This window comes from Facklamia sp. P12955 (genome assembly GCF_050409565.1).
Classification (GTDB): domain Bacteria; phylum Bacillota; class Bacilli; order Lactobacillales; family Aerococcaceae; genus Facklamia.
Genome location: NZ_JBNUPF010000008.1, coordinates 1 through 57,671 on the forward strand (window position 1 = coordinate 1; position 57,671 = coordinate 57,671).

Consider the following 57,671-nt stretch of genomic DNA (forward strand, 5'->3'; position numbering starts at 1 on the left):
TAGTGGGACATTTTGATTTGTGTTCTCTTGAGACATTATCATTTACGTTTAACATGAGACATTATCATTTACGTTTAACACATTGCAAGTTATTCTTACTTATGTTATATTGTAAAATTTAAGAATTTGTGATATAATATGGTATGAGGTGATAAGATGCCAAAAGACCTGATTGAAATCAAGTCAATGCTTGATGGAAGAGTTGGAGAAGAGATTGTTGTAACTGTTCAAATGGGGCGTAAGAAGAAACGAGAGCGTCGTGGAACACTTGCTGAAACTTATCGGTCAATTTTTATTGTTGACTTAGATGAGAAAGACAATGTGGATCGTGTATCATTTTCTTATCGAGACATATTAACTAATGCGGTTGAAATCGAATTTTAAACTTTCAAGTTTTAAAGAGGCTTACTTGTTATTGAGTAAGGCTCTTTCTTATTTTGTGATGCAAGCTATGGTATAATTAATTGTATATCTTATGGAGGTGTCGCTCTTGAAAATGATTGTTGGTCTCGGTAACCCAGGTGAACGTTATGCCAATACGCGACATAACGCTGGCTTTGAAGCAATCGATCGTTTAGTAGATAAAGAAGGCTTAAACTTTACTGATCAAAAATTTGATGCAGATTTTACCATTTGGCGGAATCAATCAGATAAGATTTTATTAGTTAAACCCTTTACCTATATGAATAATTCGGGACAAGCTGTTTTACCCTTAATGTCTTATTATGGTATTGCGGTAGAGGATTTAATAGTAGTCTATGACGATTTAGATCTCGAACCAGGTCGTATTCGCCTTCGTGAAAAAGGTTCTGCCGGTGGGCATAATGGCATGAAATCGATTATTCATATGCTTGGAACGAATGACTTTAAGCGTATAAGAGTTGGGATTGGCCGTCCACAAGCAGGTTGGAAGGTCATTGATCATGTTTTAGCTCCTTTTGATAAGGACAGCTTACCACTTGTTACTCAAGCAATTGATCATGCAGCGAATGCTTTAACAGACTGGGTTGGTGGAAAACCTTACAGTGAAGTAATGAATTTTTATAATAGAAAATAATCATGGAGTAAGGATATCCCTGCTTCATGTTTTTGTGTTGGATGTATAAGGAGAGATTTGATGTTAGATAAGTTGCAAACGGCAGCCTTTGATCAAAGTATAAATACTATAAATAAAGCAAATAATTCTAATCTTCCTCATTTAGTGACGGGTCTAGATGGTAGTGGGAAAGCAATATATATCGCTAAACTATATCAAGAGGCTCCGAGTCAAATGATTATACTGGAAAGCAATCCGAATCACTTAATCCAAATGTTTGAAGATCTTTCCAGCTTGCTACCTAATGTCGCTATATATTCTTTTCCTGCGGAAGAGAGTTTGGCGCTAGAATATTCTACAGCTTCTCTAGAAGGTCGGGCGCAAAGAGTAGAATGTTTACAAGCCTTATTGAGTAAAGAGCCTGTTATTGCTTTAACCAATGTGTCTGGTATTCGTAAGCGACTTTCGCCAGTTGAAGATTGGTTAGCCAACCAATTGGAATTGACGATTGGTTATGAGATTGAAAGAGAAGACTTAGAAAATATTTTATTTGAACTAGGTTATCAAAAAGTAGCAATGGTTATGACCCCCGGGGAGTTCTCTGTAAGGGGGAGTATCATTGACTTTTATCCTCTAACCGCTCCCTCTCCTATTCGCTTAGATTTCTTTGATGTGGAACTCGATTCTATCCGTTACTTTGATGCAGAAAGCCAAGTTTCAAAGAAAAACCTTCAAACGATAAAGATTGAACCTGCTACTGATGTGCTATTTACTAAAAAACAACAAGAAAGTATTAAAGAGCAATTGGATGAAGCAATTAAGAAGGCGAGTAAAAAAATCAAAGATGAAGAGATGAAACAAAAGCTAAAGCAATTTATGGGTGAGCAGCTTGAAGGTTTAAACCATAATCAAACACTTGATAAGAGCCAAGCTTTTTTATCTTTTTACGATCCTAAGGGGCATTCCCTTTTGGATTATATGCATGTTTCAGGGCGTTTAGTAGTCAATGAGTTCTCAAAAATTCATCAAGAAGAAATCCAATTAATTGAGCATGATCAATTTTGGTTGGAACAGGAGACCTTAAAGGGTCATCTATTTCCCAATCAACCATTAAAGTTATCAGCATTCGATCAAATTAATCAAAGTAAGCATGCAGTCATCTTCTTTGATTTGATTCAAAAGAGTATGGGCAAGCAGGCATTAGCTAGTATTCATCATTTTTCTTACCGGACAATGAATGCCTTTTATCATCAGATGCCATTAATAAAAGCAGAGATAGATCATTGGTTGAATCAAAATCAAAATATTCAAATTATTGTTGAATCAAAAAAGCGGGCCGAAAAGGTGCGGCAACTATTTGCTGAATATCAAATTGATCCGATACATATCCAAGAACAAGATGATTTTCTGCCAGGCCAGGTAAACCTGCTCATTGGAAACCTAAGCCATGGCTTCGAGTTACCAAATGATAAATGGGTTTTACTGACTGAAAAAGAATTGTTTAATCGTATGAAGAAGAAAGTGATTAAACAACAAAAACTTTCTAATGCTGAGCGAATAAAATCTTATAATGAACTGGAAACTGGCGATTACGTGGTCCATATTAATCATGGGATTGGCCGCTATACTGGAATGGAAACCATGGAAATTGCTGGTTCCCATCGTGATTTACTAGTTATTGAATACCAAAATAACGCCAAAGTGATGGTGCCCATTGACCAATTGCATCTTATTCAAAAATATGTTGCCTCTGGTGAAGCTAAAACACCTAAAATTCATCGTTTAGGTGGTACAGAATGGACGAAAACTAAGCAAAAAGTTTCAAGTAAAATTGAAGATATTGCGGATGAGTTGATTGAACTCTATGCTAAACGTGAAAAAGACAAGGGCTTTGCCTTTAGTGAAGATAGTCCTGAACAGCAAGAGTTCGAAAATGCTTTTCCTTATGTAGAAACGCCTGACCAGCTACAATCAGCTTCAGAAATAAAGAAAGATATGGAAAAAGAAAGACCGATGGATCGTTTATTAATTGGGGATGTTGGTTATGGAAAAACTGAGGTAGCCATGCGAGCCATTTTTAAGGCGGTGATGGATGGTAAGCAAGTAGCCTTCTTGGTGCCAACAACTATATTGGCTCAACAACATTACAATTCATTGATTGAACGATTCGCTGATTATCCATTCAATATCAGGATGCTTAGTCGTTTTGTGACCAAGACTAATCAAAAAGAGACAATCAAAGACTTAAAGGTAGGCGCTTGTCAAATTGTAGTGGGAACTCACCGGATTTTATCGAAAGATATTGAATTTTTAGATTTAGGCTTATTAGTCGTCGATGAGGAACAGCGTTTTGGTGTGAAACATAAAGAGCGATTGAAGCAATTAAGATCGCAAGTGGATGTTTTAACATTAACAGCTACTCCAATACCTCGAACTCTTCATATGTCGATGATTGGAGTGAGAGATTTATCTGTGATTGAAACACCGCCGAGTAATCGTTATCCTGTCCAGACCTATGTAATGGAACGGAATGAAGGGGCCATTAAATCTGCCTTGGAACGTGAGATTGCTCGCGGAGGACAGGCCTTTTATCTTTATAATCGTGTAGCTACTATCTATCATCGTGCAGAAGAACTCGCTCAATTAGTTCCTGAGGCACGTGTTGCGGTTGCTCACGGTCAAATGAGTGAAATTGAATTAGAAAATGTTCTATATGACTTTGTTCAAGGAGACTATGACTTATTAGTGACGACTACTATTATTGAAACGGGAGTCGATATTCCTAATGCCAACACTTTATTTATTGACCATGCAGATAAAATGGGCTTATCCACTCTTTACCAATTAAGAGGAAGAGTGGGGCGAACCAATCGACTCGCTTATGCTTATTTAATGTATGATCCTATGAAGCAATTAAGTGAGGTCAGTGAAAAACGACTGAATGCCATTCGTGAATTCACCGAATTGGGATCTGGTTTTAAAATTGCTATGCGCGACCTTTCAATTCGTGGAGCAGGCAATCTTTTAGGGGCACAACAATCTGGCTTTATCGATTCCATCGGGTTTGATTTATATTCTCAATTATTGAAAGAAGCGGTCGACAAAAAGCAAGGTAAAGAAAACCAGCAGGCAGTATTCAATCAAAGTGATACTGAAATTGACTTAGCCATTGATGCCTATCTACCTGCTAGTTATATTGAAGATGAACGCCAAAAAATTGCAGCTTATAAAGCTATCCAACGAATTGATTCCTTTGATTCTTATCGCGAGGTTCAAGATCAATTAATTGATCGCTACGGTGAATACCCTGACCAAGTAGCTGACTTATTAGATATCGCTTTACTCCGGTATTTAGCTAGTCAAACGGGCATGCTTACTATTAAAAGGCAGCACCAATATGTCGTTTTGACTTTCAGCGAAGAAGCCACACAATTTTTCTATGGCCCTAATATTTATCAAGCCCTGCAGGATGTTCAAGCGAGAGAAACAGTCACTAAACCTAAAGATCGAATGCTGGTTAAATTGACCATTCAAGGAAAAGAGAGTTATGAAATTTTAAGTCTCTTAAAGAAATTATTAGAGCAAGCCTATCAAATTAAGCAAAATTATCAACAGCGTCAAAAAGATTTAAATCATGCACTAAAGTAAAAAGGAGTATTAAAGTATGCGTTTAGATAAATTTTTAAAAATATCGCGAATTATTAAGAGAAGAACCGTAGCTAAAGAAGTAGCAGACCAAGGAAGAGTTCAGATTAATAGTCAAGTTGCTAAATCAAGTTCGACTGTCAAAGTAGATGATGAAATAACCATTACTTTTGGTAACCGTGTAATGACAATAAAGGTAAAAGAATTACAAGAGTCAACTAAAAAAGAAGACGCAGCGAAGATGTATGAATTAATTAGTGAAGAATTCACTAAAATTAATTAAAAACCAAATATTATAGGGTGCATTCTTATTAAATTACTGCTATACTCAAAAATGAGAGAGTGGTGAAAAAATTGAATGAAAAAAATAATCAGTCAGCCAATCGTAAAATCATCCCCTTTGATCAAAGCGCAGGTCATATAAGCCCTTCAAAAAGCAAACAGGAGTCTTTATTAAAGTATATAGCGTTTTCAGTAGGGGTCTTTTTGACTTGTTTATCGCTTTTCTCGCTTCTTCAAGCGCTTCATAAGCAAAGTGAAGTCAACAGTCAATTGGTTCAAGCGGAAGAGAGATTGAATAAGGTTAAAGCGGAAAACAAGCAGGCAGAAAAAGAGTATATTTTATCAAAAGACAAAGATTATATTGCCAAATTGGCCCGCAAAGATTACTTTTTTTCAAAAGATAACGAAATAATCTTCGATCTAAACGAAGAGTCAAGTGAACAGTAAAAAAATTAAAGTATTAATAGGAGGAAAAAGAATTATATGGCGGTAGAAGTAGGACAAAAAGTTACAGGTAAGGTTACAGGAATCAAAAATTTTGGAGCCTTTGTTGCCTTAGATAATAATCAATCAGGATTAGTCCATATAAGTGAAATCTCAGATGGGTTTGTTAATGACATCAACGAAGTATTATCATTGGGAGATGAAGTCACCGTGAAGGTGGTTTCGGTAGCTGATGATGGAAAGATCGGCTTATCAATACGCCAAGCAGTTGATAAACCAGCCAACTCTTATCAAGATAAAAAGAATAATGATGGGTCTACTGCCAAGTATCGTAAACCAAAAGAAGCTACTCGTCGCAATTTCCATCAAGAATATCCAAAAGTTCCGCAAGGCAAGGGTAACTCTTATCCTAACCAAAATGTTTCTGGTAAATATGCTCAAAAAAACAATGATGATTTCGATCAATTAATGAGTAATTTCTTGAAAGATAGTGAAGATCGTTTAATTTCACTGAAACGTAATACTGAAGGAAAACGAGGCGGACGTGGTGGACGCCGTAGTTAATTGATAAAATATTGCCGACTGCAATAGACTTTAGCCAGTCTATTTGCAGTCTTTATTTTGAACGAGGCAGAGGTGGTAAGCTATGGAAGCAACCTTTCGACAATTTAAGAATAAAGTAGAATCTTGGCCCGGTTGGGAAGAATGCAAAACGATTGTTTTAGCTATTTCTGGAGGCGTTGATTCGATGGTTCTCCTCCATTTAATGATAGAGTTGGTTCAATTAAATGAATATAGGGATCGGCAATTAGTAGTGGCTCATTTTAACCATCGACTAAGATCCCCCGAAACTCATGATAAAGAACAGACCCTAGTTGTAAACACGGCTAAGAGTCATCAATTGGTTTACTTTGTATCTAAGTGGGAGAGTCCAAGCAAGTCAAATATTGAAGCAAATGCTAGACAAGCACGTTATCAATTTCTAGCTGATGTTTTAGATGCTAGTAAAGGGGACTGTTTAATGACCGCCCATCATCTAGACGATGCTGTTGAAACTATGTTTATGCGAATGATTCGAGGGACTTCGTTAAAAGGATTGACGGGAATACGTGATAATTATCAAAGAGTCATGAAAGCTAGTAATAATGAAATTACTGTGACAGCCTTGATGCGTCCTTTAATTAATTTTAGAAAAGCAGAGCTCTATCAATATGCTGAGAACCACCAGATTGTTTACTATGAAGATGAAAGCAATCATGAAACAGAATATTTAAGAAATCGTATTCGCAAGCAGTACTTACCTAAAATTGAACTTGAAAATCCGCAATTTTATCATAATTTATTTGCGATGCAACAACAGCTGACCTCTTCCTACCAAGCACATTATGAGACTTATATGTGTCAAGAACCATTATTATTAGCTAAACTTGAAGACAAGCGTTGGGCCTTTGATGTTAAAAAATGGCGTGAATTGTCTGATGATTTTAGAGAAGTCTTTTTGACCATTTTTTTCGAAGAGCGCTTTATAGAAGTGGCTGGTCAATATGATAAAGAGGCTATCAGTCACTTGCTGGATCAAATTTTAAATACTGAAACACCAAATTACCGCTTTAATTTAGCTCCAGGATGGGTGTCGCGTCGAGAATATGATTACATCTTTATCGAGCCGGAAGAAAGAAAAGCACCAGCTCTTTCTGATTATCGAGTGGACTTATCTACCAATAATAAGTGGTTTAGCCTAGGGAATGGGCTATGGATTGGTCTTTTCAACCGCTCTTTTGTTAATAATCAAATGCGTAAGGCAGTAGATGATTTCTTGGCACTTGACCTATCAGAAGAAGAGAATCCCCCCGCCTTTCATATTCGTCATCGTCAAGACGGGGATTTGATTGAGTTGAAGTCAAGCAAAGGAGCTTATCACAAGAAAATTTCTAGAATCTTAATTGATGAAAAAATCCCTTCATCCGTAAGAGATAAAATTTGGTTAATTGTTAATGACACTAACGAAGTGATTTGGATGATTGGTCATCAGAGTTCCTCTAAGTACCAACCACAAAAACCAGAAAATATTACACATTACCTTTTGATTCAAAAGATGTACTAAAAAGGTGCAAGAAAATAAAGAGTTATGTTAAAATACATTAATACACTTTGAGAAAGAAAAGGAGTCAATATGTTAGAACAAGATGTTTTAAAAGTACTTGTAACAGAAGAAGAATTACGAGCTACTGTCCAACGACTAGGTAAAGAAATTACAGCGAATTACCAAGGGAAAGAAGTGCTGGTAGTAGGTATCTTACGTGGAGCCGCTCTTTTTATGGCAGATTTAATCCGTCAGATGGATTGCTATGTAGAAATTGACTTTATGGATGTTTCAAGTTATGGATCAGCTACAGAGTCTTCTGGTGAAGTCAAAATAATAAAAGACTTGAATAGCAGTGTAGAAGGCAAGGACATCTTAATAGTCGAAGATATTATTGATACTGGAAGAACTTTAAAGTATATCATGGATCTACTAAACTTTCGTAAAGCCAATTCTATCAAAATATGCAGTCTACTAGATAAGGCAGAGCGTCGTATAGAAGCAGATGTCAAAGTAGATTATGTCGGAGTTGAAGTTCCTAATGAGTTTGTAGTAGGATATGGACTAGATTATGATCAAAAATATCGTAATCTACCTTATATTGGGGTCTTAAAAGCTGAAATCTATTCTTAAAATAGTCAGTGAGACTAATTATTTTTATCAAAAGATTAAGTATATTTTTAATCAATAATCGAAGTTAAGGAGAAAGAAACGAATGCAAAAACCTAATCCAAATCGAAATCCCTTTCGAAATCCCTTTCGAAACCCCCTCGTTTCTATTTTAATCGGTTTGGCTATTTTAGGCGGCTTTAGTTTAATGACAGATGGTGGATCGTTTTTAAATTCTACTAAAAAGATCACGATATCTGAATTTGTTCAACAACTTGAAGCCGATAAAATTGCTGAATTTGAGATGCAACCGGGAGCAGGAGTTTATCATGTGAAAGGTAAGTATCAACCGATAGAAGCTGAAAACAAAACGAGTGATAAAGCGGTTGAAGTCATCAAAGGTGATAGTAAAACTCAATTGTTTGAGACAGATATCTTACCAAATGATTCGACCATTAGCCAAGTGACTGAATTAGCCAAAGAGAAAAATGTAAAATTTAAATCAATGCCGGAGTCTTCAGCAGGTATTTGGTTAAATTTTTTACCTATCCTACTATTACTGATTCCTAGCTTTTTCTTGATGTATACCATGATGCAAGCTAGTGGTGGTGGCGGAAAGGGTGTCATGAACTTTGGTAAGTCTAAGTCTAAAGATGTCTCAAAACAAAAAGTCAAAGTTAGATTCTCTGACGTTGCCGGTGCCGATGAAGAAAAACAAGAGCTAGTTGAAATTGTTGAGTTTTTAAAAGAGCCTAAGAAGTTTACAGCTCTAGGTGCAAGAATACCAGCTGGAGTGCTTTTAGAAGGACCTCCAGGTACAGGTAAAACCTTACTTGCAAAAGCCGTTGCTGGTGAAGCAGGTGTGCCTTTCTTCTCAATCTCAGGTTCTGAGTTCGTCGAAATGTTTGTTGGGGTGGGAGCTTCACGTGTCCGTGATTTATTTGAAAATGCAAAAAAAGAAGCACCAGCTATTATTTTTATTGACGAGATCGATGCTGTAGGCCGACAAAGAGGAGCAGGTATGGGTGGGGGCCACGATGAACGTGAGCAAACACTTAACCAACTGCTTGTTGAAATGGACGGCTTTGAAGGAAATGAAGGTGTCATTGTTATGGCTGCGACTAACCGTTCAGATGTCTTGGACCCGGCTCTTTTACGTCCTGGGCGCTTTGACCGTCAAATACTAGTAGGCAATCCAGATGTTAAAGGCAGAGAAGCCGTGTTGAAAGTTCACTCTCGTAATAAAAAGTTAGCTTCTGATATTGACTTAAAAGTGATTGCTCAACAAACACCCGGTTTTTCAGGAGCCGATTTAGAAAATCTTTTAAACGAAGCAGCTTTAATTGCAGCCCGCTTTGACCGTAAAGAAATTACAGCGCCTGATTTAGACGAAGCACATGATCGTGTGATTGCAGGACCTGCTAAAAAAGATGCTGTCGTTTCGGAGCGTCAAAGAAAAACGGTTGCTTACCACGAAGCAGGACATACTGTAATTGGTATGGTTTTAAGTGAAGCCCGTACAGTCCATAAGGTGACTATCGTTCCACGTGGTCGTGCAGGTGGCTATGCTATTATGCTTCCTAAAGAAGATCAATACATTGTTACCTATAAAGAATTATTTGAGCAAGTTGTAGGTCTTTTAGGAGGTCGTGCGGCGGAAGAAATTGTCTTTAACCATCAGTCAACAGGAGCCAGTGATGACTTCCGTCAAGCGACAGCTATAGTACGTAGTATGGTGACTCGTTACGGGATGTCTGAAACAATTGGAACCGTTCAATATGAGAGTGATAGCCAACCATTTGCAGGACGTCGCTATGGTACAGAAGACCATACCTCTTATTCTGAGCAAGTGGCTTATGAAATCGATAAGGAAATTCACCGTATTATGAAGGAAGCTTTAATGGAAGCTTATCGTATTATTAATGAGCACCGAGAACAGTTAAATCTGATCGCAGAAAAGCTCTTAGAAGTTGAAACCTTAGATGCTCGCCAAATTAAAGCTCTTTTTGAAACAGGTGAAATGCCTAAATTAGATGAAACGGAAGCAGCAGAAGTTGTGGAAGATCCGTCTGACTTTGAAGAGTCTAAACAAAAATCTTTGGAAGATGACCCTAAAGAAAATTCTAACGAAGATTTGGATTCAAAGGACGAAGTCAAATAGTTAAGTTAAAAGACAGGCCCTCGCCTGTCTTTTATCATCGAATGAAATAGAAAGAAGGAAAAAAATGAAAGGGCAGTTAATCAAAGCATTAGCTTTTGATGATCAAATACGCGTATTTGTAGTAGATGCGACGGACTTAGTTAAGCGAGCACAAGAAAAACATCAAACGTGGCATACGGCTACAGCTGCATTGGGGCGAAGCTTGGTTGCTACAGCTCTCTTGTCAGCCAATCTAAAAGGGGATGACCACCTGCTTGTTCAGATTAAAGGTAATGGTCCTTTAGGATTAATCTCTTGTGATGGCGATACCCAAGGTCGAATTAGAGGGTATGTATCAAATCCGAACGTGGCTTTAGAGTTAAATAGTAAAGGCAAGTTGGATGTAGCGAGAGCGGTTGGGCTTCCTGGTAGTTTGAAGGTCAGTAAATACCTTGCGGATTCAGAAGCTTTTACTGGCCAAGTTGAGCTTATTTCAGGTGAACTGGGCGAAGATTTTACTTACTATATGGCAGTATCGGAACAAACTCCCTCTTCTATTGGCTTGAGTGTGCTTGTCAATCCAGATGAATCAGTTCAATCAGCTGGGGGCTTTATGATTCAAGTTTTACCTGGGACATCTGACGAAGTGATTGATCAACTGGAAACAAGGATTAAGTCGCTTGGTTCGCTGTCAGAGTTAATCGACGGATCAGAAGTGATTACAGATCTTTTGGATTCATTAGTTGGATTGAATAATAGCCGAGTTATTTCGCAGCAACCAGTTGAATTTTATTGTCCATGTAGTAAAGAGCGCTTTCGTAAGTCACTTGCAGTTTTGGATTCTAATATGTTACAGCAAATGATTGACGAGGATAAGGGAGCAGAGGTTATTTGCCAATATTGTAGTGCGACTTATCAATTTAGTGAAGAAGAATTAAAAGCGATCTTAGCTAATCAATAAGATCGCTCTATTATCACCATGACAAACTGAACGACTTCATGTAAAATGAAAGGGACAGTATAAAGAAATAGTGGGAGGAAAGCCAATGTCTGATGTAAAAGATAATCCAGAATTTGAAGAATTAAATGACCAGTTAGTAGTCAGAAGACAAAAGATGCAAGAAATGTCTGAAGCAGGAGTCAATCCTTTTGCTGCAGGATTTGAACGCAGTGACTATTCAAAGGCTTTAATTGAAAAGTATGATCACTTATCCAAAGAAGACTTGCAAGAAAAAGAAGCGATTGAAGTTTCTATTGCTGGCCGTATCGTTTCTAAGCGCGGAAAAGGAAAAGCAGGTTTTGCTCACCTGTTAGACATGAAAGGCAAGCTGCAGATTTATGTTCGCCAGGATCAAGTGGGTGAAGCTGCCTTTACTTGGTGGAACGCTGCCGATTTAGGAGATATTGTGGGGGTTCGCGGCAACTTGTTTAAGACAAAAACAGGGGAACTTTCAGTTAAAGCAAAGGAATTTATTCCTTTAACAAAAGCTTTAAGACCACTACCTGATAAATTCCATGGTTTGACAAACGTTGAACAGAAATATCGCCAACGTTATTTAGACCTAATTGCCAACGAAGAAAGTTTTGATCGCTTTGTCAACCGTTCAAAGATTATTCGCGAAGTGAGACATTATTTAGACGATTTAGATTATCTAGAGGTTGAAACTCCTGTCTTACATAATCTAGCAGGTGGAGCGTCAGCTAGACCTTTCATTACACATCATAATGCATTAGACATGGAACTATACTTACGGATTGCTTTAGAATTACATTTGAAGCGTTTAGTAATAGGCGGTATGGAAAAAGTATACGAAATCAGTCGTGTCTTCCGTAATGAAGGAATTGATACTACCCATAACCCTGAATTCACTATGATTGAAGTGTATACAGCTTATACAGTTTATACGGATATTATGGACTTAACAGAAGGGTTGATTCGCCATGTTGCCAAGAAAGTCTTAGGGACTGCTATGATTGATTATGATGGTAAAAAGGTAGATTTGGAAACGCCGTGGGCACGTCGCCATATGGTTGATTTAATTAAAGAAGAAACCGGTGTCGATTTCTGGCAAGAGATGACTCTAGAAGAAGCTAAAGCTTTAGCTAAAGAACATCAAGTCCCAGTTGAAGACCACGATTTGTCAGTAGGACATATTATTAATAACTTCTTTGAAGAAAAGGTAGAAGATACATTAGTTCAGCCTACTTTTGTTTATGGACATCCGGTTGAAATTTCACCATTGGCTCGAAAAAACGAAGAGGATCCACGTTTTACCGACCGCTTTGAATTGTTTATTGTTGGTAAAGAATATGCGAATGCCTTTACAGAGTTAACGGATCCAATTGATCAAAGAGAACGTTTTGAAGCTCAAATGGCAGAAAAAGATGCTGGAAATGACGAAGCGCATCCAGTTGACGAAGATTTCTTAGAAGCATTAGAGCACGGAATGCCTCCAACTGGTGGTTTAGGAATTGGTATTGACCGTTTAGTAATGTTATTAACGGATTCACAATCCATTCGTGATGTCCTCTTATTCCCAACATTAAGAAATAATTAAGAATTGAATTGATTAAGAAATTACCACAAACTGGATAGAGATTTGTTTGTGGTGTTTCTTTTGAAATAGTTAAAAATCTAAACCTCTCAACATTAAATAAAGGAGAATACTATGAATACAAGTAGAGCAGAAGCGTTTAGCGATGGAGTTTTAGCAATTGTTATTACTATCATGGTTTTAAAATTACAACCCCCAGCTAGTTTAGACCTAGCTGGATTGAAAGAAATATATCCGACTCTATTAGCCTATATACTAAGCTATGCATATGTGGGGATATACTGGGCCAATCATCATCATTTATTAGCCGTTTTAAAAACAGTCAATGGTAAAATTTTATGGCGTAACTTATTTTGGCTCTTTTTTATGTCTTTGATACCAACTTTCACGGAATGGATGGGCTTAAACCCTTCTGTTAAACTACCAGCCTTTTTTTATGGATTCATCTTACTAATGTGTGCTGTTTCTTATAATATTTTACAAACAGAAATTATTCGGGTGAATGGCAAGGATTCAGATTTAGCTAAAAAGATTGGTAAGGATTTCAAAGGGAAAGGTTCGATTGTTTTTTATATTCTTGCTTTGATTTTCGCTTTTTATCAGCCTCTAATTTCTTATCTAATATATGTGGCGATAGCTTTATTATGGATTATTCCAGATAAGCGACTAGAAAGCACCTTTTATAAATAGTCTTTCATTTATTTCTACGAATTTTTAAATATTGATATGGCAAATCATATTTTTTTAATTTTTGCGATTAATAGGTTATTATAGAATTAACACAATTAAGGAGGGCTAGTAATGGAATTTTTAAGAGAAGACCATGCCATTGTTTTACGTAATGAAGAAAACGAGATGATTGCCGAGATAACTTATCGAGATACTGATGATGAAAAGTTAGTGGTGGCTAACCATACCTTTACTTCAGATAGTCTTAGAGGTCAAGGAATTGCTGGTAAGCTTTTAGATGAGTTAGTAGCAGATATGCAACAGCAAGGTAAAAAAATATATCCCAGTTGTCCATATGTCATTAGAAAATTTGATGAGGAAGCAGAAAAATATAGGCATATAGATGCTCGTAAACACCCAGCTTAACAGTTGCTAATCATATAACCAAAAGTAGTTTCATCTACTTTTGGTTTTTTTAAGGTCTTTAATTAGACAATAAAGCGCTTCCGTGATAACCTTTTAATTAGTAGGTCTATTTCAAATATTTTAATAGTAAGTTGGAAAATACAGTGCTTACGACCTAAGTATTGATTTTATTTACAAAATATAGAAAGGAAGGATCAAGATGAGTTACAGTTTTATTGCAAATTTAAGAGAGTTACAAAGTCAAAAAGATTTGATGCGCCTTTCCCTTTATATGCCTACTAATCGTGGAGGTTTAAATAGGCAAGAAGACCTGATTCAATTTAAAAATCTAATTCAGCAAGTTAAATCTAAGCTGGAAGAAGTTGATAAAGATGAAGCAAATAAGATTTTAAAAGAAATTGAAAGAATTCGAAACGATAAAAATTTTTGGGATCAAACTAAAGAAGGTCTAGCCCTTTTTATCAGTCCTAAAGATGTTGAAGTTGCCTATTTACGTAATGAATTTAAACCTTCGATTCATCTAGGAAATGAATTTTATCTTTTACCTTTATTGGCTTATTATGAGAAACTTCATGAAGTAATCATTGCAGATATATCTAAAGATTCGGTGGACTTTTTTGATGCCAACCAGTTTAATGCCGAAGCCCTTACTCTAGACCCTGCGATTGAAGTGAAAGACTTTTCAGAGATTTATGATGATTTAGACGCTGACTCTCAAGTCAATGTACACTCTTATGGCGGACGTCAAGAGCCTGGTATGCATCATGGACACCGAGCTACTCCAGAAGAAAAAGATCTAGATCGCGCAAAATATTTCAATTACTTGCATAAAAAAATGCAAGAAGTAGCTAAACATTATCACCGGCCAATTTTATTAGCAGGAACAGTTGAGAACATAGGCCATTACAAAAAAGTTAATGAAAACAGCGCTATTTATTATGATTCAACAATCGACAAACCCTTCCAATCCATGGATGCTAAAGCGAAAACCAAACTTTTAAAAGAGACCCTTAGTCAAAATCAGCAAGAATTCGCAAAAGAAAAGATTGATCAAATTGAAAAAGCTCGTAATCAAGGGAAAGTCATTCATGATTTTGAAGAGATTAAAGGGCTGATCCATGAAGGGCGTATCGAAGAATGGGTGATTCAATACTTTACAGACAACTTATTAGATGGAGAGGTTTTAAATCATTGGGTGATCAAAGCCATGGATCAAGGGGTTAAAATTTCTCTCGTTTTGGAAAAAGTTGAAGGGATTAAACAACAGTTTTCTGCTCTTTTAAGGTACTAAAAAAGAGATGAATTTATCCCTTTATAGCAAAAGATTACCAAACATTTTGGGCCATGTAATAGAATGAAAGCGATGCATGATTCCATAGTTATGCATCGCTTTTTAATTGTTTAAATACATAGAGGAGTGTTTCTATTTGAATCGAAAGACATTGACGATAGCTTTTGCCTATGTGGGAGTAGTAACAGGGACGAGACTGACTTCAGGCCAAGAGCTACTGCAATGTTTTATTAGGTTTGGTTCTGTTGGCCTATTCGGCATATTCTTGGTAGGGCTCATGCATGCCTTAATGGGTGCTATTGTCCGGAGCTAGTTTGCAGCAGCAATTTAATTTAAATAGCATTTGGGGTAGCGCCTTGTATGTTCTATTAGTTTTGATTATTGCATCCTTTGAGTTTGAAAAATCCAACAAATTATTGGTTTTTTACGCCGGTCTTAATTATTTTATTATCCTAGTTTTTATCGATACTTTATTTAACTATCGGTTTGATTTTGAAAAGATTGAAGTGATGAGTCAAGAACTCAATCAGCTTTTCCCTTCGATAATTTTGTCTAGCTTAAACTATTTTTCAATGTGTTTTATAACGGGTTTTTCCATAGCAGTTGTTATCAGTGGTGATGCCCTGCGCCCTCAGTTTACTTTCGCTTGTGCGCGTCGCCTATCTAGTAAGCAACCCGACAAGTTTTATACCTACTATGTAGCAGTTACTTTAGCGGGGTTTGCTCTAAGTTTTTAGGATTTAAAGAATTAGTTGCTAGCATGCATCCTATTTTAGGCTTTATTTCTGTCAAGGATCGCTCCGCTTTCCTCTTTGACAAAAGTAAAGAATTTGAGGGCTAGACGCTAAGACATAAGCATGCCCATTTAGAAGCACCTTGTGTAACATATGTTTGACAACTCTAGAAAAGTTTTTAAAATATATGCGAAATTTAATTGACGAGGAAAAAACTACATGGTAAGATAATAAAGGTGTTTTTATTGACAGATACCTGAAACTCAGTCGTGCTGACTGCTATAGATTCACCCTGAAGCGCAGTTTTGAAAATTTCAAGCCTGCGGAAAATTTATATTTATAAATGACACACTTGGATGTGTGGACTAAGAAAATAATGGAAGGAGGACTTTTGATGCCAACAATTAATCAATTGGTTAATAAACCTCGTAAATCAAAAGTAAGTAAATCAAATTCACCCGCATTAAACGTAGGTTACAACAGCTTCAAACGTTCTAACACAAAAACAATGTCTCCGCAAAAACGTGGGGTATGTACACGTGTAGGGACTATGACTCCTAAGAAACCGAACTCTGCTTTACGTAAGTATGCCCGTGTTCGTTTATCTAACCTTATGGAAGTAACAGCTTATATTCCAGGTGAAGGCCATAACTTGCAAGAGCACAGTGTGGTACTAATCCGTGGCGGACGTGTGAAAGACTTACCAGGGGTACGTTACCATATCGTTCGTGGAGCGCTGGATACTGCCGGTGTTAATGACCGTAAGCAAAGCCGTTCTAAATACGGTACTAAGAAACCTAAATCATAATTATAACAATCACCGATTTTTCGAAAGGAGGAGTTTAAATGACTCGTAAAGGGAATATTCCTAAACGTGAAGTGTTACCAGATCCAATTTATAATTCTAAAGTAGTAACTCGCACAATCAACCGTTTAATGGTTGACGGTAAGCGAGGTAAAGCATCATCTATTTTATATAGTGCATTTGATGTAATCCGTGAACAAACAGGCCAAGATCCAATGGAGGTTTTCGAACAAGCCATTGAAAACATCATGCCATTATTAGAAGTTAAAGCTCGTCGTGTTGGGGGTTCTAACTATCAAGTACCAGTTGAAGTAAGACCTGAGCGTCGTTATACTTTAGCGATTCGTTGGTTAGTGACATATTCTCGTTTACGTGGTGAAAAAACCATGGAACAACGTCTAGCACGTGAAATTATGGATGCAGCAAACAATACAGGTGCTTCTGTACGTAAGCGTGAAGATATGCATAAAATGGCAGAAGCTAACAAAGCCTTTGCGCATTATCGCTGGTAAGATTTATAATGGTATTGTTAACTTAGTGATTCTTTGTTAACAGATAATGATTCAAAAAAGGAAAGAGGGGTAAATATACATGGGAAAAAGAGCATTTTCTCTTGAGAAAACTCGTAACATTGGAATTATGGCCCATATAGATGCTGGTAAGACAACGACTACTGAACGTATCTTGTATTATACCGGTAAGATCCATAAGATCGGTGAGACCCACGATGGTGGAGCTCAAATGGACTGGATGGAGCAAGAGCAAGAACGTGGTATTACCATTACTTCTGCTGCAACAACAGCTCAATGGAAAGAACACCGTGTAAATATCATCGATACACCAGGACACGTGGATTTTACGGTTGAGGTTGAACGTTCATTACGTGTATTGGATGGAGCGGTTGCCTTATTAGATGCTCAATCAGGTGTAGAACCTCAAACTGAAACAGTTTGGCGTCAAGCTACTACCTATGGAGTACCTCGTATTGTATTTGTTAATAAAATGGACAAAATGGGAGCTGACTTTGAATATTCACTAAGAACCCTTCATGAGCGCTTAGACGCAAATGCAGTAGCTATGCAAGTTCCAATCGGATCTGAAGATGAATTCAAAGGAATCGTCGATATTGTTCATAAAAAAGCATATATTTATAATAACGATTTGGGGACAGAAATAGAAGAAACAGATATCCCAGAAGAATATCAAGAAAAAGCTGCTGAATATTATACAACTTTAGTTGAAGCAGTAGCTGATACTGATGAAGAAATTATGATGGCTTATCTTGAAGGGGAAGAAATTCCTGAAGATGTTTTGAAAAAAGCTATCCGTAAAGCAACAGTTAATGTTGACTTATACCCAGTCTTCTGTGGTACAGCCTTCAAAAACAAAGGGGTTCAATTATTACTAGATGGTGTTATTGATTACTTACCAAGTCCACTAGATGTTCCACCAATTATTGGTTTCGAACCAGGAAGTGAAAAGGAAATTGAACACCATGCGGATGACAGTGAGTCATTTGCAGCTTTAGCCTTCAAAGTTATGACAGACCCATTCGTTGGTCGTTTAACTTTCTTCCGCGTTTACTCAGGAACATTGGCATCTGGTTCATATGTTCAAAACGCAACTAAAGATTCGCGTGAGCGTGTAGGTCGTATCTTACAAATGCACGCTAACTCTCGTGAGGAAATTGCTGAAGTATTCTCGGGAGATATTGCTGCAGCTGTTGGTCTTAAGAATACAGGAACTGGAGATACTTTATGTGACCCAGATAACTTAGTTATTCTTGAATCAATGGAATTCCCTGATCCAGTTATTGAGGTAGCGATTGAACCTGATTCAAAAGCTGACCAAGATAAGATGGGCTTAGCCTTAGCTAAGTTAGCTGAAGAAGATCCAACCTTCCGTGCTTCAACTGACCATGAGACTGGTCAGACAATTATTGCCGGAATGGGAGAATTACACTTAGATATCATCGTTGACCGCTTAAAACGTGAATTTAAAGTTTCAGCTACGGTTGGTGCACCACAAGTTTCTTACCGTGAGACCTTCCGTGCCGCGACACAAGCTGAAGGTAAATTCGTTCGTCAATCAGGTGGTAAAGGTCAGTATGGTCACGTTTGGATCGAATTTGAACCAAATGAAGAAGGCGCTGGCTTTGAGTTTGAGAATGCGATTGTTGGTGGGGTTGTTCCTCGTGAATACATTCCAGCAGTAGAAGCAGGATTGAAAGATGCGATGGAAAATGGTGTCCTAGCAGGATTCCCATTAGTAGATATCAAAGCTAAGCTTTACGATGGATCTTATCACGATGTTGACTCTTCTGAAACAGCTTATAAGGTTGCGGCTTCAATGGCACTTAAGGCTGCTGCTAAGAAAGCACAACCTTCAATCCTTGAACCAATGATGGCTGTTGAAGTAACAGTTCCTGAAGAATATTTAGGAGATGTTATGGGACACGTGAACTCTCGCCGTGGACGTATTGAAGGTACTTCAACACGTGGAAACGCACAGATTGTTAAATCATTCATTCCTTTATCAGAAATGTTTGGCTATGCAACGACTTTACGTTCTTCAACTCAAGGACGTGGTACATTTACAATGCAATTCGACCACTACGAAGATGTTCCAAAATCAATCGCTGAAGAAATCATCAAAAAATACGGTGGGTCTTCAGAAAATTAATCATAAGCAATAAAGGCTTATTAAGAAGAAAGACCAAGGTTAAGGGAAATATCCGTTGAATTCACTTCAATATCTTTGGTATAATAATTTTGATAGATTACATAATCTATAAACACTTTAAAATTAGGGGGATTTACTCAAATGGCAAAAGAAAAATACGAACGTACGAAACCGCATGTTAACATTGGTACTTTAGGACACGTTGACCACGGAAAAACAACTTTATCAGCTGCAATCGCGACTGTATTAGCTAAAAACGGATTCGGTGAAGCTAAGGACTATGCTTCAATCGATAACGCTCCAGAAGAAAAAGAACGTGGAATCACAATCAACACTTCTCATATCGAGTATGAAACTGCTAACCGTCACTATGCACATATTGACGCTCCAGGACACGCGGACTACGTTAAGAACATGATCACTGGTGCTGCTCAAATGGACGGTGCGATCTTGGTTGTATCTGCAGCTGATGGCCCAATGCCACAAACTCGTGAGCACATCTTATTATCGCGTCAAGTAGGAGTTCCTTACTTCGTAGTCTTCTTAAACAAAGTAGACATGGTTGACGATGAAGAATTATTAGAATTAGTTGAAATGGAAGTTCGTGACATGTTATCAGAATACGACTATCCAGGAGATGACATTCCAGTAATCGCAGGTTCTGCTCTTAAAGCTTTAGAAGGCGACGAAGCTTATGAAGCTAAAGTATTAGAGCTAATGGAAGAAGTAGATGCATATATTCCAGAACCAGAGCGTGACACTGACAAGCCATTCATGATGCCAGTCGAAGACGTATTCTCTATTACTGGTCGTGGTACAGTTGCTACAGGACGTGTTGAACGTGGACAAGTTCGTGTAGGTGACGAAGTTGAAATTGTAGGTATCGCTGAAGATACTATGAAGTCTACAGTAACTGGTGTAGAAATGTTCCGTAAGATGTTAGACTATGCTGAAGCAGGGGACAACATTGGTGCATTATTACGTGGAGTTACACGTGATGATATTGAGCGTGGACAGGTATTAGCAGCTCCAGGAACTATTACTCCACATACTAAGTTCGAAGCGGAAGTATATGTACTTTCTAAAGAAGAGGGTGGACGTCATACACCATTCTTTACTAACTATCGTCCTCAATTCTACTTCCGTACAACTGACGTAACAGGTGTTGTAGAATTACCAGAAGGAACTGAAATGGTTATGCCTGGTGACAACGTATCTATGACAGTAGAATTAATTCACCCAATCGCTATCGAAGACGGAACTCGTTTCTCAATTCGTGAAGGTGGACGTACTGTAGGTGCAGGTACTGTTACTAAAATTAATGCTTAATTAAATATTAAGAACAAAAGCCAAGTATTTCACTTGGCTTTTTTATTTTAGATTAATGTTTGTTGTATCAAGCTTAATCATGCTATACTAAAAGTAAATAAAATTTAGAAAGGGGAATGACGATGGATTTTAACAGTGTTGTTAGCTCTATTCCTGGAATAATAGGCTCATTACTTTTATTAATAGCAGCATTGATTTTGGCGCATTTTGCGAGAAAATATGCGATTAAGGCTATGGAGAGTATCGACTTTGACTTGAAATTACAAAAATGGGGGTTAGCTAGAACCGATGAGGAATCTAATGCCTTCTTAGAAACAATAGGCACTTTATTATATTTTATTATTGTACTTTTCTTTGTACCTTTCATTTTAAATGGATTAGGATTGGCAGGGGTTGTTGATCCAATATCTAATATGTTTGCGAAGTTTTTTGCTTACATTCCAAACATTATTGCAGCCGTTTTAATTATATTCATTGGCAACTTATTCTGTAAGTTTGTTAAACAGTTAACGCAAAACTTACTAGAAGGTTTCAATTTAGATAAGTGGTATAGTAAGATGACGGGGCAGGAAGAAAAAGAAAGAGTCAATGATACACATCTAGCTGAAGTGTTTTCGACCGTTGTTTATGTCTTAATATTTATTCCGATTTTAACAGTGGCCCTTGAAACACTAGGTATTCAGACTATTTCAGCACCGATTGTCGGTGTATTAAACTCTGTAATGTCAGCAATTCCTAATATAATTGTGGCAGTTATTCTTGTTTTTGTCGGTGGCTTCATTGCAAAATTGTTAGGTGATTTATTAGAAAGTCTATTAAAGACATCTGGTATCGACCAATATTCAAAATATTTAAATTTTAAAGGTGAAAGCCATATCCAAATTTCAAGCGTGATTGCTCAAGTGGCTAAATCACTATTACTTATTTTCTTTATTGTCGAAGCTATTTCAGTTCTTAACTTAGAAGTATTAAATGCGATAGGCACTTCTATTATTGCCTACATCCCTGATGTAATAGCTGCAGCGTTAATCTTAGCGGTAGGAGTAATTGGTGGTAATATTCTTGCAAGCTTTTTGAAAGAAGTTTCTGGTAGTAAAGTATTTGGAGAATTTGTTCGTTATGCTATTATTGTATTGGCGATTTTCATGACATTGAACCAATTAAAGTTTGCTCCAACAATTGTTAACGCGGCCTTTATTATTATTCTTAGTGCGGTAGCTGTTGCCTTCGCTCTTGCAGTTGGAATAGGTGGTAAGGATTTTGCTGCACGTCAACTAGAAAATATTGAAAAAAGCATTGAACACGAAGAAAAAGAAGAAGAACAGCAAAGATTCTAAAACTAATCAAAACAAAAAGCTCGCTATTCTTAATTGAATGAGCGAGCTTTTTTGTGATTGTAATTACGATTTATTGAATCAGTCGATTATAGTGACCAATGATTTGTTCAGATAACTCTTCAATCGATTGATTCTCTACATTAATCACGGTGGCACCTAGTTGATGATATAAATCATCTGCGAACATCAATTCTTGCTTTACTCTCTCAAGTGAAGAGTAAGTAGCTTTTTCACCTAACCCCATCATTTCGACTCGTTTTTTACGAATGTTTTGGATATATAGAGGAGAGGCAATCAAACCATATATTCTTCGTGAATCAGCCTGATAGATTTCATCAGGAATGTGAACTTCTGGAAAAATTGGTAAGTTGGCTACCTTATATGATTTATTAGCTAGGTACATACTTAAAGGTGTTTTGGAAGAGCGTGAAACTCCTAGCAATACAATGTCAGCTAATTCGAATCCTTTACGATTTTTACCATCATCGTACTTCACTGCAAATTCAATGGCTTGAATACGATCGAAGTAGTGATCATCGAGTCGATGTAGGGTTCCTGATTTTTCAGTAGCTGTCATATTTGTTTTTTGTGAAATAAGGTCTAGAATGGGGTGGATTACATTATGATAATCTAATCCGTTTTTCTTTGAGAACTCACTGGCGTAATTTTCTAGACCTTCATCAACTAAAGTAGTGATTAAAATCGCATTCACTTTAGCAGCCTCTTCAAGTATGGGTTTTAATTCATCCCGGGTGTTAATAAATGGAAATCTTTTTAAACTGATGTTGGTTAACTTTGGGAATTGGGCTAAAGCGGCGTTGGTAGCGCGTAGGGCTGTTTCACCGACAGAGTCGGAAATGACATAGAATTTGTAAGAATTGGTTACTGACATATTATTCCTCCGATTGGCTTAATTCAACCAAAAGATTCACGATATGAGTTTTTGATACTTTGCCGAGTATTTCATAGTCAGCGGTTACGATTGGCAGTGAATCAATCTGGTGTTCAGATATTAGGCGTGCCGCATCAAGCACCGTTTGATCGGGTTGAGCGACAATAATATTTGGCATTCTGGTCATTATAATGGTTAAGGGTGTATCCATTAACTGACCAATCGCTGAGCGGAGTAAATCCTTACGCGACACGATACCTGCTAGCTTGTGGTCTTCTTCATCAATTACATAGATAGAACCAGCATCATACATAAATAAGTGAGTAATTGCGTTTTGGACTGTAGTATCAGGTGTAACTGTGATAGCCTGGACCATAATATCTTTAACAAGATACTCTGAAAATGCTTCATATAATAAGGATTTTTCAGTTAATCCAGAATAAATATAGCCTACTTTTTGACGAGCATCGAGGATGCCCGTCATGGTTAAGACAGCGAAATCACTACGCAATGTTGATTTTGTTAAACCAAGCTTACTAGCAATTTCGTCGCCGGTGATTGGTTCATTTTCTTTAACGATTGAGATGATTTCTTCTTGTCGGGGTGAAAGTTTCATAGTTCCCCTCCTAGTTAATTAATTATACGTTTTTAATAGCGCTTTGTGCAGCGGCTAATTGTGCAATTGGTACACGGTAAGGTGAGCAAGATACATATGAAAGCCCTACTTGGTGGAAGTGTTCAATGGAACGAGGGTCTCCTCCTAGTTCTCCACAAACACCAATTTTCAAGTTTTCTTTCACGGATCGTCCTCGTTCTACAGCTATCTCAACAAGTTCTTTAACAGCAAAAGTATCAATAGTTTGGAAAGGATCATCTTTTAAAATGCCTTGGTCAAGGTATTGATTTAAGAATTTACCAGCGTCATCTCGTGAGTAGCCAAAGGTTAGTTGAGTCAAGTCATTGGTTCCGAACGAGAAGAATTCAGCGTCATTTGCTAATTGATCGGCAATTAAGCATGCACGAGGTGTTTCAACCATTACTCCAACTGTAAATTCCATACTTACCTTTTCTTGCTTTAGAACATTTTCTAAGTGTTCTTTTATTTTTGCTTTCAAGTGAATTAATTCAGCTTGACTACTCACTAAAGGAATCATGATTTCTGGTTTAACTTTAACACCGTCTTTTGCTACTTTCATAGCTGATCGGATAACTGCTTCTGCTTGCATGATATATAAGTCAGGGTAGGACATTCCCATACGACAACCACGGTGGCCCATCATAGGGTTAACTTCCTTCATAGACTGCACCCGGTCACTCAATTCAGAAGCATCAATTTGAAGTTGTTTAGCAACTTGTTTGATTTCATTTTGACCATGCGGTAAAAACTCATGTAAAGGAGCATCTAACAAACGTACTACCACTGGTTTTTCTTGCATTAACTCAAAGATATGTGAAAAATCTTCGGTTTGGAAATTACGGATAGCATCTAAAGATGTTTGACGATCAGCAGGGTTTTTGGCAAGTAAGAATTTGCGGATGGCTATTAGACGGTCTTCTTGGAAGAACATATGTTCAGTTCTAACTAGTCCAATACCAACTGCTCCAAAACGTAAACCGTTTTCAATATCTGAAGCTGTTTCGGCATTCATACGAATAGCTAATTGAGCATGCTGACGAGACCATTCTAAGACCTTATCTAAGTCTTCATTTGCTCCGCCTGCAACTGTTGGGATTTCACCGATGTAAAGACATCCTGTCGTACCGTCTACAGAAATGATATCTCCTTCATTTAGTTGACCACCAGGATAAGATAAAGTCTTCTTATCTTCATTGATGTCCAATTCACTACAACCAGCTACACAGCATTTACCCATTCCGCGAGCAACAACCGCTGCATGAGAAGTCATTCCTCCTTGACTGGTTACAATGCCATTAGCAGAGTTCATACCCACAATATCTTCAGGTGAAGTTTCATGACGCACTAAAATAACTGATTTGCCAGCATCTGCCCACTCTTTTGCAGTGACTGCATCAAAAACGATTTGTCCAGTTGCAGCACCCGGACTGGCTGGCAAGCCCAACTTAGAAACTAATTCAGCTTGATTTAGAGCATTCGGATCAAAGGCAGGGTGTAGCAATGTATGGAGGGATTCTGGATTAATAGTTAGAAGGGCTTGGTCGGGTGATAAGATGCCTTCATTTACAAAGTCCACCGCAATTTTGACAGCTGCTTGAGCAGTCCGCTTGCCATTTCTTGTTTGCAGAATATACAATTTTTTATCCTCAATCGTAAACTCAATATCCTGCATATCCGAATAGTGCTTTTCAAGTTTCTCAGTTAATTCTATGATTTGTTGATAGATGTTAGGGAATTGGTCACGTAGACGATTAATTGAAACAGGGGTACGTATACCAGCAACTACGTCTTCTCCTTGTGCATTAGTTAAGTACTCACCGTATAATTCGTGCTTACCGTTTGCGGGATTACGTGTGAAGAGAACACCTGTACCAGAAGTTTCGCCACTATTACCAAAGACCATTTCTTGGATGTTAACAGCAGTACCTAAGTCATCTGGAATATTGTTTAAGCGACGGTAAACAATAGCCCGTTGATTATTCCAAGATTTGAAGACAGCTTCAACCGCTGCGTAAATCTGTTGGTAAACATCTTGAGGGAATGGATGGTTCAATTCTTCTTGATAGATAGCTTGATAATCTTTAACAATTCCTTTAAGGTGTTCAGCTGTCAATTCGTAATCATAGTGCAAATGATTGTCTAATTTAACTTGCTTAAGAATTTTTTCAAACTTAGCCATATCGATTTCATAAACGACGTTCCCATACATTTGTAGAAGACGACGATAACAGTCGTATGCGAAACGTTCATTGTTGGTGATTTGAGCTAATTTTAAGACATTTTCATCGTTAAGCCCTAAGTTTAATATAGTATCCATCATACCTGGCATAGAGATTTTTGCTCCAGAGCGAACGGAAACTAATAATAATTTTTCTGGATCATTAAAGGTCTTGCCTGAGATTTCTTCAAGATGGCTCACGGCTTCGGCAATTTCATCTTTAAGCTCAGTTTTTAACCCCTTAGCTTCCTCTAAGTATTCCAAACATGCTTGAGTCGAAATAGTAAATCCTTGGGGAACAGGGAAGCCTAGACTAGTCATTTCAGCCAAGTTGGCTCCTTTACCGCCTAATAGATCCTTCATTTTGGCATTTCCTTCACCAAATGCATAAACACGTTTCATCAACAAACCTCCTAAAAATTTAAGTAGTGCAACTTATCGTATTATATAATGCACACTATTACTTGTCAATCTAAAATAAGCCACAAAAATTATTGTTTTTAACGCTATGTAAGTTTAATAGTGTTGCTTATTTAAACGCTAAAATGTTTAATGAAAGCACATGATAAAAAGAAGGGTAAAAATTGACTTATTTTCGAGAGAATGGTAAAATATAGGCGTACAATTAGCTTGTGAAAAAAATAATTTGGAGGCAGAAATATTTATGAAAGTGATCATCATTGGAACAAACCATGCTGGAATAGCAGCGGCAAATACTTTGTTAGAAAATTATCCAGAGCACGAAATTGTGATGTTGGAACGTAATTCAAATCTTTCTTATCTTGGCTGCGGAACAGCTTTATGGGTAGGTCGTCAAATTGATGATTATAAGGGTCTTTTCTATACAAACGAGGAGGCTTTCGCTAAAAAAGGAGCCCGAATTTATACTGAAACTGAGGTTTCTAACATCGATTTTTCGAATAAAAAGGTATACGCTCTGAAAAAAGATGGCGAAAAACTTGAGGAAAGCTATGATAAATTAATCTTAGCTACAGGATCATTGCCAATCACTCCTAAATTCCCGGGTCATGATTTGGAAGGATTACACTTCTTAAAATTATTCCAAGAAGGACAAGCGGTTGATAAAGCCTTAGCAGATAAAGGGGCAAAAAATGTTTGTGTAATTGGTGCAGGTTATATCGGTGTCGAAATTGCTGAAGCTGCTAAGAGACGTGGAAAAAACGTTCGCATTTTTGATGCTGAAAAAACTTCACTAGCTAGTTACTATGATCCTGAATTCGCTAAGATGATGGACCAAAACTTAGAGCGTAATGGCATATCAACACATTTTGGTGAATTAGTTCAAGAATATATCGGTGAAAACGGTAAAGTTAAGGCTGTGAGAACAGATAAGGGCACTTATGAAGCAGATGTGGTAATTAATTCAATCGGCTTCCAAGCGAATACCGAGTTAGGTAAAGACCATCTCGACTTATTTGAAGGTGGAGCATATCTTGTAGACCGCCATTTTAAAACATCAGATGATGATGTCTATGCGATTGGAGACTGTGCCAGCAATTACTCCAATGCCATTCAGGATACAACATACATTGCCTTAGCTTCTAATGCGGTTCGATCAGGTATTGTTGCAGCTCATAACCTTGCAGGTACTGAGTTGGAAGGAGCTGGTGTACAGGGATCAAACGGAATTAATATTTTCAACTTAAAATTAGTCTCAACTGGTTTGACGTTAAAGGCAGCTGAACTAGCAGGTGTTGATGTAGACTATGTAGAACATGAAGATACACAATTTCCCGGATTTATGCCTGAAAATCATCAAGTCAAAATAAGAATTGTCTATGAAAAGACAAGTCGTCGGATAGTAGGGGCTCAGCTAGCTTCAGATTACGATGTATCTTTATTAATCCATATGTTTTCACTAGCTATTCAAGAAGAAGTTACGATTGATAAGTTAGCCTTATTAGATACCTTCTTCCTACCTCACTTTAACCAACCGTATAATTACATTACTGTGGCTGCTTTAAAAGCTAAAAAACAATTAAAGTAAGATAATTTAAAATCCTCTATATAATAAGGTAGCAATTATGTTTTTCTAGGAAAATTGATATTAGTTTTCCTGCAGCTAAAAAAACATAAAAGCTATCTTTTTTTATAAATACTCAAGAAAGCTTTGATTATCGCTTGCATTAGCAATCTATCTTCGGTATAATATCGGTTGTGTCAATTGGAGGGTTCTGCCCCGAAATGGGCACAATCCCTCGAGAAGAGGGAGATATGCAGTGAAACGAGAGGTTGTGACACGCCAGGCCAAGTTGCCAAGGGCTGGTTTGTTAGAAATTCTTGTGGAGCAAGTCACATATTTTATATTGACGAAGGAGGAAATAAAAATGGCAAATCAAAAAATTCGTATTCGCTTAAAAGCTTATGAGCACCGTGCTCTTGATGTTTCTGCAGCGAAAATAGTTGAATCTGCTCAAAGAACAGGGGCTAAGACATCGGGTCCAATCCCTTTACCAACAGACCGTTCTGTTTATACAGTTATTCGTGCAACACACAAGTATAAAGATTCTCGTGAGCAGTTCGAAATGCGTACACACAAACGTTTGATCGACATCGTTAACCCTACTGCTAAAACAGTAGACGCTTTAATGAAGTTAGACTTACCAAGCGGTGTGGACGTAGAAATCAAATTATAAAAAATAAAATAATGGAGGTGTACTCATGACCAAAGGAATCTTAGGAACTAAAGTCGGAATGACTCAATACTTTACTGAAAATGGTGAATTAATTCCTGTTACTGTTATCCAAGCTCCTGCAAACGTTGTTTTACAAGTTAAAACAGTTGAAACAGATGGCTATGAAGCAGTTCAAGTAGGATACCAAGATTTACGTGAAGTATTGACTAATAAACCACATAAGGGTCATGTAGCAAAAGCTAATGCTACTCCTAAGCGCTTCGTTCGCGAATTTCGTGATGTTGAGCTAGGAGAATATGAAGTAGGGCAAGAAATCACAGTTGAAACATTCGCAGTTGGTGACATCGTCGATGTGACGGGTACATCCAAAGGTAAAGGTTTCCAAGGAGCTATTAAGCGCCACGGACAATCTCGTGGACCTATGGCTCACGGTTCTCGTTACCACCGTCGTCCTGGATCAATGGGTATGGCGTCAGACGCTTCTAAAGTGTTTAAAGGCAAAAAATTACCTGGACAAACTGGTGGCGAACGTATCACTATTCAAAACTTGGAAATCGTATCAATAGATAGCGAAAACAATGTGATTCTTATTAAAGGAAACGTTCCAGGTGCTAAGAAGTCACTCGTTGAAATTAAACAAGCAATTAAAACAGTTAAATAATATCTAAGAGGGGAGGAACGAGCAAATGCCAAAAGTTACATTATTTAAACAAGATGGAACACAAGCAGGAGAAGTTGAATTAAACGAAGCAATCTTCGGAATTGAACCTAATGAAGCGGTAGTTTTCGAAGCAGTCGTAATGCAAAGAGCTTCACTACGTCAAGGGACTCACGCGGTTAAAAATCGCTCAGCCGTTAGCGGTGGAGGACGTAAACCGTGGAGACAAAAAGGAACTGGACGTGCGCGTCAAGGTTCTACTAGATCACCACAGTGGGTAGGCGGTGGAATTGTCTTTGGACCAACACCTCGTTCATACAGTTACAAATTACCTAAGAAAATGCGTCGTTTAGCCTTAAACTCTGTACTATCTCAAAAAGTTATGGATGAGAAGTTAACAGTTGTTGATGAATTAGTCTTTGACGCACCAAAATCAAAAGAATTCAAAGCGGTATTAAACAACTTAAATATTGATAGCAAAACATTATTAATCTTAGAAGGTGCAAATGAAACAGCGTACTTATCTGCACGTAACATTCCAAATGTAAAAGTGATTGATGATTTGAATGTGAATGTTTTAGATGTAATTAATGCGGATCGTATCTTAATTACAAGAGCTGCGCTTTCAACAGTAGAGGAGGCTTTAGCATAATGCAATTATCAGAAGTTTTATTACGTCCAGTAATTACCGAACAATCAATGCTAGCCATTGATGATAATAAATATACTTTCGAAGTTGACCGTCGTGCTAATAAGACTCACATCAAGCAAGCTGTTGAAGCAATGTTTGAAGGTGTTAAAGTAGCGAAAGTTAATACTATTAATGTAGATGGAAAAGCAAAGAGAATGGGACGTTATCAAGGTTTCACTCGTAAGTACAAAAAAGCAGTGGTTACCTTAACAGAAGATTCAAACCGGATCGAATTGTTTGGCGAAGACGCTGAGTAATTCTGGAAAATATTAAAATAGGAGGGTAACGCAGTGGCAATTAAACATTATAAAGCGACGACTAATGGACGTCGTAACATGACTGGATATGATTTTTCAGAGATCACTACAAAAACACCTGAAAAAAGCTTGTTAGAGTCAAAAAAACAACGTGCAGGTCGTAATGGTCAAGGAAAAATAACCGTACGTCACCACGGTGGTGGAAATAAACGTGCTTACCGTGTGATTGATTTTAAACGTAATAAAGATGGAGTAGTCGGAACAATTAAAACAATTGAATACGATCCAAATCGTACTGCTAACATTGCTCTAGTGCATTATGAAGACGGTGTTAAAACATATATTCTAGCACCTAAAGGCCTTAAAGTAGGCCAAAAAATTGAGTCCGGTGACAATGCGGATATCCAAATAGGAAACGCTTTAGCACTATCTAATATTCCGGTTGGTACAGTTATTCACAACGTGGAATTAAAACCAGGAAAAGGTGGACAATTAATTCGTTCAGCTGGTACAAGTGCTCAAGTTTTAGGACAAGAAGGCAAATACACTCTAGTTCGTCTGAACTCAGGTGAAGTACGCATGATCTTATCAACTTGCCGTGCAACGATCGGAACAGTTGGTAACGAACAACACGAATTGATTAATATTGGTAAAGCAGGACGTTCTCGTTGGTTATCAAAACGTCCAACTGTTCGTGGATCTGTAATGAACCCTAACGATCACCCACACGGTGGTGGTGAAGGTCGTACTCCAATCGGTCGTCCATCACCAATGACACCATGGGGTAAAAAAGCTATGGGTGTTAAAACTCGTAACGCTAAGAAGAAATCTAGCAAATTAATTATTCGTGGACGTAAGAAATAATAACCAATAAATTCTGAAGGGAGGCTACATTGTGACTCGTAGTTTGAAAAAAGGACCTTTTATAGATGAACATTTAATGAAAAAGGTAGAGGCTCAACAAGATGCCCAGAAAAAACAAGTGATTAAGACATGGTCTCGTCGTTCAACAATTTTCCCTAATTTTATTGGGATGACAATTGCTGTATATGATGGCCGTAAGCACGTGCCTGTATTTATCCAAGAAGATATGGTCGGTCATAAGTTAGGAGAGTTTGTTCCTACACGTACATATAGAGGCCACGTTGACCAAGATAAGAAAACTAAGAAACGCTAATAAGAGGAGGTATATAAGATGTCTGAACAAATTACATCTGCTAAAGCAATGGCAAAAACAGTTCGAATTGCTCCTCGTAAAGCTCGCTTAGTAATGGATCTTATCAGGGGCAAGCAAGTTGGAGAAGCAATGGCTATTTTGAAGTTCACTCCAAAAGCTGGTTCACCAATTATAGAAAAAGTATTAATGTCAGCTATTGCAAATGCTGAACATAATTATGACTTAGATTTAGAAACGTTGTATGTAAGTGAAGCATACGTTAACGAAGGACCAACCATGAAACGTTTCCGTCCTCGTGCTAAAGGGTCAGCTTCACCGATCTTAAAACGTACAAGCCACATTACAATTGTGGTATCAGAAAAAGAGGAGGCTTAATTAATGGGTCAAAAAGTACATCCGATTGGAATGCGAGTTGGCATCATCCGCGATTGGGATACTAAATGGTACGCAGACAAGCAATATGCAGACTATTTACACGAAGATATCAAGATTCGTGAGTATCTCTACAAGAAATTAGCTGATGCCTCTGTATCCGTTATTCAAATTGAACGTGCAGCAAACCGCGTTGTAGTTTCTGTTAACACAGCTAAGCCAGGTATGGTAATTGGTAAAGGTGGATCAGAAGTCGACGTATTACGTGCTGAACTAAATAAATTAACCGGCAAACAAGTTCAATTAAACATTGTTGAAATTAAAGAACCAGCATTAGATGCTAAATTAGTTGCAGAAGATATCGCTCAACAATTAGAAAACCGTGTGGCATTTCGTCGGGCTCAAAAGCAAGCCATCCAACGTGTGATGAGAGCTGGCGCTAAAGGAGTTAAAACGATGGTTTCTGGCCGTTTAAATGGTGCGGATATGGCAAGAACTGAGCACTATACTGAAGGAACAGTTCCATTACATACGCTACGTTCTGATATTGATTATGCTTGGGAAGAAGCAGACACTCAATATGGAAAACTTGGAGTGAAAGTATGGATTTGTCGTGGTGAAATCTTACCAACTAAAAATAACTCTCAGAGAGGAGGAAATTAATCATGTTAGTACCTAAACGTGTAAAACACCGTCGTGAATTCCGTGGTAAAATGCGCGGAGAAGCAAAAGGTGGAAAGCAAGTTGACTTTGGATCATACGGTCTAAGAGCTACAGAAACAGGTTGGATTACCAACCGTCAAATCGAAGCTGCCCGTATCGCTATGACACGTTATATGAAACGTGGTGGGAAAGTATGGATTAAGATCTTCCCTCATAAATCATATACAAGTAAAGCTATTGGTGTTCGTATGGGTAAAGGTAAAGGGGCACCCGAAGGATGGGTAGCACCTACAAAACGTGGAAAAGTTCTATTTGAAATTGACGGTGTGAGCGAAGAGATCGCTAGAGAAGCCTTCCGTTTAGCTTCCCATAAATTGCCAATCAAGACAAAATTTGTAAAACGTGAAGAATATGGTGGTGAATCGAATGAAAATTAATGAAATAAGAGAATTATCCACTGCTGAAATGGTTGAAAAAGAAAAAGAATTCAAGCAAGAATTGTTTAACCTTCGATTCCAATTAGCAACAGGACAATTAGAAAACACTGCCCGTTTACGTCAAGTACGTAAATCTATTGCTCGCATAAAAACAGTCTTGCGTGAGCAAGAATTGTCTAAGTAAAAACGACAAAGGAGGCACATATTAAATGACTGAACGTAACCAACGTAAAGTTTACCAAGGACGTGTAGTGTCAGATAAAATGGACAAAACCATTACTGTGCAAGTAGACACACGTAAAATTCATCCTAAATACGGTAAACGTGTAAAATATTCTAAGAAATATAAAGCTCATGATGAGTTAAATCAAGCTAAAGAAGGCGACATCGTACGTATCATGGAAACTCGTCCATTATCTGCTACGAAACGCTTCCGTTTATTAGAAATTGTTGAAGAAGCAGTAATTATCTAATAATTGCGAAAATCGGAAGGAGGATAACGAAATGATTCAACAGGAAAGTCGATTAAAAGTTGCTGACAATTCAGGAGCTCGTGAAGTGTTGACAATTAAAGTGTTAGGCGGATCAGGGCGCAAAACAGCTAATATAGGCGACGTCATCGTTGCAACGGTTAAACACGCAACGCCAGGTGGAGTTGTCAAAAAAGGTGATGTTGTTAAAGCAGTAATCGTTCGAACTAAATCAGGAGCTCGCCGTAAGGATGGTTCTTATATTAAGTTTGACGAAAATGCATGTGTAATTATTCGAGACGATAAGAGCCCACGTGGGACACGTATCTTTGGACCAGTTGCACGTGAATTGCGTGATAACAACTTCATGAAGATTGTTTCATTAGCTCCAGAAGTTCTGTAATTTTAAGAAAAAGGAGGAAACAGTTCATGCGTATTAAAACAGGAGATAAAGTCCTTGTGATTTCTGGTAAAGATAAAGGGAAACAAGGTACGGTTATTAAAAGTATTCCAAGTGAAGATAGAGTTGTTGTAGAAGGAATTAACATTGCGAAGAAACATCGTAAGCCAAGTCAAACACAAACTGGTGGAATTGAAGAATTCCCAGCAGCGATTCATGTATCAAATGTTCAATTAGTGGATCCAGAAACTGGCGAAGCAAGTCGTGTAGGTTACCGCTTTGAAGATGGCAAAAAAGTTCGTTTTGCTAAAAAATCAGATAAAACTATCAATTAATTAGAAGGGAGGAACTTTAAATGACAAATCGTTTAAAAGAAAAATATCTTAATGAAGTTGCCCCAAAATTGGTAGAGCAATTTAATTATTCTTCAATTATGCAAGTCCCAAAAGTTGAGAAAATCGTAGTCAACATGGGTGTGGGTGACGCAACTGGAAATGCTAAAAACTTAGAAAAAGCAGTGGATGAATTAACTTTACTTTCTGGGCAAAAACCAATCATTACTAAAGCTAAGAAATCAATCGCTGGTTTCCGTTTACGTGAAGGCATGCCGATTGGTGCAAAAGTAACTTTACGTGGCGAAAGAATGTATGATTTCTTAGATAAATTAATCTCGGTCGCACTACCACGAGTAAGAGACTTCCAAGGGATTTCAAGCCGTGCATTCGACGGTCGTGGTAACTACACACTAGGTGTTAAAGAACAATTAATCTTCCCGGAAATTAGTTACGATAATGTAGATAAAGTACGTGGAATGGACATTGTTGTTGTAACTACTGCAAACACTGATGAAGAATCACATGCCCTTCTAAAAGAATTAGGCATGCCATTCAAGAAATAAAGGAGGCATTATCTTTGGCTAAAACATCAATGAGAATTAAAAACCAACGCAAACCAAAGTTCAAGGTTCAAGAGTATTCTCGCTGCGAACGTTGTGGTCGTCCGCACTCTGTGTACCGTAAGTTCAAGCTTTGCCGTATTTGCTTCCGCGAACTTGCTTATAAAGGACAAATTCCAGGCGTTAAAAAAGCAAGCTGGTAAGAAATATATAATTAATCAAAGGAGGTAAATCCACATGGCAATGACAGATCCAATTGCAGATTTTCTAACAAGAATTCGTAATGCAAACAGTGTAGGACATAAAATAGTATCTGCACCTTCTTCAAATGCTAAAGTTGCGATTGCTGAAATCTTAAAAAGAGAAGGTTTCATCAAAAACTTTGAAATCACTGAAGATAACAAACAAAATGAAATCACTATCTTCTTGAAGTATGGCCGTAATGATGAAAAGGTTATTACTGGTATCAAGCGTATTTCTAAACCAGGATTACGTATTTATGCTAAGTCAGAAGATATTCCTAAAGTACTAAATGGTTTAGGGATTGCAATTATCTCAACATCAAATGGTGTGATAACAGATAAAGAAGCTCGTCAACAAGGTATTGGTGGCGAAGTGTTAGCTTATATTTGGTAAAACTTATAAAATTAAAGGAGGTGCAGCCCCTGTGAGTCGTATAGGAAATAATCCCGTAACAATTCCAGCTGGCGTAACCGTTTCAATGGATGGTCATATAGTGACTGTCAAAGGACCAAAAGGTGAATTAACTAGAGAAGTTAGTCCAAACATCAAGATTGAAATTAATGAATCAGAGATTACATTTAGCCGTCCAAACGATTCAAAAGTAAATCGCTCATTACATGGAACAACCCGTTCTTTAATTAATAATATGGTTGTTGGTGTTTCTGAAGGCTTTAAAAAAGAACTTCAATTAATTGGTGTTGGATATCGTGCTCAATTACAAGGTACTAAGTTAGTTCTAAACGTAGGTCTTTCACACCCGGTTGAGTTTGAAGCTTCAGAAGGTGTATCATTTGAAGTTCCTTCAAACACACAAATCATTGTTAACGGTTATAATAAAGAAAAAGTTGGCGAATTAGCAGCTAATATTCGTGGCATTCGACCACCTGAACCATATAAAGGCAAAGGAATTCGTTATGTTGATGAATATGTTATTCGCAAAGAAGGTAAAACTGGTAAATAATCGAATTATTTATCAAATTAAATTCAAAATTAAATTAAAGAGGTGACCATTGTGATTACTAAACCAGATAAAAACAAGTCGCGTAAAAAACGCCATAATCGTATTCGTAATAAGATTTCTGGTACTGCTGAGTGCCCACGCTTAAACGTATTTCGTTCAAATACAAACATCTACGCTCAATTAATTGATGACGTAGCGGGTGTGACGCTAGCAAGTGCCTCTAGTAAAGATGAGTCAGTAGCTAAGGCAAGTAAAACAGAACAAGCTTCTGCAGTTGGAAAATTAATTGCTGAACGCGCTGCTGAAAAAGGAATTAAAGTCGTAGTATTTGACCGTGGCGGATATATCTATCACGGACGTGTTAAAGCCTTAGCTGAAGCTGCACGTGAAAATGGACTCGAATTTTAAGAAAAGGAGGAAACCGATCGATGGTTAATATTAAACCAGAAAATTTAGGTGAAATTGAAGAACGTGTAGTAGCGATTAACCGAGTAACTAAAGTTGTAAAAGGTGGACGTCGTTTACGTTTCTCAGCACTTGTAGTTGTTGGAGATAAAGAAGGACACGTTGGTTTTGGAACCGGTAAAGCTCAAGAAGTTCCAGAAGCAATTCGTAAGGCAATCGAAGCGGCTAAGAAAAACCTAGTAACTGTCCCAATGGCAGGAACAACGATTCCTCATGAAGTTATCGGTGAATTCTGTGGTGGACGCGTTCTGCTTAAACCAGCACAAGCCGGTTCTGGAGTGGCTGCAGGAGGGCCTGTTCGTGCCGTTATGGAATTAGCAGGTGTTGCTGATGTAACTTCTAAATCATTAGGTTCTAATACACCTATTAATATGATTCGCGCGACTGTTGAAGCTTTGAAGCAACTAAAAGTGGTTGAAGAAGTGGCTCAATTGCGTGGTAAAACAGTAGAAGAATTATTAAGTTAGGAGGAAAGTCCATGGCAAACTTAGAAATCACTTTAAAACGTAGCCTAATTGGTCGTAAAAAGAATCATGTAGCTACTGCCAAAGCTTTAGGGTTAACAAAAACTTATAAAACCGTTATAAAACCTGATAATGAAGCTATTCGTGGAATGCTCCAAACAATTAGTCACTTAGTAGAAGTAAAAGAAGCTTAAATCTAGTATACTAGTATAAGGAGGTGCCAATATGAAATTACACACATTAAAACCCGCTGAAGGTGCGCGCAAGGAACGTAACCGTGTAGGTCGTGGACAAGGTTCAGGTAACGGTAAATTAGCTGGTCGTGGACAAGGCGGACATAAACAGCGTTCAGGTGGCGGTGTACGGTTAGGATTTGAAGGAGGACAACAACCTCTATTCAGACGTTTACCAAAACGTGGTTTCACTAATGTTAATCGTAAAGACTATGCAATTGTTAATCTTGAGACATTAAATATGTTCGACGAGGGAACCGTTGTATCACCGGCTTTATTGATTGAATCAGGTGTTATTAAAAAAGAATTATCAGGAGTAAAAATCTTAGGTGAGGGTAACTTAGAGAAAAAATTGACTGTTCAAGCTAGCAAGTTCTCTAAAACTGCAGAGGAAGCTATTACTGCAGCTGGCGGTTTAATCGAGGTGATCTAATGTTCACATTTATTAAGAATGCTTTTAGTTCGCGAGATGTTAGAAGAAGAATTCTTTTCACCTTGTTTATTTTAGCAATCTTTAGATTAGGATCGCATATCCCTATGCCAGGAGTAAATGCGAAAGTTTTAGATTCAATAGCAAGTAATGGTCTTTTGGGGCTCTTAAACACATTTGGTGGAGGAGCCTTAGGCCGGTATTCACTGTTTGCTATGGGAGTCTCGCCTTATATTACAGCTTCCATTATTGTTCAACTCTTACAAATGGATATTATTCCAAAGTTTACTGAATGGGCCAAGCAAGGTGAAGTGGGACGACGTAAATTAAACCAGTGGACGATATACTTAGCCATAGTCATAGGCTATATCCAATCAGCTGGTCTTTCATATGGTTTAAACCGTATGTCCGGTTTAGGTTTAATTAAGAATCCACAACCTTCCACCTATTTAACAATTGCTCTTGTCTTAACAGCTGGCAGCATGTTACTCGTTTGGTTAGGTGAACAAATTACACGTAAGGGTGTCGGTAATGGGATTTCTATTTTAATTATGTCAGGTATTCTAGCACAAATTCCACAGGAAGTTGTCGCTTTTGTGAATACGATGATCATTGGAGCTGGCGACAAATTGGGAATCAATATTCTAATTGGTTTAGGAGTTGTTCTAGCTCTTATTGTTATGACAACCATTGTCGTCATAATGGAAAGGGCTCAGCGTCGCATCCCGATCCACCACTCCAAAAAAGTATCTGGCGCTAGACATATGGCGCATTTGCCGCTAAAAATTAACTCTGCTGGAGTTATTCCAGTCATCTTTGCGACATCATTTTTAACTACGCCTCAAACGATTATCGGTTTAATTAATCCAAATCCTGAAGGTGGCGTGATGGAATTACTTAGCAAGGTATTAAACATTCAGCATCCGTATGGTGCGGTATTCTATACAATTCTTTTAATCGCATTCACCTTCTTCTATTCATTAATTCAAGTGAATCCAGAAAAGGTAGCTGAAAACTTACAGAAACAAGCTGCATATATTCCGAGTGTACGGCCAGGAAAAGATACTGAAGATTACATTACTCGTTTAATTAATCGCTTGAGTGGTGTAGGTTCAATTTACTTAACAGTGATTGCACTATTACCAATTGTCGTGAGCTTCATTTGGAAAGTTCCCGCTAATATTGCTTTGTCAGGTACAAGTTTGCTAATTGTAGTTGGAGTAGCGATTGAAACAGCTAAGCAAATTGAAGGTCGTATGATTAAACGTCGGTATCAAGGTTTCTTGAATTTATAATTGCGTAATAGACAAATATAAAGGATGATTAATTAATGAATATATTATTAATGGGTTTACCTGGGGCTGGTAAAGGAACTCAGAGTGAACAAATTACTCGAGACTATCCGGTTGTCCATATTGCTACTGGCGATATATTCAGGCAAGCGATTAAAGATGAGACGCCACTAGGACTAGAGGCGAAATCATATACCGACAATGGTAATCTCGTTCCAGATGAAATTACTAACGGACTTGTTAAAGAACGTTTAAATCAAAGCGACGTAAAAGAAAATGGCTTTATGTTGGATGGCTATCCAAGAACTTTACAACAAGCCCGCGCTTTAAGTGACAACCTTGAAAGCCTCGATTCTAAAATCGATGCCGTTATTTACATTGATGTGGCTCCTGAAGTTCTAAAAGAACGCTTAAGTGGAAGAATTATCTGTGGATCTTGTGGAGCGAGTTACCATAAGATTTATAATCCACCAAAAGTAGAGAACACATGTGATTCATGTGGCGCTCATGACTTCTATCAACGTGAAGATGATAAACCTGAAAAAGTTGCTCATCGTATTAATCTCCAAATGGAATCGATTCAACCAATTCTAGCTTATTACGAAGAACTTGGATTGTTGCACCGAGTGAGTGGAGAAAATTCTATCGATCAAGTTTATAGCAAGATTCAAGAAGTGTTAAGTAAATTATAAAACTTCGTCCATAGGAGGTAAGTGAATGGCAAAAGATGATGTAATTGAAGTAGAAGGTATTATTATGGAAACTCTACCGAACGCTATGTTCAAGGTAGAACTTGAGAATGGTCATGAAATATTAGCACACGTCTCTGGTAAAATCCGTATGAATTATATCCGTATTCTACCTGGAGATAAAGTCACTGTTGAATTATCCCCTTATGACCTTTCTCGTGGCCGCATTACCTATCGCTTTAAGTAGTCTACGAAATAAGGAGGAGTATAATGAAAGTTAGAGCATCAGTAAAACCAATTTGTGAAAAATGCAAAGTTATTCGCCGTAAAGGAAAAGTTATGGTGATTTGTCAAAATCCAAAACACAAACAACGTCAAGGATAATAATTAAGAAGGAGGAAATTGCATGGCTCGTATTGCAGGAGTAGATATTCCCCGCGAAAAACGTGTGGTTATTTCTTTAACGTATATCTTCGGTATCGGCAACTCAACTGCTAAGAAAATCTTAGAAGAGGCAAATGTTTCTGAAGATACACGTGTAAAAGATTTAACGAACGACGAATTGGATCGTATCCGTGAAATCATTGATAAGATTCGTGTTGAAGGAGACTTACGTCGTGAGGTCAGCATGAACATCAAACGTCTTCAAGATATTGGTTCATTAAGAGGTATCCGTCATCGTCGTAACTTACCTGTACGTGGACAAAACACTAAAAATAATGCACGTACTCGTAAAGGTCCTAAGAAACCAATTAGATAGAACTTAACAAAGGAGGTTAAAATTCATGGCAAAACAACAAGCACGTAGAGGTCGTCGTCGTGTTAAAAAGAATATTGAAAAAGGAATTGCTCATATTCGTTCAACCTTTAACAATACGATTGTTATGATCACTGATGTGAATGGAAATGCTGTTTCATGGTCATCAGCTGGATCACTTGGATTCCGTGGTTCGAAGAAAGCAACTCCATTTGCAGCGCAAATGGCATCTGAGGTTGCAGCTAAAGGAGCAATGGATCATGGCATGAAGACAGTCGAAGTAACTGTTAAAGGTCCAGGTTCAGGTCGTGAGTCTGCAATCCGTTCATTACAAGCAACTGGATTAGATGTTACAGCTATTCGTGATGTTACACCAATTCCACACAACGGATGCCGTCCACCAAAACGTCGCCGTGTATAATGATAATTGTGTAGAATCCGTTTAGAAACGAAATTATCATCGCGACAAACGTTTTGAAAGGGGCAAATAATCGATGATCGAAATTGAAAAACCAGATATTAGAACGATTGAAATCAGTGACGATGCTAAGTATGGTAAAATTGTCGTTGAGCCACTTGAACGTGGTTATGGAACAACCCTTGGAAATTCATTACGTAGAATTTTGTTATCTTCATTACCAGGATCAGCGATTACAAGTGTTCAAATTGAAGGCGTAGTTCATGAATTTGCTACAATAAAAGGTGTGGTTGAAGACGTTCCAACCATCATTTTGCATTTAAAAGAAGTAGCTTTCAATACACATACAGAAGAAGATAAGGTGATCGAATTAAATGTTGCAGGTCCTAAAACAGTAACAGCAGCAGATATTATTCATGATAATGAAATCGAAATCCTAAACCCTGACTTGTATATTTGTACCTTAGCAGAAGGTGCTCAATTGAATATGCAAATGAATGTGTCAAATGGTCGTGGATTTGTTCGAAGTGAACATAATAAGCGAGAAGATACACCAATTGGTGTATTGCCGATTGATTCGATCTACACTCCAATCAAAAAAGTAAACTATCAAGTTGAAAACACTCGGATTGGACAGCGAAATATTTATGATAAGCTTACATTGGATATATGGACCGATGGGTCAATAAGTCCAGAAAAAGCTCTAAGTTTAGCTGCAAAAATTTTAACTGAACATTTAAATATCTTTGTAGATTTGAATGATGAAGCACGTAATACTGAAATTATGGTAGAAAAAGAAGAAGCAGAAAAAGAAAAAGTTCTTGTCATGACGATAGAAGAACTTGATCTGTCTGTTCGATCTTATAATTGTCTAAAGCGTGCCGGAATAAATACAATTCAAGAGCTAACTAATAAATCCGAAGCTGAAATGATGAAGGTTCGTAACCTCGGCCGTAAGTCATTAGATGAAGTGAAAAATAAATTAGCTGGTTTAGAATTAAGCTTACGTGAAGAAGACTAGTAGAGAGTAAAGGAGGAAACTGAATGTCATATCGTAAATTAGGTCGTACGAGTTCACAACGTAAGGCTTTACTACGTGATTTAACGACAGATGTGATTATCAACGAGCGTATCGAAACAACTGAAGCCCGCGCTAAAGAAGTTCGTAAGACAGTTGATAAAATGATCACTCTGGGTAAAAAAGGTGATTTAGCTTCTCGTCGTCGTGCAGCAGCATTCTTACGCAATGAAATTGCAGATGCTCGTATCGAAGGTGATGAGGTAGTGGTTGAGACTGTATTAAATCGTGTGTTTGATACTTATGCTGAGCGTTACGCTGAACGTAATGGTGGATACACACGTATCCTTAAGAAAGGTCCTCGTCGTGGCGACGGTGCACCGATGGTTATCTTAGAGCTAGTTTAAGATAACGCTATTTCTTAAGTTGACTAATTCACTTTGATGATGGAGAGTGTTATGATTTCAAGAGATAATCGAGGAGTCTAGCTCTATAGCAACCAATATAATTGGTGGATTGGGATTAGCCGAATTTCTAATCTCAATCCTGCTATCATCTTCAAGTGTTTTTTTTATACATAAAACTTGTATTAATAGTTAAGGAAAGCAAACGACTTTAACTATTAATATAAGAATATCTTTTAAGGAGACAATAATGAAAGAAGAAATTATCCGAATCGATTCAGTTTCTTTTCAGTATCCTGGCGCCGAGAAAGACGCTATTAAGGATATCTCTTTAAGTATCAATAAAGGGGAATGGGTAGCGCTCATTGGTCCGAATGGATCGGGCAAGTCTACTCTTTCAAAGACGATTAATGGTCTTCTAGTGCCTTACGAAGGAGAAATATACGTTAAAGGCATGAAGTTACAAGAAGAGACTGTTTGGGATATTCGTCGATCAGTTGGTATGGTCTTTCAAAACCCTGATAACCAATTCGTCGGTGCGACTGTCGAAGATGACGTGGCCTTCGGTCTTGAAAATAACGGGGTCAATCGTGAAGAAATGAAAGTTCGCGTAAAAGAAGCTGTTCAACAAGTCCGAATGCTTGATTTCTTAAAAAAAGAGCCAGCAAGACTTTCAGGTGGGCAAAAACAAAGAATTGCCATTGCTGGAGTTGTTGCTTTACGTCCAGACATTATCATCATGGATGAATCAACGGCTATGTTGGATCCTTTAGGACGTAAAGAAGTGGTCGAAGTCGTTCGAGAAATCAAAGAAAAGTATGGATTGACGGTCATTTCCATTACTCATGATATTGATGAAGCCAGTCTAGCTGATCAAATCATCGTTTTAAAAGAAGGAAAAGTAATTTATAAAGATATTCCTGCTAACATTTTTTCTATGGGCACATCCCTAATTGAAATGGGTTTAGATCTTCCTTTTGCTGAGAAATTACGTTTGCAACTAAAAGAAAAGGGAATGGATGTCCCAGACTACTACTTAACAGAGGAGGAAATGGCAGAATGGCTATCTCAATCGTATTTGAACAAGTAGATTTCACTTATTCGCCAGGAACCCCCTTTGAAGTTCCTGTACTTAAAGGGATTGATTTAGAAATCCCACAAGGAAAAGTCACAGCTATTATAGGTCATACAGGATCAGGTAAATCTACCCTTATCCAACACCTAAACGTCTTATTAAAACCAACTAGGGGCAAATTGATTATTGACGGTCGGGTGATCACATCCGAATCAAAAGATAAAAACCTTAAAGCACTAAGAAAAAAAATCGGTGTAGTTTTTCAATTTCCCGAAAGTCAACTCTTTGAAGAAACAGTGTTAAAAGATGTTATGTTCGGTCCACAAAATTTTGGTGTTTCTAAAGAAGAAGCCGAGCGAATTGCCCGTGATATGCTAAGTTTAGTGGGAATCGATGAAGAACTTTTTGAGCGGTCACCATTTGATTTAAGTGGAGGTCAAATGCGGAGAGTTGCTATCGCCGGTGTACTGGCATTGCAACCAGAAGTTTTAATTTTAGATGAGCCAACGGCTGGTCTGGATCCACTGGGACAAATCACCATGCTGGAAATGTTTATGCAATTGCAAAAGGACTATCATCTTTCTCTCGTATTAGTTACTCATCAGATGGATGATGTGGCCAAGTATGCCGATAATGTGGTGGTTTTGGAAAATGGCCAGATTGTTAAGCAAGGAACTCCTTCAGAAGTATTCTCTGATCCCGAATGGTTGAGAGAAAAGCAATTAGGTTTACCACAGACTTTAGCGTTTATTGATTTATTAGATGATAAAATTCCTGAAGATCTCATGAAAAAAATTAAGCAATCTCCTCTAACAGTAGAACAACTAGCAGAGATTCTAATTGACATTAATCATCAACAAAATGATTGGGAGGCTAGCGCTAATGAATGATAAGATATTAATCGGCCGCTATATTCAAATTGATTCATGGATTCATGCGCTCGATCCTCGCACTAAATTGATTGCTACTTTCTATTTTATTTTACTTGTTTTTTTTGCAAATAATGTAGTAGGATATGGAACTTTATTTCTAGTATTGTTAATAGGCATCAAATTGAGTCGGTTGAAGCTTAGTTTTTTCTTTAAGGGATTAAAGCCTATGCTATGGATTATTCTTTTTACGGTCATTTTTCAGATATTGTTTACAACAGGAGGACAGGTTTATTTTAATTGGGGACCCATTTCGATTACATCGCTAGGATTATTAGGCGGCTTTTATATCTTTATGCGTTTGTTCTTAATTATTATGATGTCAACCATTTTAACTTTAACAACTGCTCCGCTTGAGTTAACTGATGGTATTGAACATCTGTTGCGTCCTTTAACACATTTTGGATTTCCATCGCATGAAGTAGCCTTAATGTTGTCAATTGCCTTACGTTATGTACCGACACTTTTAGATGAGGCTCAAACTATAATGAATGCTCAACGTTCAAGAGGAGTGGATTTTGATGAAGGGTCTATGATGGAACGGATGAAAGCAATTGTTCCTATACTTGTTCCACTATTTGTTTCCGCTTTTAATCGAGCAGAGGAACTAGCTACGGCCATGGAATCACGTGGGTATCATGGTGCTGAGGGGCGAACAAAGTACCGTTACTTAGATTATGATCGCAACGACGTGATTGTTTTAATTGTCATGATTTTAATCACCGTAATCATTCTAACTATTCGGTTTTATATTTAATTTAAAACTACAATCTTATTGCACCCTAAACCTAGTGTTTAGGGATTTTTAATAGTTTAACAATATTAAAATCAAGCCCTTACAATTTAATAAAACACTCATTTATTTCTTATATTCACTATCAAATTTAAAAAAAATCTGTTAAAATGTATCCATATGAAAACGTTTGAGGAGGAATTTTATGAATAATCGATTGAAGGTGCTTAGTTCTTGTGGGCTTGCGTTAATGATGATGGCACAGGCTAATCAAGTTAATGCTGAAGAACAAGAAGTAAAAGTGGATCAAGTTCAGCTTCAAGAAAACAGTCATCAACAGACTACTAGGGAGTCGGATCAAAAAGTTACCACGAATTCGGTGGAGGAAAAACAGCAAGCGAAAGAATTTTCAAATGAAAAATTGAAAGCGATTCCTAAAAAAGAGATCATAGAGACAAGTGAAATAGTGGAGACATCAACTTCAATTGAAAAAACTGAGACTATTGAAAACACTGAGATAGTTGAAACAAGCGAAACGGTTGAAACAAGTGAAGCTGTTGAAACAACAGTCTTAGAAGAAACAGCAGAGCCAACTAAAACAACAGAAGCTAAAGATGATGAAGCAGTAGCCGAAGATAAAGTTAAGATAATTGTGCGCACCAATAACCTAGCAGCTATTGATCGAGCAGACTATCGTGACGAGACACTCTATCAGTTAGCTATTAAAGAAAGTGAAGAAGAAGTAAAGAAAACCATCAAAGAAATTACTGATCTTCTCGCTGGTCAAGGGCTTACTTTAGAAGGTGAACAAGAATATTCAGCTTCATTTACAGGTTTCTCAGCTGTAGCTAACCAAGCTACAATTGATCAACTTAAGTCGATGACTCAAGTCTTGTCTGTAAATGTATCGCAAAGTTACACACGCCCAGTAGCCGAAGCTAATATGATTAATTCTGGTCCTTTAATTGGAATGGATTTATTAGCTGATTACCAAACAGAATATAAGGGTGAAAACATTGTTGTGTCAGTTATTGATACAGGCTTTGATCCTTATCATCGTGATTTCATTTTAGCTGATGATATCGAAAAACGTTATGATGAAGCAGAAATGAATGAAATGATTCAAAAATTAGGATTACCAGGTAAATGGTACTCTAATAAAATTGCATATGGTTATAATTATGCTGACAATGTAGACACTTTACAGTCTAAAGATGAGCATGGAAACCACGTAGCTGGTACGATTGGAGCAAATGGTGACCCAGAAGAGGGTGGTATTCGTGGAATCGCGCCACATGTACAATTACTATTAATGAAAGCCTTCTCAGAAGATCAAGTAAACGCAACAGTTTATGAAGACATTTGGATGAAAGCGTTTGATGATTCGGTTAAATTAGGTGCTGATATCATTAATATGTCTCTAGGCATGTCAAGTGGCTTTAACATTATGGGTGATACTCCAATGGCAAAAGCCGTTCAAAACGCTCGCGATAAAGGAATTCTTCCAATGATTGCAGCAGGTAATGACCGTAACGCTACTTGGGGGACAGATTATACTCAACTAGGTAAAAATCCAGATAATAGCACGATGGGCTATCCAGCCAGTGTGGATCCTTCCATGTCGATTGCTTCATTCGATAACTTAAAAGAAATGAAACGCTATGTTCAAGTAAAAGCAGGAGAAGAAGTTAAATACTTCCCAGGCTCCTTTACCTATCCTGAAGGATTCAGTGAAGAATTACCACTTGTAGAATTTGGCAAAGGTAATGTAGAAGATTACGAACTGTATAAAGATACCAACAATGCAGAGGTCGATTTTACTGGGAAAATTGTTCTAGTCCAACGTGGGGATGCTTCATTTAATGAGAAATATCAGTTAGCTAGAGAACGCAATGCGGCAGGACTAATTATTTATGATAATTTAGAAAGCCCTTATACTATGGAAATGACAGGTTTAGAGAATTTAGATATTCCAATTATGTTTGTGACTAAGGAGTCTGGACAGAAGCTTAAGGAAATTGCTAGTTCTAATCAAGATGCCCTTTTCAAAATTTCTAAAGAACTACAAGCATTTGATGCTTTCACGGCAGGTAATCTCAGCGAGTTTTCTTCTTGGGGGCCTTCTACAGACTTACTATTAAAACCGGACATCGCCGGACCAGGTGGTTTCATTTATAGTTTAATGAGTGATGATCGTTATCAGAATATGTCGGGAACATCGATGGCAACACCTCACTTATCGGGCATGGCTGCTCTTGTAATGCAAAGACTTTATGATGAAGGTATTTTAGTCCGTAATGGGAAAGAAAAAGATCCATTACAGGATGACTTAGCAATGCTGATTTTAATGAATACAGCCGTTCCAAAGTTAAATACACTTGAAGAGGGTGCTTCTTATTACACTCCTATTCAACAAGGTGCAGGTCTTGCGAATATCAAAAAAGCCTTAGATAATCTTGTGACTGTTGTGGCAACTAATGAGACAGATACAAAAGAAGACGGAAAGCTTGAAATAAAAGAAGTTCAAGATCAATTTGTAGCTAATCTAAAACTGAAAAACTATGGTAAAGACGATCAGACCTATACTGTTTCTTATGTTTTATTAAAAGATAAGATTAATGAAGAAGGTCGCTATACAGAAACAACCGAAACGATTAAAGAAGAGAGTTTAGGTGAAATTACTGTTAAAGCTGGTCAAACAGCAACAATGGAACAAATCATTTCAACTATGGGTATCGATCAAAATCAATACGTCCAAGGATACTTCTTCTTCAAGCCAGTTGATTCTAAAGCCACTGAATTGTCATTGCCTTTCTTTGGTTTCAAGGGGGAATGGGATAAATTACCGATTATTGATGAAATGATTGATTTTGCCGACGCTAAAGATGTCAACTTCTTACCGATTGAATACGAGGATGGTGGTGTCGACAAAACAGCCTTTGTTCGTAAGCGTTTAGAACAGGGTTGGGATTACTTTAATGCATGGCGAGTTGAAGATGATAAGGTGATTTTTGTTAATAGTAATGAGAAAGATGGCTTTGAAAACAAAGTAACGCCGAAATTAGCTTTCTTACGTGACGCAGTCGATGTAACTTTCCACGTGGAAAATGCTGCTGGAGAAAAAATACGTGATCTTTCCATCATCAATCGTATGTTTAAAGTTGCTCGTTTATACCAAGATCAATATCGATTCTTACAAGATCCTTGGGGAACTGGCTGGGATTTCACCGATACATTTGGTGAGAAAGTAGATGAAGGTGAATATTATTATGTAATCGAAGCACAAATTGATGCGCCAGATGCTGAAAGACAGCGTTATGAGTATAAGTTTGTACTAGATAATAGTGATGCTATGTTAGAAGCCAAACGTGAACAAAACAAAGTAACTTTATCAGTAGAAGATAACTTATCTGGCATTTTTGCAGTAGAGGTTTATAGTGGCGATCAATTTGTATCTTGGCAAGAAGTTAATAAGAATGATAATCCACAATTACTAAAAGAAACATTTACAATTAATCTAGAAGAAGGTTTTGAAGATAAAGACTTAGATATTTGGGTATATGACAACGCTCGAAATATTAAACAATATCGCTTATTAGCCGATGGTACTTTAGAAGAAGTCGAAAGAGGATCTGATATTAAACCAGGAGAAGAACCAGAAGCAGAGGTAACTGAAGAGAACAAAGCTTATGGTGAGGCTCCGAGCAATCCAGAAGAATATATTGCAGAAAAAGGCTTAGATACAACCGACTTACCATCAATTGTTACTAATAGCCCTTGGTACTTCCAGCCATATGGTGAGTATCAAGAATTCATTGACCTTTCAGGTGAAATCTCAAATTATAATGAGCTTCATTATTTAGAGTATCGAGTGAGTGACGAAGACGGAAATATCATTATAGAAAATCACCCAGTCGCTTTTGAAGAAATAGAGGGTATGATCTACTTTAAGGAAGATATATCTACTGAGAAGTTAACCGAAAATAAAGTTTACAGTATTGAAATGATTGCTTATGTTAAGAGTCCTAACGATAAATTAGTTAAGCAGCAAGTGGCTCAAAGAATAAGACGAGATATTGAAGCGCCAAAACTTAAAGTTAACCAAGTCTTTGGTCCAGATAAGGATTTATTATACTTCGAGATCGACTTCAGTGATAACATGAACTATGTTGAATTATGGGCGGATAATGACATGATCGGTCGCGTAGATAAGACATTCGATTCACTATTAAATCCTATCCCAGTCGAAGGAAAAGTTTTATATACTATTCCTAAATCTAAGTTAGGAAAAGAGCTAACCTTTACTGTTTATGATGACTTTGGTAATGAAAGTGAAGCAACATCTATCCCAGTTCAATTAAGAGATTTAAAAGCTATTCCATTTAAAGTTGTGAAACGTTTTAATGCAGATTTAGCTGTGGGTGAAATGAACGTTGTCCAAGAAGGTCAAGAAGGAAAAGCTAATATCGATGAAGATGGTGAATTAGTTATTCTTATAGACGCGACTGATAAAGTTGTGGAATATGGTCCAGTAGAAATTGATTTTGAAACGGATAAAAAATCAGACTCTTATTTATTAGAAGGAATCGAATTAACTATTCAAGAAGGAGTTAAAGGGTTGTTGAATCCGTTAACCGGAGAAGTTATTCGTCCGGCTCAAACAGAGATCATTCTAATGGGTACTAAGGTAAATGATGAGCATTTAAGTTCGGAAGAACCATCCAGTCCAACTGATCCAACAAAACCAGAACAAGCAAAAGAAGACGAATTATCAGAAGAAATTAAAAACTTCAATGCTTACTTTGAAATGTTTAAATATAAACTAAAGAATATCGAAGATTATCGTAAGCCTAAAGATTTTGATCTTAAGAAAGCTCAAGCTTTAGTGAATGAAATTGAGGCAAGTAACTTAAACGATTTAACAAAAGCTCAATTATTAGAATTGCAAAATCTTGTAATGGGATATTCTAAAGACTTGAAGCCTAAGGCTGGTTCAAGACCACAGCAAGGTGAAAGTTTTGATAAGAATCAAGGTGTAGGATCTGATGCTGAAGGCGCTAGCGTCTTACCAGCTACTGGAGAAACGAGTCAGCATGCTTATCCTATCGTAGCAACAATACTTTCCTTCTTAGGTTTAGGCAGCCTTGCGTATTCAAAGAAAAAATTAAAAGATTAATAACACATTACTTTTTTCTCTCTCATTCAAATTGAATGAGAGAGTTTTTTTGTTAGGCAACCATTAGCCTTTATAATGAAGAAAAGAATGTCTATAATTAAATGAGATGGAAAGGAGTGGGAGTTTGCCACGTTATGTAGCTAAAGTTCAATATGATGGAAGTCACTATCACGGTTATCAAATTCAAAAAAATGGTATATCTATTCAAGAGAAAATTGAAAATGCCTTGCTTCTTATTGCTAAAAAAAGCCCAGAAAACCCTATTAAAATTATAGGTTCCGGTCGAACAGATGCAGGGGTTCATGCCATGGGGCAAGTGATCCATTTTGATTTTCCTGCTTCGATTCCGGCTATCAATCTTTTGCGTGCTTTGAATTCTATTCTTGAAAAAGACATTCGTATTATTCAATGTAACCAGACGAAGATAGATTTTCATGCCCGCTACCATGCTATTGGAAAGTCCTATCGCTATCGCGTGGATACTCAAGCTTTCCCAGATCCTTTTAAACGAAATTTTACCACTCACCATGGTTATCCTTTTGAAATTGAGCGCATTCAAGAAGGTTTAGCTTATCTACAAGGAGAACACGATTTCACAAGTTTTTGCTCTACTAAAACAGATAAAGAGAATAAAGTGAGAAACTTATATGAAGTAAAGGCTAATCTAGACGTTCCTAATCAAGAGTTAGTTTTTGATTTTAAAGGGAACGGATTTTTATACAATATGATCCGTATTATTGTGGGAACTTCCCTTCAAATAGGTGACGGCCTTAAAGAACCTATCGAGATGCAACGACTTCTAGATATAAAAGATCGCAACCAGGCAGGTCCTACAGCGCCTCCACAAGGTTTATATTTAATGCATGTAGAATATGAGGAGGATCCTTTTGAGTAAGATAAAAAAAACAAGTGACTGGCAGGTTCGTCGAGTAGAATTAAAAGATATCGATAAGTTGCAAGCCATTTATGATCAAGCACGTCGATTTCAATTGGCTACTGGTAATCTCAATCAATGGATTGATGGCTATCCTGGCAGAGAGGTCATTCTAAATGATTATCGTTCAGCACATTCTTATATAGTAGAAGATAGGCTCGATCATGAAATTTTAGCAGTGATGGCTTTGCTAGCAGGGGAAGACCCTGCTTATAAAAACATTCAGGGACAGTGGCTGAATGATGAAGAGTATGTGACTATTCATCGACTAGCATCTTTACCATCAGCAAAAGGTAGTGGGCAAGCATTATTAGACTGGACCTTGGAACATTATTCGAATATCAGAATTGACACACATGAGGAAAATCAACCAATGAAACATATTTTAGCAAAGCTAGGATTTCAGTTTTGTGGCATTATTTTTTTAGAAAATGGCGATCCTAGAGATGCTTACCAATATTACAGAAAGAAGGAGAATCCATGTTAAAAGACTTTGATTTTGAAAAAATTGACCAACGCTTTGATAACTATAAAAGATCAGAGTTGGGTGAAAGGCTCGATCAATTACAACGAACAGTTAAAGGACTTGAAATTCCAGTTTTAATTTTAATTGATGGCTGGGAATCGGCAGGTAAAGGCTATGTGATCAACGATTTAACGCGTGAACTCGATCCACGTTATGTGAGAGTAGAAGTCTTTGACAAGGCCAATCAAATGGAAAAAGCGCATCCTTCTGTTTGGCGTTTTTGGCAAAAAATTCCCTCTAATCAAGAAATAGTTGTCTATGATCGTTCCTTTTACTATCAAGTCTTTAATCATGATCAAAAAAATGATGAAAAACTAGAGCAGCGTGTTCGTGAATTAACAGAACTAGATAGTACTTTGATAAATAACGGTATGATTGTTATTAAGTTTTTCATAAATATAACGGAAAAAACACAAAAAAAACGCATCAAGAAACTTGAAGAGACAGTTGAAGGAAAGCATTTGTTATCTGAGGTAGACTATGAACAAAATAAAAACTACCAAGACCACCAAGAATGGTTTGAAAAGATTCTTACCCAAACTAATAATAAACGATCACCTTGGCATATCGTTGCAGCTGAGGACAAAAAATATGCTTCTAAAATGGTCTTAGGGACGGTAATTGATGAAATTCATCGTGGTATAGAACGGATCGTTCAGTGCCGGACTAGGGATGAAGCGATTAAAAGAGATCGTGATCAGGTTTACGATGTTCTTGACCAATTTGACTTAAGTAAGAGTCTTTCAAAAGATGATTACCACAAGGAGTTAGCTAACTTACAAGAGCAAGCGGCTAAATTGGTTTACCAATGCTATGATCAGAAAATCCCCATTGTTTTAGCCTTTGAAGGAATGGATGCAGCTGGTAAAGGTGGGGCAATTAAGCGGTTGACCCGGCACATTGATCCTCGTTCTTATAAAATATTTGGAATTAACGCACCAGACCCTATAGAAGAAAAATTTCATTATTTATGGCGTTTTCAAAAAGAAATGCCCGAAGATGGTCAGATGGTTATTTTTGATCGTTCTTGGTATGGGCGGGTCTTAGTTGAGAGGGTAGAAAATTTCACCCCTGAAAGAGATTGGGAACGCGCTTATGAAGAAATTAATCAAATGGAAAGAACCTTGGCCGACCACGGCACGGCTGTCATGAAGTTTTTCTTATATATTGATAGTCAAGAGCAATATGAAAGATTTGAAGATCGGGTAGAAGATCCAGCCAAAAACTATAAAATAACAGCTGAAGATTGGCGCAATCGTGAGAAAATGCCACAATATTTAGAGGCTATGAATGAAATGTTGGTTCGCACAGATACCGAATATGCTCCTTGGTATATCGTAGCCAGCAATGATAAACGCTATGCCCGTATTCAAGTCTTGAAATACTTCATTGAGCACTTAGAAAAAATAATAGCTAAATAAAAGCAACTCTGAAAGATACCTACCCTTTGACTGTTTATCCAGCAAAAGTGGTAGGTATCATCTATGAGTTGCTTTCGTTTTATTTTAAGTGTTTACGAAGCATATCGTGCTTAGCAACAGGTTGACTGACTTTCATAGTAACAATTTGCATAGCGTGAGGAGCCACTTTGATTTCAGCTCCTGTGTCATCCCACATTTGATCTAATGTTTCTTGATGACGGCGCATGCCAGGACCATAAAATTCAATGGTTTCACCAACTTTAAAGTTATTGCGTTGTTGAATAGTAGCGATGGTTGTATCAGGGTCATAATCTAAAACTTCCCCTATAAAGGAATACTCTGGTCGACGTCGACGCTTGCCAAACAATTGCTCTTTTTCACTTGGTGCGTCGTAATAAAAGCCAGTTGAAAGCTCGCGTTGAGCAATTTTCCATAATTCATCAGACCATTCTTTTTTTACTTCATAATTTTTAGGATCAGCAAAGAAGCTATCAATAGCCTTACGATAAACGTTAACAACGGTTGAGATATAATGGATGGATTTCATACGGCCTTCAATTTTCAGCGAATCAATCCCTGCCTCAATGATTTCAGGGATATGGTCTAACATCCCCATATCAACAGCTGACATCGAGAAAGGTTCTTTAATACCCGGTTCACCTGCCCCCACCATTACTTTTTGGTCCAACTCAGGCAGTTCGAATAAGCCATAGTGCCAACGACAAGATTGACAACAGCCGCCTCGATTAGCGTCACGATTAGCCATATGGTTGGAGAGAGTACAACGACCGGAATAAGATATACACATAGCACCATGAATAAAAGCTTCGATTTCTACATCCGTATTAGCACGGATTTCTTTAATTTCTGCCATAGAGACCTCACGTCCTAAAACGCAACGTGTCAGTCCGGCTTCCTGCCAAAAGTTCAAGGTTTCATAATTGACAGCTGATTGCTGGGTGGAAAGGTGAATGTCTAGTCCCGGAGCTTCACTGGCACATATTTGCATAAGAGTCGGATCAGACACAATGACCGCATCAATGCCAATATCCCTTACTTGCCGGAAAAAATCACCAGCACCTATCTCATCATTTTCATGAGTAACCATATTAGCAGCGACATATACCTTCGCATCTCTTGCATGGGCAAAAGCGACTCCCTCAGCCATATCCTCAAAAGAAAAATTACCGGCTCTTTTACGAAGTCCGTAATCATTACCGCCAATATATACTGCATCTGCTCCATAGTGAATCGCAGTTTTTAGTTTTTCGAGCGTTCCTGCGGGTGCTAATAATTCTGGTTTTTTAAAAGTTAAGTTTTCCATAAGCGCCTCCTATTGTACCTGGTCTGCTTCATATAAGAAGAAACCTGTACCCAATTCCCGATTTTTAGTGTGATATTGTTCAACCGCTACACGATGTAGTTTTAGTCCTTCTAAAGTCACTTGGTCTTGTTCAATTAATTCCTTCACACGTATAAAATGTCTTGCGACTTGTTTGAACGCTTCTTCGGGTGTAAATAATCCATCTAAATACCAATGCGTTTGTTGAACATTTGCTAAATCGGGTAAATATTCAATTAAATTTAAATCTTTATTGGCAAAGATATGTGTACCGTGTTGATCGGTGTAGATCGAATAATGGCTATCCTTTTTATTAGGCTCAGACAAGAAAAGATCACGATCGGTTAACTCCTCAACATCCTTATGAATATAGTTAAAGTAATTATTCAATAAGCGTCTTCGACTTTGATGAATACAAGTAGAGCCATAGACTTGATAAACAAGAGGAATTTGACTTTCAGCTAACATATCCTTTAATTCAACAAATGGCACTTCACTTGCGACAAAGGCTCTCTTTGCGCCATATTTGGCCCAAAAATTTACTTGACCGGATGAGGTCATTAAAACAGAAGCATTATAAATATATGGTAAGTAGAGGTCTTCATCTTTAAGAATTTGAATTAAGCCAGTATCGCCAACCATAATTTGGTCTGCACCGATTTCTTTGATCTTCTTTAGAAAAGATCGTGCTTGCTTAATTTGTTCATTATGCAAAATAGCATTCATGGCAATGATGACTTCTTTTTTGTATTGGTGGGCGTAATCGATAACCTCTTTCATTTCGTCAAAGGAGAAATAAGCCGGCAAGCGCAAACCAAATACTTCCTCACCAATAACAACTTGATCGATCCCAAGATCGATTAGTTTTTTGGCTTGTCCTATCGATTCAGCTGTTGCAATCAACTTGATCATTAGAACCCTTCTTTCTAATCGTTATTTTATTCATCTATCAATTATATACGAGTAAACAGAGATAATAAACAGCATTTTAATACATAGTAACTTTTTCACAAACTAAATAATATTGGAAACGGAATCAAAATTCATGTTATAATATCAGTGTCGCTAATTATTTATTTCCTATTTGAAATAGGAAAAGAAGGGTGGTGAACGAATGGCAAATTTAATTGAGACAGTTAACGAATTAGAGGCATTAAGTGCTGAAAAAGTTGCTGATTATCAAAAAAAATTGCAAGAAATGCAAGAAAACTTTGAAGATCAAAAACTCACATTTAAAAGGCAGGTTGATTCGGAATTCGCTCAATTTAAACAAACGACTAAAGAAAAATATAATCATCAATTTCTTGAGGTTGAAAATGACTTAAGAAATGAAAATCAATTGTCGGTTGTTCAAATTGAATCCGATATTGCTAACCGCCGTGAGGATTTGACGCAAAAAATTGCTGAAAAGGTGGTGAAAGAAATATGGCAATAGCTAAAATGGCTAAGGTTTTAGCAATTGTTGAGAAAGAAAATCGTGACGACTTGATGCAGGCATTTCAAAAAATGCAAAACATTCAAGTGAAGACAATTAACTCTGAATTGTTGGACCAAGAGCCAAAAATGGAATCAAAACAACTGACAGAATATCTCGATCAGTTAGAAAATGTCCGATCAGCAAAAAAATATTTAGAAAGTTATCTAACAGCTGAATCCTTTAAAGACAAGTATCTAACGCCATTACCAGAAATGAGTATGGCTGAAATTGAAGAAAGTCAAATGGATGAGCAAGCCAAGAAGATTACTGATAAAGTATGGGAAAAGAAAAAGATGCTAGAAGAAATTGATTCCCAAATTCAAATTTGCGAGAATGAAGCCGATTTTTATCATAAGTGGCGCAATCTAAAAGCACTTCCAGATTACGCTAAAGATTATCGCTATACACGCTTGTTATTAGGGACAATTCCTCAAACAGCGGATAATGAATATTACAATGCTTTGAAAGAAGAAGACCGAATTGCACTGGAAGAGGTCTATCAGTCTAAAGAAGAAATTGGCCTGGCAGTTGCTTTTGATAAGGATGATGCCTTCGAAGTGAATCAATTTCTTAATCAAAACCGCTTCCAGATCTTAGATTATCGCTTCAAAGACCTTCCGGTTAAACTGCTAGAAGAATCCCATATAGAAGCGGAAAACTTAAGAAACAAAGCCAGAGATCTAAGAAAAGAATTGGGAAGTTTCAGACAAGAATATAACCAATTAAAAATCGCTGAAGAAGTTTTTTATGCCAAAGTAGAAAGACAAAAAGCAACAGAATTAGGATTAAACAAAGGGGAGTTGTTCGCTCTAGAAGGTTGGATTGAAGAGCAACAAGCTCAAGCAAGTCTAGAAGAAGTTATAAAAGCGCTAAATGGAGAAGTTTATTTAGACTATGTGACACCAACTGAAGAAGAAAGCGAAGAAGTACCCATTCAATTAAAAAATCACCCTTTGGTTGAACCTTTTGAAACAGTTACTTCAATGTATGGTCTACCTGGATATAAGGGGTTTGACCCGACATCCTCTTTAACGCCTTATTATTGGACATTCTTTGGAATGATGATTGCCGATTTAGGTTATGGAATTTTACTCTGGTTAGGAACCTTTATCCCATTAAAATTCTTTACGATCGATAAAGGGATGAAGAAAAACATACGTTTCTTCCATCTCTTATCATATGCTGTTTTGCTATGGGGCTTAATTTACGGGTCGTTTTTTGGTGAATCCTTGCCTTTCAAGTTGCTATCACCTACTGAAGACGTCATTCAGGTATTGGCCTTGTCGATTGGTTTAGGATTTATCCAAATCATTCATGGACTCATCCTAAACACACTCCTAAATTGGGAAAGTAATCGATTAGATGCAATTAAGGATGGACTATCATGGATTATCATGCTATTTGGCTTTTTAATTGCAGTCCTTGGACCAATGTTATTAAACATTGAAAGTCTACAACAATTAGGCCTATATTTAGCTGGGTTTGCAGCCATAACAATTTTGGTAGTAGCTATTATTAAAAGTAAAAATAAATTTGCCGGTTTCGGAGCCGGTTTATACGATTTGTATGGCATCTCTTCTTATTTAGGAGATTTAGTATCGTATAGTCGACTAATGGCCCTTGGTATAGCTGGAGGATCAATTGCCTTAGCCTTTAATATTTTGGTGGCATATTTACCTCCTGCAGCAAGATTTTCAGTGGGTATTCTATTAATCATTGCTTTACAGTTATTTAACTTTGGCTTAACGGTCTTAAGTGCTTATGTTCACTCTGCACGTTTAATCTTCGTTGAGTTCTTCGGTAAATTCTATGAAGCTGGGGGTCAAGCCTTTGCCCCATTAAAATACTTAGGCAAATACATTAATATTAAATAAATTTACTAGGAGGTAATATAATGGAATTTTTACAAGAGTATGGTGGTTATTTATTCGCCGTTTTAGGGATAGCAGTGGCAGTTATTTTCTCAGGTTTTGGTTCAGCTAATGGGGTTGGTACTGCAGGTACATCCGCTGCAGCTTTAACTAAAGATCAACCTGAAAAATTCGTTCAATCTTTAATCTTACAGTTACTACCAGGTACACAAGGCCTTTATGGATTTGCGATTGGCTTCTTAATTTTCTTACAGTTACAACAAGGCATGGAACTACAAACAGGACTTAATCTATTAATTGCTGCTATGCCTGTTGGTTTTGT

The 57,671-nt window shown here is 37.4% G+C and carries 65 protein-coding genes (1 of these 65 running past the window's edge); 60 read left to right on the top strand and 5 right to left on the bottom strand.

All coding sequences use genetic code 11. The features are described from left to right. The first annotated feature begins 156 nt into the window (after nt 1-156). From ACQV2G_RS03175 to ACQV2G_RS03270, 20 genes are all read left to right on the top strand, one after another. Nucleotides 157-384, top strand: coding sequence for a Veg family protein (locus ACQV2G_RS03175; protein WP_428876123.1), 228 nt, complete (start codon nt 157-159; stop codon nt 382-384). Between the two features lie 106 nt (nt 385-490). Beyond that, nucleotides 491-1,057: an aminoacyl-tRNA hydrolase gene (gene pth / locus ACQV2G_RS03180; protein ID WP_428873208.1), complete on the top strand. Its 567-nt coding sequence runs from the start codon at nt 491-493 to the stop codon at nt 1,055-1,057. A 60-nt stretch (nt 1,058-1,117) separates the two neighbouring features. Further along, nucleotides 1,118-4,684: a transcription-repair coupling factor gene (gene mfd, locus ACQV2G_RS03185; protein ID WP_428875355.1), complete on the top strand. Its 3,567-nt coding sequence runs from the start codon at nt 1,118-1,120 to the stop codon at nt 4,682-4,684. A gap of 16 nt (nt 4,685-4,700) precedes the next feature. Then, a complete protein-coding gene (locus ACQV2G_RS03190) occupies nt 4,701-4,964 on the top strand; it encodes an RNA-binding S4 domain-containing protein (RefSeq protein ID WP_428873211.1) in 264 nt (87 codons plus the stop codon). 62 nt (nt 4,965-5,026) lie between these two features. Then, nucleotides 5,027-5,410, top strand: a complete 384-nt coding sequence (locus ACQV2G_RS03195; RefSeq protein ID WP_428873212.1) for an FtsB family cell division protein — start codon at nt 5,027-5,029, stop codon at nt 5,408-5,410. A 36-nt stretch (nt 5,411-5,446) separates the two neighbouring features. Beyond that, the gene (locus ACQV2G_RS03200) at nt 5,447-5,971 is read left to right on the top strand and encodes a S1 domain-containing RNA-binding protein (protein ID WP_428876124.1); all 525 of its coding nucleotides are present in this window, start codon (nt 5,447-5,449) and stop codon (nt 5,969-5,971) included. 82 nt (nt 5,972-6,053) lie between these two features. Continuing rightward, a complete protein-coding gene (gene tilS / locus ACQV2G_RS03205) occupies nt 6,054-7,511 on the top strand; it encodes a tRNA lysidine(34) synthetase TilS (protein ID WP_428873214.1) in 1,458 nt (485 codons plus the stop codon). A gap of 69 nt (nt 7,512-7,580) precedes the next feature. Continuing rightward, entirely contained in the window at nt 7,581-8,123 is a 543-nt protein-coding gene (hpt, locus tag ACQV2G_RS03210) for a hypoxanthine phosphoribosyltransferase (protein WP_428873216.1), read from the top strand. Between the two features lie 82 nt (nt 8,124-8,205). Further along, a complete protein-coding gene (gene ftsH, locus ACQV2G_RS03215) occupies nt 8,206-10,260 on the top strand; it encodes an ATP-dependent zinc metalloprotease FtsH (RefSeq protein ID WP_428876125.1) in 2,055 nt (684 codons plus the stop codon). A 64-nt stretch (nt 10,261-10,324) separates the two neighbouring features. Next, nucleotides 10,325-11,200, top strand: coding sequence for an Hsp33 family molecular chaperone HslO (gene hslO, locus ACQV2G_RS03220; protein ID WP_428876126.1), 876 nt, complete (start codon nt 10,325-10,327; stop codon nt 11,198-11,200). A gap of 85 nt (nt 11,201-11,285) precedes the next feature. Then, on the top strand, nt 11,286-12,797 hold the full coding sequence (lysS, locus tag ACQV2G_RS03225; protein WP_428873220.1) for a lysine--tRNA ligase: 1,512 nt from the start codon (nt 11,286-11,288) through the stop codon (nt 12,795-12,797). 111 nt (nt 12,798-12,908) lie between these two features. Further along, nucleotides 12,909-13,484, top strand: a complete 576-nt coding sequence (locus ACQV2G_RS03230) for a TMEM175 family protein (protein WP_428873222.1) — start codon at nt 12,909-12,911, stop codon at nt 13,482-13,484. A gap of 111 nt (nt 13,485-13,595) precedes the next feature. Then, a complete protein-coding gene (locus ACQV2G_RS03235) occupies nt 13,596-13,889 on the top strand; it encodes a GNAT family N-acetyltransferase (RefSeq protein ID WP_428873224.1) in 294 nt (97 codons plus the stop codon). Nucleotides 13,890-14,088: 199 nt separating this feature from the next. After that, nucleotides 14,089-15,180 carry a hypothetical protein gene (locus ACQV2G_RS03240; RefSeq protein ID WP_428876127.1) on the top strand — a complete coding sequence of 364 codons (1,092 nt, stop codon included), beginning with the start codon at nt 14,089-14,091 and terminating at the stop codon, nt 15,178-15,180. A gap of 356 nt (nt 15,181-15,536) precedes the next feature. Then, entirely contained in the window at nt 15,537-15,917 is a 381-nt protein-coding gene (locus tag ACQV2G_RS03245) for a hypothetical protein (RefSeq protein WP_428876128.1), read from the top strand. A 391-nt stretch (nt 15,918-16,308) separates the two neighbouring features. Next, complete coding sequence (gene rpsL, locus ACQV2G_RS03250) at nt 16,309-16,722, top strand: 30S ribosomal protein S12 (RefSeq protein WP_258436774.1); 414 nt, start codon at nt 16,309-16,311, stop codon at nt 16,720-16,722. Nucleotides 16,723-16,760: 38 nt separating this feature from the next. Further along, on the top strand, nt 16,761-17,231 hold the full coding sequence (gene rpsG / locus ACQV2G_RS03255) for a 30S ribosomal protein S7 (protein ID WP_090289529.1): 471 nt from the start codon (nt 16,761-16,763) through the stop codon (nt 17,229-17,231). Between the two features lie 79 nt (nt 17,232-17,310). Further along, nucleotides 17,311-19,401 (top strand): elongation factor G, encoded by a 2,091-nt coding sequence (gene fusA, locus ACQV2G_RS03260; protein WP_428873229.1) that lies wholly within the window; start codon nt 17,311-17,313, stop codon nt 19,399-19,401. Nucleotides 19,402-19,542: 141 nt separating this feature from the next. Next, the gene (gene tuf / locus ACQV2G_RS03265) at nt 19,543-20,730 is read left to right on the top strand and encodes an elongation factor Tu (protein WP_428873231.1); all 1,188 of its coding nucleotides are present in this window, start codon (nt 19,543-19,545) and stop codon (nt 20,728-20,730) included. A gap of 122 nt (nt 20,731-20,852) precedes the next feature. Next, nucleotides 20,853-22,067, top strand: coding sequence for a mechanosensitive ion channel (locus ACQV2G_RS03270; protein WP_428875349.1), 1,215 nt, complete (start codon nt 20,853-20,855; stop codon nt 22,065-22,067). Nucleotides 22,068-22,137: 70 nt separating this feature from the next. Here ACQV2G_RS03270 and ACQV2G_RS03275 read toward each other — a convergent pair whose 3' ends face one another. From ACQV2G_RS03275 to ppdK, 3 genes are read right to left on the bottom strand one after another with little or no spacing between them, the layout of a single operon-like run. Next, entirely contained in the window at nt 22,138-22,959 is an 822-nt protein-coding gene (locus tag ACQV2G_RS03275; protein ID WP_428875347.1) for a pyruvate, water dikinase regulatory protein, read from the bottom strand. 1 nt (nt 22,960) lies between these two features. Beyond that, a complete protein-coding gene (locus tag ACQV2G_RS03280; protein ID WP_258436781.1) occupies nt 22,961-23,575 on the bottom strand; it encodes a helix-turn-helix transcriptional regulator in 615 nt (204 codons plus the stop codon). 22 nt (nt 23,576-23,597) lie between these two features. Continuing rightward, nucleotides 23,598-26,216, bottom strand: a complete 2,619-nt coding sequence (gene ppdK, locus ACQV2G_RS03285; RefSeq protein ID WP_428873235.1) for a pyruvate, phosphate dikinase — start codon at nt 26,214-26,216, stop codon at nt 23,598-23,600. A gap of 262 nt (nt 26,217-26,478) precedes the next feature. On the opposite strand from ppdK, the gene nox reads away from it, so the two are divergent. The 37 genes from nox (at nt 26,479) to ACQV2G_RS03470 (ending at nt 52,659) form a co-directional block, all read left to right on the top strand. Continuing rightward, nucleotides 26,479-27,822: a H2O-forming NADH oxidase gene (gene nox, locus ACQV2G_RS03290; RefSeq protein ID WP_428875346.1), complete on the top strand. Its 1,344-nt coding sequence runs from the start codon at nt 26,479-26,481 to the stop codon at nt 27,820-27,822. Nucleotides 27,823-28,162: 340 nt separating this feature from the next. Further along, nucleotides 28,163-28,471 carry a 30S ribosomal protein S10 gene (gene rpsJ / locus ACQV2G_RS03295; RefSeq protein WP_428873238.1) on the top strand — a complete coding sequence of 103 codons (309 nt, stop codon included), beginning with the start codon at nt 28,163-28,165 and terminating at the stop codon, nt 28,469-28,471. A 25-nt stretch (nt 28,472-28,496) separates the two neighbouring features. Continuing rightward, nucleotides 28,497-29,132, top strand: coding sequence for a 50S ribosomal protein L3 (gene rplC, locus ACQV2G_RS03300; RefSeq protein ID WP_428873239.1), 636 nt, complete (start codon nt 28,497-28,499; stop codon nt 29,130-29,132). Between the two features lie 25 nt (nt 29,133-29,157). Continuing rightward, complete coding sequence (gene rplD, locus ACQV2G_RS03305) at nt 29,158-29,781, top strand: 50S ribosomal protein L4 (protein ID WP_428875087.1); 624 nt, start codon at nt 29,158-29,160, stop codon at nt 29,779-29,781. Continuing rightward, nucleotides 29,781-30,077 (top strand): 50S ribosomal protein L23, encoded by a 297-nt coding sequence (locus ACQV2G_RS03310; RefSeq protein WP_090289517.1) that lies wholly within the window; start codon nt 29,781-29,783, stop codon nt 30,075-30,077. Before rplD ends, ACQV2G_RS03310 begins: the two co-directional genes overlap by 1 nt. Nucleotides 30,078-30,110: 33 nt before the next feature. Next, nucleotides 30,111-30,941, top strand: coding sequence for a 50S ribosomal protein L2 (rplB, locus tag ACQV2G_RS03315; RefSeq protein ID WP_428873242.1), 831 nt, complete (start codon nt 30,111-30,113; stop codon nt 30,939-30,941). Between the two features lie 31 nt (nt 30,942-30,972). Continuing rightward, nucleotides 30,973-31,254 carry a 30S ribosomal protein S19 gene (gene rpsS, locus ACQV2G_RS03320; protein ID WP_090289515.1) on the top strand — a complete coding sequence of 94 codons (282 nt, stop codon included), beginning with the start codon at nt 30,973-30,975 and terminating at the stop codon, nt 31,252-31,254. A gap of 18 nt (nt 31,255-31,272) precedes the next feature. Continuing rightward, nucleotides 31,273-31,629, top strand: a complete 357-nt coding sequence (rplV, locus tag ACQV2G_RS03325) for a 50S ribosomal protein L22 (protein WP_428873243.1) — start codon at nt 31,273-31,275, stop codon at nt 31,627-31,629. Nucleotides 31,630-31,632: 3 nt separating this feature from the next. After that, on the top strand, nt 31,633-32,289 hold the full coding sequence (gene rpsC, locus ACQV2G_RS03330; protein ID WP_428875089.1) for a 30S ribosomal protein S3: 657 nt from the start codon (nt 31,633-31,635) through the stop codon (nt 32,287-32,289). 2 nt (nt 32,290-32,291) lie between these two features. Next, entirely contained in the window at nt 32,292-32,726 is a 435-nt protein-coding gene (gene rplP / locus ACQV2G_RS03335) for a 50S ribosomal protein L16 (protein WP_258436790.1), read from the top strand. Further along, on the top strand, nt 32,716-32,910 hold the full coding sequence (rpmC, locus tag ACQV2G_RS03340; RefSeq protein ID WP_090289511.1) for a 50S ribosomal protein L29: 195 nt from the start codon (nt 32,716-32,718) through the stop codon (nt 32,908-32,910). The genes rplP and rpmC overlap by 11 nt, the downstream gene beginning before the upstream one ends. Nucleotides 32,911-32,935: 25 nt before the next feature. Further along, nucleotides 32,936-33,199: a 30S ribosomal protein S17 gene (rpsQ, locus tag ACQV2G_RS03345; RefSeq protein WP_428873246.1), complete on the top strand. Its 264-nt coding sequence runs from the start codon at nt 32,936-32,938 to the stop codon at nt 33,197-33,199. A 31-nt stretch (nt 33,200-33,230) separates the two neighbouring features. Further along, nucleotides 33,231-33,599, top strand: coding sequence for a 50S ribosomal protein L14 (gene rplN / locus ACQV2G_RS03350; RefSeq protein ID WP_090289509.1), 369 nt, complete (start codon nt 33,231-33,233; stop codon nt 33,597-33,599). 26 nt (nt 33,600-33,625) lie between these two features. After that, entirely contained in the window at nt 33,626-33,931 is a 306-nt protein-coding gene (rplX, locus tag ACQV2G_RS03355; protein ID WP_428873248.1) for a 50S ribosomal protein L24, read from the top strand. 20 nt (nt 33,932-33,951) lie between these two features. After that, the gene (rplE, locus tag ACQV2G_RS03360) at nt 33,952-34,494 is read left to right on the top strand and encodes a 50S ribosomal protein L5 (RefSeq protein ID WP_428873250.1); all 543 of its coding nucleotides are present in this window, start codon (nt 33,952-33,954) and stop codon (nt 34,492-34,494) included. A gap of 14 nt (nt 34,495-34,508) precedes the next feature. Next, nucleotides 34,509-34,694: a type Z 30S ribosomal protein S14 gene (locus ACQV2G_RS03365; protein WP_428873252.1), complete on the top strand. Its 186-nt coding sequence runs from the start codon at nt 34,509-34,511 to the stop codon at nt 34,692-34,694. A gap of 34 nt (nt 34,695-34,728) precedes the next feature. Continuing rightward, nucleotides 34,729-35,127 carry a 30S ribosomal protein S8 gene (gene rpsH, locus ACQV2G_RS03370; RefSeq protein ID WP_428873254.1) on the top strand — a complete coding sequence of 133 codons (399 nt, stop codon included), beginning with the start codon at nt 34,729-34,731 and terminating at the stop codon, nt 35,125-35,127. 31 nt (nt 35,128-35,158) lie between these two features. Further along, nucleotides 35,159-35,695, top strand: a complete 537-nt coding sequence (gene rplF / locus ACQV2G_RS03375; RefSeq protein ID WP_428876129.1) for a 50S ribosomal protein L6 — start codon at nt 35,159-35,161, stop codon at nt 35,693-35,695. A gap of 51 nt (nt 35,696-35,746) precedes the next feature. Then, a complete protein-coding gene (gene rplR, locus ACQV2G_RS03380; protein WP_428873258.1) occupies nt 35,747-36,103 on the top strand; it encodes a 50S ribosomal protein L18 in 357 nt (118 codons plus the stop codon). A 20-nt stretch (nt 36,104-36,123) separates the two neighbouring features. Beyond that, nucleotides 36,124-36,627 (top strand): 30S ribosomal protein S5, encoded by a 504-nt coding sequence (rpsE, locus tag ACQV2G_RS03385; protein WP_428873259.1) that lies wholly within the window; start codon nt 36,124-36,126, stop codon nt 36,625-36,627. 11 nt (nt 36,628-36,638) lie between these two features. Beyond that, nucleotides 36,639-36,818, top strand: coding sequence for a 50S ribosomal protein L30 (gene rpmD / locus ACQV2G_RS03390; RefSeq protein ID WP_428873260.1), 180 nt, complete (start codon nt 36,639-36,641; stop codon nt 36,816-36,818). A 31-nt stretch (nt 36,819-36,849) separates the two neighbouring features. Further along, a complete protein-coding gene (gene rplO / locus ACQV2G_RS03395) occupies nt 36,850-37,290 on the top strand; it encodes a 50S ribosomal protein L15 (RefSeq protein WP_428876130.1) in 441 nt (146 codons plus the stop codon). Beyond that, nucleotides 37,290-38,582 carry a preprotein translocase subunit SecY gene (gene secY, locus ACQV2G_RS03400; RefSeq protein ID WP_428873264.1) on the top strand — a complete coding sequence of 431 codons (1,293 nt, stop codon included), beginning with the start codon at nt 37,290-37,292 and terminating at the stop codon, nt 38,580-38,582. The genes rplO and secY overlap by 1 nt, the downstream gene beginning before the upstream one ends. A 35-nt stretch (nt 38,583-38,617) precedes the next feature. After that, nucleotides 38,618-39,271 (top strand): adenylate kinase, encoded by a 654-nt coding sequence (locus ACQV2G_RS03405; protein WP_428873266.1) that lies wholly within the window; start codon nt 38,618-38,620, stop codon nt 39,269-39,271. A gap of 25 nt (nt 39,272-39,296) precedes the next feature. After that, nucleotides 39,297-39,515 carry a translation initiation factor IF-1 gene (gene infA / locus ACQV2G_RS03410; RefSeq protein ID WP_090289497.1) on the top strand — a complete coding sequence of 73 codons (219 nt, stop codon included), beginning with the start codon at nt 39,297-39,299 and terminating at the stop codon, nt 39,513-39,515. Nucleotides 39,516-39,538: 23 nt separating this feature from the next. Then, nucleotides 39,539-39,652 carry a 50S ribosomal protein L36 gene (rpmJ, locus tag ACQV2G_RS03415; RefSeq protein WP_006908512.1) on the top strand — a complete coding sequence of 38 codons (114 nt, stop codon included), beginning with the start codon at nt 39,539-39,541 and terminating at the stop codon, nt 39,650-39,652. Between the two features lie 22 nt (nt 39,653-39,674). Next, nucleotides 39,675-40,028: a 30S ribosomal protein S13 gene (gene rpsM, locus ACQV2G_RS03420; RefSeq protein ID WP_428873267.1), complete on the top strand. Its 354-nt coding sequence runs from the start codon at nt 39,675-39,677 to the stop codon at nt 40,026-40,028. Nucleotides 40,029-40,053: 25 nt separating this feature from the next. Then, a complete protein-coding gene (gene rpsK / locus ACQV2G_RS03425) occupies nt 40,054-40,446 on the top strand; it encodes a 30S ribosomal protein S11 (RefSeq protein WP_090289495.1) in 393 nt (130 codons plus the stop codon). 73 nt (nt 40,447-40,519) lie between these two features. After that, nucleotides 40,520-41,464 carry a DNA-directed RNA polymerase subunit alpha gene (locus ACQV2G_RS03430; RefSeq protein WP_428873268.1) on the top strand — a complete coding sequence of 315 codons (945 nt, stop codon included), beginning with the start codon at nt 40,520-40,522 and terminating at the stop codon, nt 41,462-41,464. 23 nt (nt 41,465-41,487) lie between these two features. Continuing rightward, nucleotides 41,488-41,868 carry a 50S ribosomal protein L17 gene (rplQ, locus tag ACQV2G_RS03435; protein ID WP_258436808.1) on the top strand — a complete coding sequence of 127 codons (381 nt, stop codon included), beginning with the start codon at nt 41,488-41,490 and terminating at the stop codon, nt 41,866-41,868. Nucleotides 41,869-42,115: 247 nt separating this feature from the next. Continuing rightward, complete coding sequence (locus ACQV2G_RS03440) at nt 42,116-42,955, top strand: energy-coupling factor ABC transporter ATP-binding protein (protein WP_428873269.1); 840 nt, start codon at nt 42,116-42,118, stop codon at nt 42,953-42,955. Continuing rightward, a complete protein-coding gene (locus tag ACQV2G_RS03445; RefSeq protein ID WP_428873270.1) occupies nt 42,925-43,830 on the top strand; it encodes an energy-coupling factor ABC transporter ATP-binding protein in 906 nt (301 codons plus the stop codon). The genes ACQV2G_RS03440 and ACQV2G_RS03445 overlap by 31 nt, the downstream gene beginning before the upstream one ends. Beyond that, nucleotides 43,823-44,626, top strand: coding sequence for an energy-coupling factor transporter transmembrane component T family protein (locus ACQV2G_RS03450; protein WP_428873272.1), 804 nt, complete (start codon nt 43,823-43,825; stop codon nt 44,624-44,626). Before ACQV2G_RS03445 ends, ACQV2G_RS03450 begins: the two co-directional genes overlap by 8 nt. Before the next feature lie 181 nt (nt 44,627-44,807). Next, nucleotides 44,808-49,778, top strand: a complete 4,971-nt coding sequence (locus ACQV2G_RS03455) for a S8 family serine peptidase (RefSeq protein ID WP_428876131.1) — start codon at nt 44,808-44,810, stop codon at nt 49,776-49,778. Between the two features lie 124 nt (nt 49,779-49,902). Then, nucleotides 49,903-50,673: a tRNA pseudouridine(38-40) synthase TruA gene (truA, locus tag ACQV2G_RS03460; RefSeq protein ID WP_428873274.1), complete on the top strand. Its 771-nt coding sequence runs from the start codon at nt 49,903-49,905 to the stop codon at nt 50,671-50,673. After that, entirely contained in the window at nt 50,666-51,199 is a 534-nt protein-coding gene (locus tag ACQV2G_RS03465; protein ID WP_428876132.1) for a GNAT family N-acetyltransferase, read from the top strand. Before truA ends, ACQV2G_RS03465 begins: the two co-directional genes overlap by 8 nt. Continuing rightward, nucleotides 51,193-52,659: a phosphate:AMP phosphotransferase gene (locus ACQV2G_RS03470; RefSeq protein ID WP_428876133.1), complete on the top strand. Its 1,467-nt coding sequence runs from the start codon at nt 51,193-51,195 to the stop codon at nt 52,657-52,659. The genes ACQV2G_RS03465 and ACQV2G_RS03470 overlap by 7 nt, the downstream gene beginning before the upstream one ends. A 79-nt stretch (nt 52,660-52,738) precedes the next feature. On the opposite strand, the gene ACQV2G_RS03475 is transcribed toward ACQV2G_RS03470, so the two are convergent. Together ACQV2G_RS03475 and ACQV2G_RS03480 are read right to left on the bottom strand one after the other, a co-directional pair. Continuing rightward, the gene (locus ACQV2G_RS03475; protein WP_428875097.1) at nt 52,739-53,983 is read right to left on the bottom strand and encodes a peptidase U32 family protein; all 1,245 of its coding nucleotides are present in this window, start codon (nt 53,981-53,983) and stop codon (nt 52,739-52,741) included. Nucleotides 53,984-53,992: 9 nt separating this feature from the next. Continuing rightward, nucleotides 53,993-54,913 (bottom strand): peptidase U32 family protein, encoded by a 921-nt coding sequence (locus tag ACQV2G_RS03480; RefSeq protein ID WP_428873281.1) that lies wholly within the window; start codon nt 54,911-54,913, stop codon nt 53,993-53,995. A 202-nt stretch (nt 54,914-55,115) separates the two neighbouring features. On the opposite strand from ACQV2G_RS03480, the gene ACQV2G_RS03485 reads away from it, so the two are divergent. The 3 genes in view from ACQV2G_RS03485 to ACQV2G_RS03495 are tightly spaced (at most 17 nt apart) and all read left to right on the top strand, a layout consistent with a single transcriptional unit that may run on beyond the window. Beyond that, nucleotides 55,116-55,436 carry a hypothetical protein gene (locus tag ACQV2G_RS03485; protein ID WP_428873282.1) on the top strand — a complete coding sequence of 107 codons (321 nt, stop codon included), beginning with the start codon at nt 55,116-55,118 and terminating at the stop codon, nt 55,434-55,436. Next, nucleotides 55,427-57,352, top strand: coding sequence for a V-type ATP synthase subunit I (locus tag ACQV2G_RS03490; protein WP_428873283.1), 1,926 nt, complete (start codon nt 55,427-55,429; stop codon nt 57,350-57,352). The genes ACQV2G_RS03485 and ACQV2G_RS03490 overlap by 10 nt, the downstream gene beginning before the upstream one ends. 17 nt (nt 57,353-57,369) lie before the next feature. Then, nucleotides 57,370-57,671, top strand: partial view of a V-type ATP synthase subunit K gene (locus tag ACQV2G_RS03495; RefSeq protein WP_428873344.1) — the 5' portion only. 163 nt of this gene lie beyond the right edge of the window; only the first 302 of its 465 coding nucleotides appear in the window; the start codon lies at nt 57,370-57,372; its stop codon lies off the right edge, out of view.

Coding starts and splice junctions, on each gene's coding strand:
- ACQV2G_RS03230 (WP_428873222.1), top strand. CDS start 12,909: ATGAATACAAGTAGAGCAGAAGCGTTTAGCGATGGAGTTTTAGCAATT.
- rpsL (WP_258436774.1), top strand. CDS start 16,309: ATGCCAACAATTAATCAATTGGTTAATAAACCTCGTAAATCAAAAGTA.
- ppdK (WP_428873235.1), bottom strand. CDS start 26,216: ATGAAACGTGTTTATGCATTTGGTGAAGGAAATGCCAAAATGAAGGAT.
- tilS (WP_428873214.1), top strand. CDS start 6,054: ATGGAAGCAACCTTTCGACAATTTAAGAATAAAGTAGAATCTTGGCCC.
- ACQV2G_RS03280 (WP_258436781.1), bottom strand. CDS start 23,575: ATGAAACTTTCACCCCGACAAGAAGAAATCATCTCAATCGTTAAAGAA.
- rplC (WP_428873239.1), top strand. CDS start 28,497: ATGACCAAAGGAATCTTAGGAACTAAAGTCGGAATGACTCAATACTTT.
- ACQV2G_RS03175 (WP_428876123.1), top strand. CDS start 157: ATGCCAAAAGACCTGATTGAAATCAAGTCAATGCTTGATGGAAGAGTT.
- tuf (WP_428873231.1), top strand. CDS start 19,543: ATGGCAAAAGAAAAATACGAACGTACGAAACCGCATGTTAACATTGGT.
- rplD (WP_428875087.1), top strand. CDS start 29,158: ATGCCAAAAGTTACATTATTTAAACAAGATGGAACACAAGCAGGAGAA.
- rplP (WP_258436790.1), top strand. CDS start 32,292: ATGTTAGTACCTAAACGTGTAAAACACCGTCGTGAATTCCGTGGTAAA.
- rpsC (WP_428875089.1), top strand. CDS start 31,633: ATGGGTCAAAAAGTACATCCGATTGGAATGCGAGTTGGCATCATCCGC.
- nox (WP_428875346.1), top strand. CDS start 26,479: ATGAAAGTGATCATCATTGGAACAAACCATGCTGGAATAGCAGCGGCA.
- ACQV2G_RS03405 (WP_428873266.1), top strand. CDS start 38,618: ATGAATATATTATTAATGGGTTTACCTGGGGCTGGTAAAGGAACTCAG.
- ACQV2G_RS03475 (WP_428875097.1), bottom strand. CDS start 53,983: ATGGAAAACTTAACTTTTAAAAAACCAGAATTATTAGCACCCGCAGGA.
- ACQV2G_RS03490 (WP_428873283.1), top strand. CDS start 55,427: ATGGCAATAGCTAAAATGGCTAAGGTTTTAGCAATTGTTGAGAAAGAA.
- ACQV2G_RS03270 (WP_428875349.1), top strand. CDS start 20,853: ATGGATTTTAACAGTGTTGTTAGCTCTATTCCTGGAATAATAGGCTCA.
- ACQV2G_RS03310 (WP_090289517.1), top strand. CDS start 29,781: ATGCAATTATCAGAAGTTTTATTACGTCCAGTAATTACCGAACAATCA.
- hslO (WP_428876126.1), top strand. CDS start 10,325: ATGAAAGGGCAGTTAATCAAAGCATTAGCTTTTGATGATCAAATACGC.
- hpt (WP_428873216.1), top strand. CDS start 7,581: ATGTTAGAACAAGATGTTTTAAAAGTACTTGTAACAGAAGAAGAATTA.
- rplX (WP_428873248.1), top strand. CDS start 33,626: ATGCGTATTAAAACAGGAGATAAAGTCCTTGTGATTTCTGGTAAAGAT.
- ACQV2G_RS03455 (WP_428876131.1), top strand. CDS start 44,808: ATGAATAATCGATTGAAGGTGCTTAGTTCTTGTGGGCTTGCGTTAATG.
- lysS (WP_428873220.1), top strand. CDS start 11,286: ATGTCTGATGTAAAAGATAATCCAGAATTTGAAGAATTAAATGACCAG.
- ACQV2G_RS03430 (WP_428873268.1), top strand. CDS start 40,520: ATGATCGAAATTGAAAAACCAGATATTAGAACGATTGAAATCAGTGAC.
- ACQV2G_RS03470 (WP_428876133.1), top strand. CDS start 51,193: ATGTTAAAAGACTTTGATTTTGAAAAAATTGACCAACGCTTTGATAAC.
- rpmD (WP_428873260.1), top strand. CDS start 36,639: ATGGCAAACTTAGAAATCACTTTAAAACGTAGCCTAATTGGTCGTAAA.
- rpsH (WP_428873254.1), top strand. CDS start 34,729: ATGGCAATGACAGATCCAATTGCAGATTTTCTAACAAGAATTCGTAAT.
- rpsK (WP_090289495.1), top strand. CDS start 40,054: ATGGCAAAACAACAAGCACGTAGAGGTCGTCGTCGTGTTAAAAAGAAT.
- rplE (WP_428873250.1), top strand. CDS start 33,952: ATGACAAATCGTTTAAAAGAAAAATATCTTAATGAAGTTGCCCCAAAA.
- rplV (WP_428873243.1), top strand. CDS start 31,273: ATGTCTGAACAAATTACATCTGCTAAAGCAATGGCAAAAACAGTTCGA.
- ACQV2G_RS03440 (WP_428873269.1), top strand. CDS start 42,116: ATGAAAGAAGAAATTATCCGAATCGATTCAGTTTCTTTTCAGTATCCT.
- infA (WP_090289497.1), top strand. CDS start 39,297: ATGGCAAAAGATGATGTAATTGAAGTAGAAGGTATTATTATGGAAACT.
- ACQV2G_RS03190 (WP_428873211.1), top strand. CDS start 4,701: ATGCGTTTAGATAAATTTTTAAAAATATCGCGAATTATTAAGAGAAGA.
- rplQ (WP_258436808.1), top strand. CDS start 41,488: ATGTCATATCGTAAATTAGGTCGTACGAGTTCACAACGTAAGGCTTTA.
- rpsG (WP_090289529.1), top strand. CDS start 16,761: ATGACTCGTAAAGGGAATATTCCTAAACGTGAAGTGTTACCAGATCCA.
- rpsM (WP_428873267.1), top strand. CDS start 39,675: ATGGCTCGTATTGCAGGAGTAGATATTCCCCGCGAAAAACGTGTGGTT.
- ftsH (WP_428876125.1), top strand. CDS start 8,206: ATGCAAAAACCTAATCCAAATCGAAATCCCTTTCGAAATCCCTTTCGA.
- ACQV2G_RS03240 (WP_428876127.1), top strand. CDS start 14,089: ATGAGTTACAGTTTTATTGCAAATTTAAGAGAGTTACAAAGTCAAAAA.
- ACQV2G_RS03275 (WP_428875347.1), bottom strand. CDS start 22,959: ATGTCAGTAACCAATTCTTACAAATTCTATGTCATTTCCGACTCTGTC.
- rplN (WP_090289509.1), top strand. CDS start 33,231: ATGATTCAACAGGAAAGTCGATTAAAAGTTGCTGACAATTCAGGAGCT.
- ACQV2G_RS03200 (WP_428876124.1), top strand. CDS start 5,447: ATGGCGGTAGAAGTAGGACAAAAAGTTACAGGTAAGGTTACAGGAATC.
- rpmC (WP_090289511.1), top strand. CDS start 32,716: ATGAAAATTAATGAAATAAGAGAATTATCCACTGCTGAAATGGTTGAA.
- fusA (WP_428873229.1), top strand. CDS start 17,311: ATGGGAAAAAGAGCATTTTCTCTTGAGAAAACTCGTAACATTGGAATT.
- ACQV2G_RS03445 (WP_428873270.1), top strand. CDS start 42,925: ATGGCTATCTCAATCGTATTTGAACAAGTAGATTTCACTTATTCGCCA.
- ACQV2G_RS03450 (WP_428873272.1), top strand. CDS start 43,823: ATGAATGATAAGATATTAATCGGCCGCTATATTCAAATTGATTCATGG.
- ACQV2G_RS03235 (WP_428873224.1), top strand. CDS start 13,596: ATGGAATTTTTAAGAGAAGACCATGCCATTGTTTTACGTAATGAAGAA.
- rplO (WP_428876130.1), top strand. CDS start 36,850: ATGAAATTACACACATTAAAACCCGCTGAAGGTGCGCGCAAGGAACGT.
- rpsQ (WP_428873246.1), top strand. CDS start 32,936: ATGACTGAACGTAACCAACGTAAAGTTTACCAAGGACGTGTAGTGTCA.
- ACQV2G_RS03485 (WP_428873282.1), top strand. CDS start 55,116: ATGGCAAATTTAATTGAGACAGTTAACGAATTAGAGGCATTAAGTGCT.
- ACQV2G_RS03480 (WP_428873281.1), bottom strand. CDS start 54,913: ATGATCAAGTTGATTGCAACAGCTGAATCGATAGGACAAGCCAAAAAA.
- rpsE (WP_428873259.1), top strand. CDS start 36,124: ATGGTTAATATTAAACCAGAAAATTTAGGTGAAATTGAAGAACGTGTA.
- secY (WP_428873264.1), top strand. CDS start 37,290: ATGTTCACATTTATTAAGAATGCTTTTAGTTCGCGAGATGTTAGAAGA.
- rpsJ (WP_428873238.1), top strand. CDS start 28,163: ATGGCAAATCAAAAAATTCGTATTCGCTTAAAAGCTTATGAGCACCGT.
- rpmJ (WP_006908512.1), top strand. CDS start 39,539: ATGAAAGTTAGAGCATCAGTAAAACCAATTTGTGAAAAATGCAAAGTT.
- mfd (WP_428875355.1), top strand. CDS start 1,118: ATGTTAGATAAGTTGCAAACGGCAGCCTTTGATCAAAGTATAAATACT.